This window comes from Pedobacter segetis, from assembly GCF_016623585.1.
Lineage (GTDB): Bacteria > Bacteroidota > Bacteroidia > Sphingobacteriales > Sphingobacteriaceae > Pseudopedobacter > Pseudopedobacter segetis.
Genome location: NZ_JAEHFY010000016.1, coordinates 57,672 through 108,399, shown reverse-complemented (window position 1 = coordinate 108,399; position 50,728 = coordinate 57,672). Strand labels below are relative to the sequence as shown.

At 35.3% G+C, this 50,728-nt stretch carries 35 protein-coding genes and 1 pseudogene (1 of these 36 running past the window's edge); 12 read left to right on the top strand and 24 right to left on the bottom strand.

The genetic code is table 11. The annotated features are described in order from the left end of the window. From I5M32_RS12160 to I5M32_RS12135, 6 genes are all read right to left on the bottom strand, one after another. A partial coding sequence (locus tag I5M32_RS12160; protein ID WP_200586719.1) for a DUF4372 domain-containing protein occupies nt 1-446 on the bottom strand: 446 nt, incomplete at its 3' end. 1,095 nt (nt 447-1,541) lie between these two features. Then, nucleotides 1,542-3,275, bottom strand: coding sequence for a hypothetical protein (locus tag I5M32_RS12155; RefSeq protein WP_200586717.1), 1,734 nt, complete (start codon nt 3,273-3,275; stop codon nt 1,542-1,544). Between the two features lie 126 nt (nt 3,276-3,401). Then, nucleotides 3,402-5,201 (bottom strand): RagB/SusD family nutrient uptake outer membrane protein, encoded by a 1,800-nt coding sequence (locus I5M32_RS12150; RefSeq protein WP_200586715.1) that lies wholly within the window; start codon nt 5,199-5,201, stop codon nt 3,402-3,404. Between the two features lie 50 nt (nt 5,202-5,251). Further along, entirely contained in the window at nt 5,252-8,329 is a 3,078-nt protein-coding gene (locus I5M32_RS12145) for a SusC/RagA family TonB-linked outer membrane protein (RefSeq protein WP_200586713.1), read from the bottom strand. 47 nt (nt 8,330-8,376) lie between these two features. Then, nucleotides 8,377-10,245: a RagB/SusD family nutrient uptake outer membrane protein gene (locus tag I5M32_RS12140; protein ID WP_200586704.1), complete on the bottom strand. Its 1,869-nt coding sequence runs from the start codon at nt 10,243-10,245 to the stop codon at nt 8,377-8,379. 29 nt (nt 10,246-10,274) lie between these two features. After that, nucleotides 10,275-13,415 carry a SusC/RagA family TonB-linked outer membrane protein gene (locus tag I5M32_RS12135; RefSeq protein ID WP_200586703.1) on the bottom strand — a complete coding sequence of 1,047 codons (3,141 nt, stop codon included), beginning with the start codon at nt 13,413-13,415 and terminating at the stop codon, nt 10,275-10,277. A 1,430-nt stretch (nt 13,416-14,845) separates the two neighbouring features. Between I5M32_RS12135 and I5M32_RS12130 the strand changes: the two genes are divergently transcribed. The 9 genes and pseudogenes from I5M32_RS12130 (at nt 14,846) to I5M32_RS12090 (ending at nt 32,032) form a co-directional block, all read left to right on the top strand. Then, the gene (locus tag I5M32_RS12130) at nt 14,846-16,177 is read left to right on the top strand and encodes a T9SS type A sorting domain-containing protein (protein WP_200586701.1); all 1,332 of its coding nucleotides are present in this window, start codon (nt 14,846-14,848) and stop codon (nt 16,175-16,177) included. 155 nt (nt 16,178-16,332) lie between these two features. Further along, the gene (locus tag I5M32_RS12125) at nt 16,333-17,685 is read left to right on the top strand and encodes a family 43 glycosylhydrolase (RefSeq protein WP_200586699.1); all 1,353 of its coding nucleotides are present in this window, start codon (nt 16,333-16,335) and stop codon (nt 17,683-17,685) included. A gap of 416 nt (nt 17,686-18,101) precedes the next feature. Next, nucleotides 18,102-22,226 carry a hybrid sensor histidine kinase/response regulator transcription factor gene (locus I5M32_RS12120; RefSeq protein ID WP_200586697.1) on the top strand — a complete coding sequence of 1,375 codons (4,125 nt, stop codon included), beginning with the start codon at nt 18,102-18,104 and terminating at the stop codon, nt 22,224-22,226. Between the two features lie 581 nt (nt 22,227-22,807). Then, a complete protein-coding gene (locus tag I5M32_RS12115; RefSeq protein WP_200586695.1) occupies nt 22,808-24,229 on the top strand; it encodes a sulfatase in 1,422 nt (473 codons plus the stop codon). Nucleotides 24,230-24,310: 81 nt separating this feature from the next. Continuing rightward, on the top strand, nt 24,311-25,756 hold the full coding sequence (locus I5M32_RS12110; protein ID WP_200586693.1) for a sulfatase family protein: 1,446 nt from the start codon (nt 24,311-24,313) through the stop codon (nt 25,754-25,756). A 284-nt stretch (nt 25,757-26,040) separates the two neighbouring features. Continuing rightward, nucleotides 26,041-27,648 carry an arylsulfatase gene (locus I5M32_RS12105; RefSeq protein WP_200586691.1) on the top strand — a complete coding sequence of 536 codons (1,608 nt, stop codon included), beginning with the start codon at nt 26,041-26,043 and terminating at the stop codon, nt 27,646-27,648. Between the two features lie 216 nt (nt 27,649-27,864). After that, entirely contained in the window at nt 27,865-29,322 is a 1,458-nt protein-coding gene (locus I5M32_RS12100; protein WP_200586689.1) for a sulfatase family protein, read from the top strand. A 345-nt stretch (nt 29,323-29,667) separates the two neighbouring features. Continuing rightward, nucleotides 29,668-31,260: a glycoside hydrolase family 27 protein gene (locus I5M32_RS12095; RefSeq protein ID WP_200586687.1), complete on the top strand. Its 1,593-nt coding sequence runs from the start codon at nt 29,668-29,670 to the stop codon at nt 31,258-31,260. A gap of 677 nt (nt 31,261-31,937) precedes the next feature. Beyond that, nucleotides 31,938-32,032 (top strand): annotated as a pseudogene (locus I5M32_RS12090). 186 nt (nt 32,033-32,218) lie between these two features. Here the strand turns inward: I5M32_RS12090 and I5M32_RS12085 are convergent. Then, a complete protein-coding gene (locus I5M32_RS12085; RefSeq protein WP_200586685.1) occupies nt 32,219-32,812 on the bottom strand; it encodes an HD domain-containing protein in 594 nt (197 codons plus the stop codon). Nucleotides 32,813-33,003: 191 nt separating this feature from the next. On the opposite strand from I5M32_RS12085, the gene I5M32_RS12080 reads away from it, so the two are divergent. Then, a complete protein-coding gene (locus I5M32_RS12080) occupies nt 33,004-33,471 on the top strand; it encodes a Spy/CpxP family protein refolding chaperone (RefSeq protein ID WP_200586683.1) in 468 nt (155 codons plus the stop codon). A 78-nt stretch (nt 33,472-33,549) separates the two neighbouring features. Here I5M32_RS12080 and sucC read toward each other — a convergent pair whose 3' ends face one another. The 15 genes from sucC to I5M32_RS12005 form a co-directional block, all read right to left on the bottom strand. Next, nucleotides 33,550-34,740, bottom strand: coding sequence for an ADP-forming succinate--CoA ligase subunit beta (gene sucC, locus I5M32_RS12075; RefSeq protein ID WP_200586681.1), 1,191 nt, complete (start codon nt 34,738-34,740; stop codon nt 33,550-33,552). Between the two features lie 89 nt (nt 34,741-34,829). Continuing rightward, nucleotides 34,830-35,429 carry a histidine phosphatase family protein gene (locus I5M32_RS12070; protein WP_200586679.1) on the bottom strand — a complete coding sequence of 200 codons (600 nt, stop codon included), beginning with the start codon at nt 35,427-35,429 and terminating at the stop codon, nt 34,830-34,832. Between the two features lie 561 nt (nt 35,430-35,990). Beyond that, nucleotides 35,991-36,236 (bottom strand): hypothetical protein, encoded by a 246-nt coding sequence (locus I5M32_RS12065; RefSeq protein WP_200586677.1) that lies wholly within the window; start codon nt 36,234-36,236, stop codon nt 35,991-35,993. A gap of 114 nt (nt 36,237-36,350) precedes the next feature. Next, nucleotides 36,351-37,049 carry a DUF3291 domain-containing protein gene (locus tag I5M32_RS12060; protein ID WP_200586675.1) on the bottom strand — a complete coding sequence of 233 codons (699 nt, stop codon included), beginning with the start codon at nt 37,047-37,049 and terminating at the stop codon, nt 36,351-36,353. A 69-nt stretch (nt 37,050-37,118) separates the two neighbouring features. After that, nucleotides 37,119-37,850, bottom strand: a complete 732-nt coding sequence (locus tag I5M32_RS12055) for an MBL fold metallo-hydrolase (RefSeq protein WP_200586673.1) — start codon at nt 37,848-37,850, stop codon at nt 37,119-37,121. A 245-nt stretch (nt 37,851-38,095) separates the two neighbouring features. Beyond that, nucleotides 38,096-38,479 carry a type II toxin-antitoxin system VapC family toxin gene (locus I5M32_RS12050; RefSeq protein WP_200586671.1) on the bottom strand — a complete coding sequence of 128 codons (384 nt, stop codon included), beginning with the start codon at nt 38,477-38,479 and terminating at the stop codon, nt 38,096-38,098. Beyond that, entirely contained in the window at nt 38,479-38,700 is a 222-nt protein-coding gene (vapB, locus tag I5M32_RS12045; protein WP_200586669.1) for a type II toxin-antitoxin system VapB family antitoxin, read from the bottom strand. The genes I5M32_RS12050 and vapB overlap by 1 nt, the downstream gene beginning before the upstream one ends. A 39-nt stretch (nt 38,701-38,739) precedes the next feature. After that, on the bottom strand, nt 38,740-39,108 hold the full coding sequence (locus I5M32_RS12040) for a hypothetical protein (protein WP_200586667.1): 369 nt from the start codon (nt 39,106-39,108) through the stop codon (nt 38,740-38,742). Nucleotides 39,109-39,123: 15 nt separating this feature from the next. After that, nucleotides 39,124-40,215, bottom strand: coding sequence for a chorismate synthase (aroC, locus tag I5M32_RS12035; protein ID WP_200586666.1), 1,092 nt, complete (start codon nt 40,213-40,215; stop codon nt 39,124-39,126). Between the two features lie 430 nt (nt 40,216-40,645). Then, on the bottom strand, nt 40,646-41,884 hold the full coding sequence (locus tag I5M32_RS12030) for a 3-phosphoshikimate 1-carboxyvinyltransferase (protein ID WP_200586659.1): 1,239 nt from the start codon (nt 41,882-41,884) through the stop codon (nt 40,646-40,648). Then, a complete protein-coding gene (locus tag I5M32_RS12025; protein WP_200586658.1) occupies nt 41,884-42,990 on the bottom strand; it encodes a chorismate mutase in 1,107 nt (368 codons plus the stop codon). Before I5M32_RS12025 ends, I5M32_RS12030 begins: the two co-directional genes overlap by 1 nt. A 103-nt stretch (nt 42,991-43,093) precedes the next feature. Continuing rightward, a complete protein-coding gene (locus I5M32_RS12020; protein WP_200586656.1) occupies nt 43,094-43,924 on the bottom strand; it encodes a prephenate dehydratase in 831 nt (276 codons plus the stop codon). Between the two features lie 283 nt (nt 43,925-44,207). Beyond that, the gene (locus tag I5M32_RS12015) at nt 44,208-45,023 is read right to left on the bottom strand and encodes a sterol desaturase family protein (RefSeq protein WP_234461947.1); all 816 of its coding nucleotides are present in this window, start codon (nt 45,021-45,023) and stop codon (nt 44,208-44,210) included. Between the two features lie 357 nt (nt 45,024-45,380). Then, a complete protein-coding gene (gene aroB, locus I5M32_RS12010; RefSeq protein ID WP_200586652.1) occupies nt 45,381-46,442 on the bottom strand; it encodes a 3-dehydroquinate synthase in 1,062 nt (353 codons plus the stop codon). Next, a complete protein-coding gene (locus I5M32_RS12005) occupies nt 46,439-46,645 on the bottom strand; it encodes an RNA-binding S4 domain-containing protein (protein ID WP_200586650.1) in 207 nt (68 codons plus the stop codon). Before I5M32_RS12005 ends, aroB begins: the two co-directional genes overlap by 4 nt. A gap of 85 nt (nt 46,646-46,730) precedes the next feature. Between I5M32_RS12005 and I5M32_RS12000 the strand changes: the two genes are divergently transcribed. Beyond that, nucleotides 46,731-47,924 (top strand): proline dehydrogenase family protein, encoded by a 1,194-nt coding sequence (locus I5M32_RS12000; protein WP_200586648.1) that lies wholly within the window; start codon nt 46,731-46,733, stop codon nt 47,922-47,924. Nucleotides 47,925-48,072: 148 nt separating this feature from the next. On the opposite strand, the gene I5M32_RS11995 is transcribed toward I5M32_RS12000, so the two are convergent. Continuing rightward, the gene (locus tag I5M32_RS11995) at nt 48,073-48,522 is read right to left on the bottom strand and encodes a cold-shock protein (RefSeq protein WP_200586646.1); all 450 of its coding nucleotides are present in this window, start codon (nt 48,520-48,522) and stop codon (nt 48,073-48,075) included. Nucleotides 48,523-48,899: 377 nt separating this feature from the next. Beyond that, nucleotides 48,900-50,027, bottom strand: coding sequence for a DEAD/DEAH box helicase (locus I5M32_RS11990; RefSeq protein ID WP_200586645.1), 1,128 nt, complete (start codon nt 50,025-50,027; stop codon nt 48,900-48,902). Nucleotides 50,028-50,107: 80 nt separating this feature from the next. On the opposite strand from I5M32_RS11990, the gene I5M32_RS11985 reads away from it, so the two are divergent. Further along, nucleotides 50,108-50,728 carry the 5' end (the start) of an FUSC family protein gene (locus I5M32_RS11985; RefSeq protein WP_200586644.1) on the top strand. The gene runs 1,500 nt beyond the window's last position, so the window shows 621 of its 2,121 coding nt (coding positions 1-621); its start codon is at nt 50,108-50,110; the stop codon falls past the right edge of the window.

The following is a 50,728-nucleotide window of genomic DNA, read 5'->3' as shown; positions in this document are numbered from 1 at the left end:
GCTCCTTTGGCCGTTTTGTACCTGGCCCAATCAAACAGGGACAGGCACAGGCTGATGGTGGTAGCATCCAAGAGGAAGATCTTGGACTTGATCCTGAACTTTACCTGCTTAAAGCCTGCCTGCTGTCCCAGACTTTCCAACAGTGTGAAATAATAGGATTTGAAGATATTGTAGTCCCTGTGCTTGTTCTGATAGCTCACGCTGGATTTAGAGGGCGCTTTCTGAATGCCCAGATGGTTGAGATTGCCCGTTGCCGAGCGCAGACCGTTACTGATATCACGTACCGACTGGCTTTTGGCAAACTGGCAGAACAGCATCGACACCAGATGGGCCCAGCTGGTATAACCTTTATTGTGCTTGTCTGAACCGCTGGTTGAAACTAGTTTGTTGAACTTTGAGCGGTCAGGTTTTGATATGATCTGGGAGAATAGTGTTACATTTGCCATCGAGAAAGGGTTTGTTTTTGTGCAACCTCAAAGGTAACGATGAGTTAAAACTTTCCCTTCTCATTTTTTATTCGTTTAGGACGCTATTGATATTTCATCAAATATTATTTTTAGAAGTGCTTTATTAGCTTATCTTAGTTCTCAAAAATAAATATGCTTATTGTAAAGTCTTGTTGAATGAGTTGAAGCGTATAGCAAAAAGAATTTCAACAAGACTTTTTTTGTTCTTGTAAGATGAGCCGTCCTACTGAATACTTCTATTGACTCATCTTATCTGTTTTTGGAATTGGCAACCATTCATTGACAGTCAAATTCACGATACCTTTACAACAAAAGTATTTCCAAATTTAGTTTCGGTTTTGCTTGTATCTGCCTAAAATCCTATATCAAAAATTTTGATCCTTGGCCATTTTTATCTTTTAAACCCCTCTTTTTTATTTAAGCAATTTTCTAACCGCCAGCTAATTGCGCATAAGGGTCTGTGTGTACTAGTTACAAAATGTAACCAGATACTTAATTGTTGGACTCTTTTTTTTAAAAAGATCATCAGTCATATTGAATAGTTCTGTTGAACTATCGTTACAATTATCCATTGCAAACTACGAAACTAGTTAATTCTATAGGCTTAACTTATATTAGCAATTCTACCGACTTCGATTTAACGATGATCTCATATTTTGCATTTGTTAAAAAATGCTGCCTAAAATATCCATTAGATGGTTCGCTAATTATTTTTGATTGCGGCCAATATCATTATATTATCCTTTCTTTACCTTTTGTCAGTAATTCAGAAATTAACACAGAATCTCAGGTCGGTGGGGTGGAGGTGTAGTAATAATCTGAGTCAGATTAATAAATAAGCACTATCAGGTCCATACCAAGTTACATACATTTGTGTTCTGATTTTGCTGTTTCATTATACTTTTTGTGACCTGCCAAAATACATCGTAAATCTATATCTACATTTTTAAAAGTACCTTATTTTCTTTACAATTTTTAGAAGAACTAAAATCCGTATAACCAAAAAAGAGACTGCCTTTTTGAGACAGTCTCTTTTAAAAGTTCTAATCCATTTTAAGATTCAATTACGTTAAATTAAGGTTTGATGAAATCTTTTAAAGCACCATAATTAAAACCTTTTAAGTAAGGTCTTGGATTAGCATCAATCTCAGTTACTGTTTTAATCTCCCACATAGAAGGACTAAAACCAGGGAAATTAGATAAATCATCCCATTTATTAGTAGGTAATGCGGTAGTTACTCCTGCGTCTTTCATCCTAACGGGGCTTCCTTTAGCGTATCCGTTATTATCAAGATTTGTATTACCAACTGTTGATGGGTCATAGAAAAATCCAGAAGCCTCGACTAATCTTAAACCAGCTCCAAAGCCAAACACTACTCGGTCTGGATTTGCTCCAGTAGTATAACAATTTTTTAAAGTCATAGCTCCAGTAGGTAAACCAATAAAACTAGCAGTATTTGTTACCTTATCATCGTTTGGTTTACTAGTGTCCACTGAAGAAAAACAGTTTTCAACATTAACCGTTCCTGCCGTACGACCAAAAAAACCTCCGGATTGTGAGTTCCTTTCCATAACCCCGGTTGTAAAACAGTTGCTTACCGATCCATCGGTCATCCGTCCAAAAAGAACACCTCCTTGACCACTCGCACCTGATACACCTTCGACATAAGCATTTACCAAACCAAGATTCTTGATATTACCCGTTATATTATCAAAGAAACCTATTCTATGATTCGGTCCAGCTTGTGAATTCTTCATAAATAAACCATTTATAATATGGTTTTGTCCATCAAATGTTCCGTTAAAATTATCTATTTGTTGAAAGCCAGGATGTGTAGTTGTCGCATTCCATCTTTTAGTTTCTGCAGCATCAATATCTACCATTAACCTCCAATTGTTCTTTTTCTCATCATCCGTAGCCACCTCGCTTAACCACCGTAATTCGGTGATGCTTGCTATCTGACCAAATATAATGGGCTTTTGAGCAGGGGACACATAATTGTTAGCTACAAAATATACCAGAGCAGAAAGATCACGGTCTACCGAATCTACCTGCGCTTTTGTGCTCAACTCTAATTTAGTATTAATGATGGTTTCCAAATCATTCAAACGTTGGTTTAAGTCACTATAAATTCCTTTTTGAGCTTTCGAAAAGTATGGAGAGGATGCTATAGGCGAAGCTAAGTCTGCATATTGTTGCTTCATCAAATTAAATTGCGCCTTAAGATCATTAACGAACTTTATTACATCATCTTGTTTAAGATTATTTAAATCTGTTAATACTGCAATTTCTAACTTGAAATTATCAAGATCGTTCGCAGTATAGACTGTTGCCGCAGGATTGTCCGTTTCTTCTTTCAACCAAGCGTAAATTGCTGTAAATTTCTCACTTGCTGTTTCGTAAGCTTTAAGTCCAAAATTTGCTATTCCAGCACTTTTTGGGTCTAAAGCATCGAAATCATTTTTTATGTTCGCTTTCCACAATGAGTCTATCTTAAAATCTACAGTTGCGATAGTTTCGTCAGCATTTTTAATAGCCGAGGCGGGGTCTTTTACTGTATATCTATCTCCAGTATATTTGCCATCAGCAATAAGCTTCTTTCTAGTGAATACTTTGATACGCTCTTCCCTTAAGCCAACAAGTGCGGTACTCCAATTGCTGGCGTTTAATTTTTCTGCAGCTTTTAACGTTTGAGCATTAAGTCCGCTTAGCATGGAATCTACAGATGCGAGCTCATCTTTTTTACAACTCCAAACTAGTGTCGCAATCAACACTAGTATTGGTAGATATTTGTATTTGATTTTCATAACCTTGAGTTTTATTTTGTTTAAATTTTTAAATCCTAATGAGTCTGTTCTTTTCTAAAATAGCTTTCGATTTAGAAATTTTTTTTATAGAGAGCAGACTCAATTTATTATAAGTTAATTTTTAATTTATCTCCATGCATTTGGTTGTCCAATACCTGGTAATCTTCTTGCTTCTTCAATTGGTAAAGGCAGGATAAGGTATTTTGCGGTAGTCGCATTTCTGGGCACATCGATTTTAACTCGCTGATAGGAGAAAATACCATTATCAGAACCATTACTACTAGTAATCTTCATACCTGTAACTGCATCATTGGTTTTATCAATAATTTTCCATCTTCTCTGATCATAAAAACGCTGACCTTCAAAGCAAAGTTCTACACGTCTCTCATTACGAATCCTTTTCATCAGAAAGTCTTTCGTTTTTGTAAATCCAGGAACTGTTGAAATTGCAGGCTGCCCAGCTCTCAAACGAATAATATCTAAGGCCGCAATAGCACCATCAAAATCTTCTACTTCGCAATTAGCTTCAGCAAGATTAAGATAAACTTCAGCTAAGCGGAAATAAATTTTATTTGCATCTGTACCACCAGCTGTTGAACCCCAATAAGCAGCTGTACGATATTTACGACTGTAATAACCAGTTGCAGATCTTCTTCTGTCAGCGTCCTCCTGAGATGTTGGACTATTGTTGAAACCTGTGAAACTTTTACCATTATAAGTAAATACTTTAAGCTCTGCGGCTCCACCTGGTATTCCTTTATACTTTCCGTATTTAGTACCGTTGAAAACTACGTCATAAGCCAGACGGGCATCACGGCCTGCATAAGGATTAGCGCCAGGGGCTTCTGAGTAGCCAGGATTTAATGTTACGCTGGTATGATCAGCATTGTTATAGCTAGCCACCGGGAAACTTCCGTCAAGTAATTCAAAACAATCTACCAATTCTTGGGTAGGCACTGCACCAGCATTTGAACTTTGTGTTGCCGAACCAATCCCTTTTAAATCAACCCCGTTCTGATTGTTCATTACATCTTCTCCATTTACGCTTGACCTAAAGATTACTTCTTTATTCAAAACTGAAACCGTTTGGTTAAACAATTCGCCATACTGTGAGAGTGGAAGAAGACTATATTCTGGGACTATCGCAGCTATAGCTTCTTTGGCAGCGTCCGCTGCTCTTTTCCATTTGGACTTATCTCCCGTCGGATTGTTTAACAAACTTGCATTATACAGTAAGATTTTTGATTTTAAAGCATAAGCAACCGCTAAATTTATCTTATCATAATCAGAGTTAGTTTGGTTTCGTAACAGTAAATTACCAGCGGCTATGACTTCGTCTAACTCGGATACAAGACGGGTACTGATTTCGTCGTAGGTGGGCCTTTTTAATTGTGCCCAGCCGTTAAAATCGGAACTGTATGCTTTATCAATAAAAGGCACAGCTCCAAAGTTTTTTATCAATTCAAAATGATACCACACCCTAACAACTTTAGCTTCATCTATCCACTGCGCTAAGTTTTTATCAGTAATTAAATCTTTAGGTGCTGTTGACTGGGGAAGATATTCCAATGCTAAATTCGCTTTTCTAACTCCCATCCAGTACTGATTCCATAAATCACCAGCAAAGAAATTTTGGGCAAGGGATAATAAGCCGTTATGCCAATCAAACGGAGTACCCGTACCTGCTCTAAAAGCATCATCGGTGTAGGTTTCTATAAGTTGACCATTATAATTAGTAGTGAAATCCTTATCCAAATTATCGTAAATATTATTCCTGAAACCCCGTATGGTATTTTTATTGATGATTCTATCTATTCCGATTTTATCTGACGGAACCACATCAAGTTTATTAACACATGCACTTAGAAAACCAAGTGTTAGGAATAAACTAACCGCGCTATATATTTTATTTTTCTTATTCATCATTTCATTTTTTTTGAATTTGATTTATTTCTAAAAGCGATTTATTTAACTAATTAAAACTTTACGCTTAATCCAAAATTATATGCTTTAATCATGGGGTAATTAATATTTGATCCGTTTGATGTTTCAGGATCAAAATCATCATTTGGTAAATGATCCCAAACTAACAGATTTAAACCATTAGTATATATACGTATAGAACTTGCGCCAATCTTACTGGATATCTTTTCTGGCAATGAATATCCAAGTTCGATATTTCTTAAGCGAAGATAGCTACCATCCACAATCCAGTAATCACTCATTATATAATTTGTGGTATTGTTACCCAACCTTGGAGAGGTAATTTTTTCACCATTTGCAAATTTTTCTGCTGTCCAGGCTCCCTTCATGTACTCAGTAAAGTTGTCTCTGTTTGACCATCTTCCAAAACCCGTAAGGTTTACGTTACGTCTCGCAGCTCCATTTAAAAACACATTGATATCAAACGATTTCCATGACGATTGTAAACGAAAACCAAAACTTATTTCTGGAGCATCTCCGATTTGTAAAACTGACTGGTCTTGTTCGTTTATTTCACCATCTCCATTTGCATCAAAGTATTTGATATCTCCAGGAATAGGTACCCCACCTAACGCAGATTGATCTGGAGAACGATCAATTTCAGCCTGTGTGTTAAATAACCCAACTGATTTATATCCGACAAATTGATTTATAGAATAACCAGTTTTACGAAATGGGTAAGCGTAACGGCTATCGTATGGCAGTTCTGCTACGTAATCATATTTGTTTTGAGCTAAAGAAAAATTTCCGCTGATATCTAACGATAAGTCTTTGGTAAATTGCTTATTGTAGCCTGCATATACCTCAAACCCTTTATTATGTAATTGTCCAATATTACTAGGAGGCAAAGAAACATCCTTTCCAAGGCCTATAAAACCTTTAGGAACAGTTGATATGTCTTTGATAATTACACCATCATTCCAATGATAAAAAACGTCAACACCAAAAGTTATAGAGTTAAAAAGTTTAGCATCAAGGCCTAAATTGTATTTTGTGGATGTTTCCCAACTGATATTGGGGTTACCAATTTGATCCTCGGTAGCGTTGGTATTCCAGGTGGTAAGATATAAATATTGGTCATTAGCACCATAAGCAAATGCGGTATTACCAGTTTGACCCACAGAAGCTCTTATTTTTAAGAAGTTAACCTTTGAGTTATTCTTTAAAAAGTCTTCTTGCGAAATAAGCCATGCAGCAGAAAGCGACGGAAATAAACCGAATCTTTTTCCTTTTGCAAATTGCTCGGATCCCTGATAGGCAAAATTAGCCTCTGCAAAATACTTGTTTGCGTAACCATAAGCTAAACGTCCGGCAAGACCTATATAATTACTCGCCAACAGGTCTTGCTGTTGTTGCATATAGCTTTCGCCCAAAAGCTTTCCTGTTAAATGATGTTTTCTGGCGAAAGTGTGATCGTAATCTACAGATGCCCGCAAATTATACATATAATAAAAGTATTTTTCCTGACCGTCTGCTAAAGTTGTATTAGAAGTATTTCCAACTTTTTGAAAGCCTAAAGAATCTGCGCCTTGCGTATCTTGTAAGGTTGCAACTGCCCAAGTTTCGTAGTTTCTACTTCTTACTTGCGTACTTCTGGAGTACACATCAAATGCCAACTGGGCAGAAGTAGATAGACCAGGTAAAACTTTATCCAGTTTTTGGCGAGCTCCAAAAGTATTGTAAAGTCTGGCAGCATTTTCTGAACTTGAACCGGAACGATTTAAGTATCCATAAACCGACTGGTCATTTCTGAAATTTAATTTATCACGTTTAATCAGTACTTCCCCATCTGGAGTTAAGTCGTTAAAGGCATTATTTGGCGTTTCATATAACTTTGCCAAAACGTAATCCCAACTTTGGCCCTTGCCAACATATGGTCTGTTGATTTTAGCTAAAGAACCACCAATATTTGCCCATACGTTAAGTGTTTTATTTAGGGAGATGTCCAGGTTGGTACGGAAATTAAACCTACTGGTTTTGGACTCGGCGTCATAACTGTACTTTTTGAAAGGTTCGTTTTTAAACAAGCCGCCCTGAGACAAATAGCCTACTGAAGTAAAATAGCGCATTAAATCACTTCCACCTCTAAAGTCTATATTCAAACGACTTAGCTGAGAGTAATTTTTCATAAAGTCATCTACTACATTTCTTACCGGATAAAATTCCGTTTGATCTGCTTTTTGATAACGTTCGATTTCGTAAGGAGTATAAAAAACTGTATTACTTTGGTCTAAACCAGTACCGCCTTTATATATATCCTGTGCATCAGCATAGAGAGTATCATTAGCTACTCGTTGGTTATAAAGTAAAGGATAATCAGCTGCCGAAACAAATTTAGGCCTGGCAGTTGGAGATTGTATTGCCTGATCAAAGTGAACACTGATTTTCGATTTACCGTTGAATCCTTTTTTAGTGGTGATTAATAAAACACCTCCAGAACCACGCATTCCATACATAGCTGTTGCAGCACCATCTTTTAATATGGTAACACTTTCCACATCATAAGGACTAACACCCGATGGGTCTCTTTCTACCCCATCCACCAAATACATTATTTTGTTTGAATTTGGGGAATCGTAACCTCTAATTTGAGCATTAAATGATTCTCTACTAGGTTCTCCATTATTTTGAAGTATACTTAATCCGGGCAACCTGCCTTGTAGTGCTATTAATAAATTAGAAGAACGGTTAGTTAAAAGCTCATCTCCACTTATTGAATAAACTGCTTCGGTAACACTTTCTTTGGTTTGAGTTCCGTAAGCTACATTTTGTAACTTATCGTCATAATCCATTATTACCATTTCATCATCGCTTCGCAATGTATCGGTAACACTTTTGAAACCTGTAGCTTTAAAAGTCACGATTACCGGTAAAGTTTCCGACTCAATTATAAATTTTCCGTTTTTACCAGTGGTTACGCCTTTAGACTTGCCTTTCTTTGTTATGGTTACTCCTGATAAGGGAATACCTGCTTTGTCATTTACTGTTCCACCTACATAACTGCCTGCTTCGGCCGACAGAGTAAAGCTTAAACAACAAAGACTCATAAAAAAATATCTTATTATTCTCATTATTGTCAATTAAAATTTCTTAATAATTTTATCTATGCCTAATTCTATTAACGCCAAGCAACAGGTTGTAAAATTTTTGGCATTAATTTTTGATCCGAAAGCGGAATCGGCAAAATTTTATACTTCTCAGTATGACATTTCCAAGTCCAAGGCATTTGGTAACGAGTATACTTAAATACTCCAGGGCTTACCTGCTCTGGCAACATCCCACTAATGGTATTAGTATTTTTGTTGCTGATGATATCCCATCTTCTTACATCGAAAAAGCGACTGTCTTCTAATACCAATTCAACACGTCTCTCATTATGAATCCTATTCATCAACCATTCTTTATTAAGCGTGAAACCAGGTACTAATCTGATAGAAGGCTGATGTGCTCTCAAACGAGTCATGTCTAACTGTGTACACGCTTCATCCAATCTATTAGCACCACATAGTGCCTCTGCGTAGTTCAGGTAAATTTCAGCATAACGCATCATCACAGAATGTTGAGAAACCCTTGCACTTCCGTCGTTGTTTGTACCTGATCCGTAAAATAGTGGGTCTCTATCTTTTCCATAATAGTATCCGGTAAATGTTCTCTTGTCATCGCCAGAGGTAGCTGGCCCGTTAGTTCCTGTACCCGGGGCCCCTAAGTAAGTAAATACCTTGATAGGACCTAATTGATAAGACTCTCCAAAATCATTTCCGTTGAATAAAATATCTCTATAAAAACGATCGTCTCTATTAACGTAAGGCTTATTTACGTCATCATAGCCCGCTGCAAGAGCTTCGGGCGTAAACGTTGGATTTGCATGTGTCGCATCGTAATTTTTAATAATCAATGAACCATCTTTTAACTCGTAACTATCAACCATTTCCTGAGTGGGTGTTTCCCCAGCTTTATAGTTGGAAAAATTACTTCTCTTTGGAGTCGTTGCAGATAAATTCATTCCGTGTACGAAACTAAGGTTTCCCAAAGAACTGCGGCTACGCCAAATTACTTCTGTAGCTTCTACATTTTCATTAATGTTTGAATTGTATAAGTTCTTTTTGGTGTTTTCAAAAGGCTCTAAGGAATAGGCGTTCAAATCTAAAAATTGTTTTGCTGCTGCCGCCGCTCTTTCATATTTTGCAGGGTCACCATTAGGATTGTTTAACGGACTTGCGTTATACAATAAAACTCTGGATTTTAATCCGTAAGCAAAGCTAAGTGGCACTCTCAATTTATCATTTGAATTTAACGGGTCACGTCTGAATGGCACAATTTTCCGATCGATTACAGTTTGTAATTCATCCGCTATCCTAGTTGCAATTTCGTCATAAGTAGGGCGGGTTAAATTTCCCCATCCTTTAAACTCAACTGGTTGTGCCGTGTCCATAAAAGGTATAGGGCCGTACATGCCAATTAGTTGGATGTGAAAGTAAGCTCTTAAAATCAAAGCTTCATCACGCATTTGATCCCGCTCTTCTTGTGGCATAACTGATAATGGAACTGTAATATTATCAATATTACCTATCAGCACATTGCAGGCTCTGATGGCAGCCCAATAACGAGCCCAATAACCACCTCCATCTGTAAAAAATAAAAGTTTATTACTACTTTCTCTAGTTACAGCTAATGCTGCAAATGATGGAGATAAAAGACCATTACGCCAGTTTTCCATACTTTGATTTTGAGCTTCAAAAGCGTTGTCATCCAAAGATTCAAATGTTGTCCAGAAATAAATGTCTGAGCGATCTTGGGGAACACCTGCATAGCAAGAGTTCAAAAGACCTCGCACTTTATTGGCATCGCCCAAAATACCTGTTAGAGTTTCACGAGAATCATCGGCTCGATCCAAAGCCTTTTCGAAGGCTTTTTCACATCCCGTTTGTGTTAGCAACAAGACAATTAAACTTGTTCCCAGAAGATTTTTTATTATATTTTTATACATTTTCATTGATTTTTTTCTTAGAAATATTTCTAAAATGATACGTTTAAACCAAAGTTATAAGTGGTGTTAATCGGATGGCTAAGGGAAGTTGCTACTTCTGGATCCGCAAATTTAACAGGTAGGTTATCAACCAATAACAAGTTTGCACCATTGAAATATATCCTTAAGCTACTAAGACCTAATTTTTTTGTTGTTTTTTTGCCAAGGGTGTAGCCGAATTCTAGATTTTTTAGTCTTGCAAAAGATAAATCTCTAATAAAGAAATTGTTGTCTTGTTTACTCACAGAACTACCGTCTGGATGCATTCTTGGATACCAAAATGGTTCTCCATTCGCAACTTTTTCTGCAGACCAGGCATTTTTATGGTGTTCAAAGTAATTTTTAATTCCTCCATAAGCAACACCTTCCCAATCATATACTCCTCTTCCCGCCATGTTAAATCCATAGTTGCTTACACCGTAAAATAATACATTTATATCAAATGCTTTATACTGTGCGGTTAATGTTAGAGAAACGTTGAGCTCTGGAATACTCGGAGAAGACATTGGAACAATATCTTTTTCATTAATTACTCCGTCGCCGTTAGCATCACGGTATTTTAAATCGCCAGGAAGAATATTTGAACCTAAGGCTGATTCATCTGCCCAATTGTTAATTTCTTCAACGCTGTTAAAATAACCTAGATAGTCATAACCCCAAAGTGTACTGTTGCTAAAGCCTTCTCTTCTGTACGGGTAAGCGTAACTATCATCATTTGGAGTTTCGTTGAATTTCTCTACTTTGTTTCTTGCAAAGGCGGTACTTAAGCGGGTGCCTAAATAGAGGTCTTTATTTACAGATTTAGAATAGCCCAATGTAGCCTCGAAACCACGATTAGTCATCACCCCATCGTTTCTTGGCGGAAGGCTCTGTTGACCAAAAATAAAAGTAGGTATGGGTACATTGGTAATTAAAATAGAGTTTCTCTTCTCGTAAAAAAGATCTAAGTCTAATTCGAAACCCTTTAAGAAACGAGATTCAAAACCAATATTATATTTGTTGGCTACTTCCCAGGTAACTGCCTCGTTTGGTGTAGTATTCTGATAAACAGGATTCGGTAATCCTGGAAGGCTTCCAAGTTTTTTTAACCAACCGCCATTAGTACCTTGTGCCCAATCATCCAAATAAATAAATCTTGAATCTGAAATCCTATCATTACCGACCTGTCCAAATGAACCACGAAATTTAAGAAACTCAATAGCTTGGAATGATTTAAGGAAGGGCTCCTCACTAGCTACCCAACCTGCAGAAACAGAAGGGAAAAAACCGAAGCGTTTTCCAGGAGCAAATTGTTCGGAACCGTTTGCACCAAAATTGAATTCTGCAAGATATTTATTATCGTAGGCATAGGTTGTACGACCAACAATTCCAACATAATTAAAAGGAACCTCTGCATCCACAACTCTCTGATTCTTTTTATAGAGCAGCAAACCGGTTATATCATGCTTGTTAAATTTACGCTTGTAATTTAAAGATGCCTCTAAATCAAAATTATCTGTAAATCTTTGAGTTAAAGCCTTTATTAGTTCAATATCACTACCAGACCCTGGCGTGTAAAATACCTGAGGCTCTGATCCTGAATTGTCAAGCTGGGCATTATAAGTTTGGTAGGTACGTCTAAAACCACGAATGTGAGTTGCTTTTGTGTCATAAGAAGCAATCACTTTTGCAGATAAACCTTTGGTAATTACCTTAAGATCTTGTTCTAGTCCTAAAGAAGTATTGATGTTATTATCAGTAGTAATCCTGTAGCCAGTTCTGTTTAAGGATCCATAAGGAGTCCTAGGCGCACCAGGGGTACTTACTACATTTCCTTCTGAATTAAGATCAGGAAATGCAAGAGCTGTAAGATCGGTAAGGTTTGCTAAAAGTAAATAATAATTAGATCCGGTTGTGGCAGCGGCATTATCTTCACCAAAAACAATAGGGTCATTTTTATCTTCAAGGTAACCAGAGAGATTTAACCATCCTTTCAAAGATTTGGTTATCTGTAAATCAACGTTTGTACGATAATTAAAACGATTTAATTTTTCTGAGTTGTCATAATTATACTCATCCCACTTTTCGGTTTTGAAAGGACCAGCTTGTTTCAAATAGCCTGCACTAACAAAATATTTAGTTTTTTTGTTACCACCACGAATATTGAAATTTGTTTTAGCCATTGGTGCGTAATCTTTTAGAAAATCTCCAAAAAAATCGCGGTTTACATAAAATTCAGGCAAATAGCCAGTTTTATAATAATCAAATATTTGTTTTGGATAGGGAATTGGGGTTGATAATCCTCTAGACTCATTGTCTTGCCTGATGACCTCGTTTCTTACGGTCATATAATCTATAGCGTTTAAAGGTTTTGGCAAACGAGTTGGAGATTGTGTAGAATAGTTTATAGTACCAGTAATACTTGGAGCACCAATGACCCCCCGTTTACTAGTAACCAAAATAACTCCATTTGCACCCCGAACCCCAAATACTGCAGTTGCAGAAGCGTCTTTCAAAACAGAGATTGACTCGATATCATAAGGATCAAGTGTAGTAATCTCCCGTTCTACACCATCAACTAATATCAGTGGTGCTGAGGAATTGGTGGTAGCTTGCCCACGAATTAAAGTTTGAACATTTTCTTTACCAAGCTCTCCGTCTTTAACCATAATTGTTAAACCCGGAAGTTTACCGGCCAAACCGGTTAAAAGGTTAGCAGTGGGCGTTCTAACAATATCTTTAGCTGACACGGTGGAAATTGCAGCAACAACACTTTCCTTTTTTTGAGTACCGTAACCTATCACAACAACTTGATCCAACGACTGGGTAGTTCTGGATAATTTCACGTTGATAATTGAGCCGTCTCTAATATTTACTGTTTTTTCACGGTAGCCAATATATCGGAAAACTAATGAAGTACCTTTAATGGCATTAATAACAAATCTGCCGTTTAAATCTGTTGTGGTCCCTATAGTTGTTCCACTCACTGAAATTGCAACACCCGGAAGAGGTTCATTATCTAAAGAATCTACCACGGTGCCTGTAATTCTCTGTGTGTTTTGTGAAAAAGCTAACAAGCTGCAACATAAAGCTACTGCCAGTAATAGAAAATGCTTCCCACCTAAAACGTAGAGTAAAGTTTTTTTAAACATTTTTAATGATTTAAGTTTAGTAATGGTTGTACATAACAATTTATCGTCAGGTATAGATTAAATTGACAATTCACTAAGAATAGATTTTGGTTTCTTAGCACTTTGTTTGCTACAACAAAAGTCAATAACTAGCAAACTTTTGATCGATGACGTTGCAACTTTTCTTTCACGTTCACATTTGTTCTCATTTATTCTCATTTTTTTGGTATTTATTATTGATTAGAAATTGGTTGTTTATGGTTAAAAGTGAAACTATAGACCAACTTAATAGTTTAAATGAAGATTTAGATTGGTCATTAAATTTTAGGCAAAATCTACTTTCGCTTCTGGAAACAATTATAAACTTTAATTGGAAAATAAAAATTCATAAAGCTGACAAAATAGTACACGTTTAAAATGAAGAAGCAGCTTTTTTACGTCATCAGTTGGTCTGGTAGGCAATTATAAAGAGTTTAAATAAGTATTGTTTCCTATGTTATAAGCAGATGGAGAAACCTACTGAGAATTTTAAATCAAATAAATTTCCATAAGCACTTCATTAAGGCTGGCTAAATTTAGAAACATGGAAAACGTAATTAAACTTTTGCAACCTTGCAAAAGATATAATTGAAAGAGAAAACTCAAGAATTATATACGCTTTTAAAAGACTGGAGAAAGCAGGTTAGTGCGCAAATGCCAACACCTAATCTTCAGAATAAAGCTGAATAGAATAGGTAAAAGGAAAATAAATTTTCGCATTTTATAGCTAGGGCTACGAAGTTTTTTTCTTTTTCATCAAAGAAATATTTCTTTGAATCTAATTAATAAGAAAGTTTGTTATGTTGAAAAAATCAGCAATGAATGTTTCTTATGTTTCCCTGATATGGAGAATTAAATTATTAAATACTTTGCGAGAATCTGTTAAAGTGATTATTAAGTAACGACAAGTAATTGAAAAAGTGTTAACCAGCTCATACCATTTGCTTAAGCTTAACAAGAATTTTTGTTTCTTTCTATTTTTGATATCTCTATTAAAACTTTTAGAGATTTTCTGGACAAAATTGTCAGTTAAATGGATTTTTTTTTGGTTGATTAAAAATACATTTGTAACAGCTAATTATAAAATATTACCAATTTGGAAAAGCGGTATATTCAATTGGTCAATGAATAACCAATTCACAAATAAAATTAAAAGACTTTATTACTTAGATGCTAATTTAATTTCAGTTTGAATCTATTCGGTATCCATTACAGGTTAACGCAATTAAAAAAACTTGAAATGATTAACATATTTATTAAAGCTGTGAAAAGCTCTTATACAATTTTATCAATTTCAAACATTTTAAATCTAATTATTAAACCATTTTGTTATGTTAAAAAAATTACGAAGTAAAACATGTCAGGTATTTCCTAAAAGAGGAGTTAAATTATCGATTTTCGCTATTGTAACTATGGCTTTTTGTTCTTCAAGTGTCTTTGCACAAGATGCTACTTATTTAGGAGGTTCAACTGCTGCATACCCCACTTCCGACAAAGCTACTATAGAAAATACGGTACCTGCAGGTAAAACATCTGTAAAAATACAGATGTGGGGAGCAGGCGGTAATGGTGGAGCTTCTGGGCCCACTCCAAGTGGAGCTAACAGATCATCGGGCGGTGGTGCAGGTGCGGGCGCTTACACAGAAATAAATTTGGCAGTGGTAGAAGGAACAAAATTCATTACCACCGTAGGAGCTGCCGTTGAAAATCCATCCGGCAATACTACCGGAAGAGATGGATATGACTCATTTGTTACTTTAGGTGGAACAGAGTTAGGTAGGGCAGCAGGTGGAAAAGGCGGTGGATACGTATCGCTAGGGACCGCAGGTGCAGGTGGAGCTGGCGGTGCAACTACAGGTGGAGGAATTACTAGTTTAACTGGAAGTAACGGAGCAGCTGGGGTTATTGGTTCTGATGGCAGTGGTGGTGTTGCGATAGGTACAGGTAGTAGTGGCGGCGCAGGTGGCGATGGTGTATTTCCACTTTTAGGAGAAACTCCTAATGGTGGCGCTACCAATGTTTTTGATCCAACTTTTGGTAATAAGGCTGGGAGTCCTGGTACTGGTATAGGAAGTGGAGGTGCTGGAGGTGTTGGAGCTTTTAATACTGCTGTTGGTGGTAGCAAATCTGGTCAAAAAGGTGGTTTAGGTTCTCAAGGAAGGGTCATATTTACTTATTCTCCGATAGGACTTCCAGTTTCTCTTATTTCTTTCAATGCATCAACTTCCAACAATCAGGTTAAGTTTACTTGGGAAACAGCTTCTGAAGCTAATAATAACAGGTTTGAGATTCAAGTATCTTCGGATAACAAAACTTATAAGACCGTTGCAGCCATTGAGGGGCATGGAACTACCTCACAAAGATCAATCTATACTGCTTATGATACTAACCCACAAAATGGAGTAAACTATTATAAGTTAGTACAATTTGATAACGATGGTAAGACAGTTGAATTGGCAATCAAATCTATTAACTTCTCTTTTGCGAACTCATCAAGTGTAAGTGTTTATCCGAACCCAGCCTCTGGCGTTTTAAATGTAAATATTAATACCCAATCAGCACAAACAGCAAATGCTACTTTAACTGGATCTAATGGGGTAATTTATTTAAGCCAGCCTTTACAGCTAAATATGGGTAAAAATATATCGGTGATTAATCTTAACACCAAAATGGCTCCAGGTCAATATATTTTAACTCTTACCGGTAATAATTTGCGAGAATCTGTTAAAGTGATCATTAAATAGCTTAATTTAACTATTGTTGATAAACTTCTTAATTAAAAAAACCTAGCTCTAAGAAGCTAGGTTTTTTTAATTAAAATCGTAACGATCGGAGTGCTAACTTTACTTATTAAGATTTAATCCGTCTGCCTACTCATTTTTAATATCCATTGAAAATTATGAAATCATTATTAACTATCGTTGCTTTTGTTACCGGTATTTTTTTTGAACCGTATTTAGTCCAAGCGCAAAATCCAATAGTTCCTAACGTAGGATTAAATGACCCACATATACACATTTTCAATGATACCGCTTTTGTATATGCTTCTCATGATAAATCTATTCACAATACAGGTTTTGTTATGGAAAACTGGTGGATTTGGTCATCACCGGATCTAGTAACGTGGACAAAGCGGAGCATATTGGATCCTGCTCAAACGTATATTGGTATACCGTTTACCAGTTGTTGGGCAACAGATGTTGGATATAAGAATGGTAAATATTATTGGTATTTTTCAGAAAAAAATCAACAAACAGGAGTGGTTGTGGGCAATACGCCTACTGGGCCATGGAAAGATCCTCTAGGCAAACCATTGTTAAAATCCGATTTAACAAGCACAGACGAGTATGATATAGCAATCTTCGAAGATCAAGGGAGTCATTATATTATTTTTGGTGTTTGGGACTATTATATCGCTAAGCTCAATGATGATATGATTAGTCTAGCAGAAAAACCTAGAAAGCTCCTCATAAACAATCCACACGGGCCTTACAATTTAGATGGAAAAAATAAAGAGATGCCAACTGATGATAAGCCTTTTGTGCACAAGCACAATGGAAAATTTTATTTAAGCTGGGGTGTTTTTTATGCTGTTGCTGATAACATATATGGACCTTATCATTACAAAGGTGCAATTATGAATGAGACCAGTTTTGCGAAGGGGTATGATAAGCCAACTTGGCCTAATGGGTTTTTGCAAGGCAGACACGGATCGTTTTTTGAATGGCACAATCAAACGTATTTTGCTTACTGCGATATTAGTCAAACCGGAAACAGATGGTTTAGAGATACTTTTATAAGTTACTTGAATTACAAGGATAACGGAGAAATGGCGGTTATAAGAGTAGATGGTGTAGGCGTGGGGCAGTATGATTCTAACGCACCTTTAATTGAAGCAGAAGATTATTTTATTTCATCAGGCATCCAAAAGAAAGAAAATAAAAATGGTGGATTTGTACTAGGGGAAATAAATGACGGAGATTATGTTATTTATGCAAACGTCAAAAATTTAGCTGATAAAAACGAAATTATTTTTAATTATGTTAGGGCAAAAAAGAATATTACTATCGAAATTAGAAGGAATACCCCTAATGGAGAATTATTAGGAGTTTGTGATACAATTGGTCTATTAGAAACTCAAACTAATGTTGTTGCTAAGCTCCCGTTTTTAGGTGAGAGCGAAAGTATTTGTTTGGTTTTTAGAGGAAAAGGTATTGATCTTTTACAATTAGATTCGTTCTCTTTCCATTAATTTTTAACATTTGTAAAACAGCCTTTCAGTTAAAGTAGATACTTTCAAAGCACAAATTGTAGATACAGTTTATGAGTACATATTAGTCTGATATTTAACCATAAATAGATTTGTACCAATTAACAGGTGTGTTTTTGACTCTCATTTGTTTCGCTTTGCCAAAATCAGACTTTGTTTATTCATTAAAAGACTGTACCTCTTATGCGTTAAAAAATGAACATTAGACTATTTGTTAATCTTTAGTTAATCTTAATTGGTATGGCTTTCAATCTAAATTAATATACATTTAGGGTTAAGCTTTGAATATTTTTTGTGTTTCTGAAATGATAAAAATTACCCTAAATTCAAAGAAAAGTATTAAATTGATTCTATTTGTTAGAACAAAGGCTTTTGACCAAAGAACTTAATTGTACACGATGATTAACCATTTTTTAAGTAGATGTTATGTCAAATGCAAACGTCTTATTGTATTTGTCTTTTTGTTTGCTTTTTCCTCCAATTATCAGTCATTTGCGCAAGATTTTATAGACAAATTTTATCACCTATCCACGTCGGATGAGTTTTCTCTAAACTCGGTAACCTCAATAGCTCAGGGTAAAAACGGATTGATGTGGTTTGGTACAAGAAAAGGCCTGATCAGCTATGACGGTATCGACCTTAAATTTCATAATAATAAATTTTCTGATAGTTTACCACCTGGTTATAGTGACATCAGCGGAATTTTAATTGATAAAAATGATGATATATGGATTGCCTCTCGCAGCGGGCTTTCGGTTTACAATCCTAGATTAGACGTTTTCAAAATAATACCCTTATTAAACAAAAACAAACCTCAAAATATTTATGCACTATGTATAACTGAACTGTCAAATGGTGAAATTTGGGTAGGTTACAACAATGGTATTTACATTTATCAACCTAAGACTAAAAAAGTAAAACACCTAGTTGCAAATTCGAAAAACAATATCAGTTCTAACTTCATCCGTTATATCTATCAAACTCGAAACGGAACGGTTTGGCTGGCCACTAACAAAGGTTTAAATAAAAGTGTTCTTTACAAAAATGGAGAATACAAATTTAAAACCTATTCACACAGTAAAGAAACAAAAAGCATTACCTACAATGTTGTGAATGTTTTACTTGAAGATGAGAAGAGTAACCTTTGGGTAGGTACACAAAATAGTTTAGATTATTTGAATACTAAGGATGAAAGTTTTTCCCATTTTAAAACTGGTTTAGTAAACCAAGTTATCCGAACACTAACTATTGACGAAAAAAAGAGACTCTGGGTGGGAACCTATGATGGTATAAGTGTGATAGATTCATTCAAAGTAGTACACCAATTAAAACATGATCCAACTTCATCTTTAAGCTTGGTTGATAATAAAATCAAGGCGCTTTTTAAAGATTGGTATGGCTCAATTTGGATCGGAAGTTTTTATGGCGGAATAAATTATTGGAACGAAAAGCAATTTAACTTTACGGGGATAGATGAAGGAAACGGACTTAAATTGAGCTCTAAAGTGGTAAGTTCTATAGTTCAAGACAATGAAAATATCATATATTTTGGTACGGAGGGCGGCGGAATCAGTGTTTTTGATGAAAGAAAAAATAGATTCACTTACATTAAAAAGCTAGCTGACGGAAAAAATTTAGGAACGGTTAAAACACTTTTTTTAAGTGATCCAAGCAGTTTATGGATTGGGACGTTCAATGAGGGTTTAATATTTTACAACCTAAAAACCAAATCCACTAGAACTTACAGTCACAACGCTAGGGATAAATTCAGCTTAAGTTCAAATATAATTTTAGCAATAGAAAAAAATGATGATCAAAGTTTGTGGGTTGGTACCCTGAATGATGGATTAAATTTATTAGATGTCAAAACAGGAAAAAGCATTAGAATTAACCTCCCCACACTTAAAAATGGGCTCATTTTAGGAACCATTAGGAAAATTTTAAAAGCAAAATCTGGAGTTGTATACGTAGGTACACAACAATGTGTTTTAAGTTTAAAAAGGAAAAGTGGCAGTGCCGGTTATAACATCTTTGAAGTACGTTTGGCGAAACCTGTTACCGACAGCAAGGTTGTAATTCAAGACATATACGAGGATGAACAAGGACGTATTTGGGTAGGGACCCAAAATCTAGGGCTTCTTCAACTAAAAAATGGATTGTTATATCCTACTGAGTTAGACAGAAATTATTCTATTTATTCAGTTCTTCAAGATCATAATGATGAAATTTGGTTAAGTTCAAATGCAGGCATTATTAAGTACAAAGTAAATAGAGGCATTGAACGTATTTATAATTTTAATGATGGTTTACCAGCAAACGAATTTTTACGGGCATCTAAGCTATATTCCTCAATAGGAAAAATATATTTTGGAGGAGCATCGGGCATCACAACCTTTAATCCTGATAAATTAATTGCAGTTAAGAGCATACCTCCCAATGTAATTATTACCAACTTCAAATTATTTGATAAGCCAATACACGTAGGTGACAGTTCTAAAATTTTAGAAAATGCAATCGAATATACAGATCATATAAATCTTGACTATGACCAAAATATTTTGACCATAAACTTTTCTATGCCAAACTTTATTAAAAATGGTAAAAATAGATATTATTACAGACTAATTGGTCTAGAAAAGGATTGGAACCAAACTTCAAAAACAACGGCTTCTTACACTATTCAGCAAGGTGGGAATTATAGTTTTGAGGTCAAAGGTGTAAATGAGTTTGGTGTCCCAACAAAAGAAATTACTCACTTAAACATAACAGTAGCTAATGCTCCTTGGAAAACTTGGTGGGCCTATACAATTTACTGCTTAATTATTTTAGGAGCGTTTGGGGTTTTTGTTTACTTTTTTAGATCTAGGCTTATTTTACAGCATAATTTACAATTAGAAAAGCAACAATCGCATAACCAAGAAGAACTAAATAAGCACAAATTACAATATTTTACTAACGTATCTCATGAATTTAGGACTCCGCTTACACTAATTTCAGGACCTTTGCAAAAAATTCTCGAAGAGTACAAAGGGTCTCATAAATTGTTTAGACAGCTATTGGTTATCAAAAAAAATACAGACCAATTAAGTAAGTTAATTAATGAATTGCTTGATTTTAGAAAGTTTGAAGATAGCCAAATGAGGTTAAGTTTAGAAGAAAGTAATATTGTTGAATTCTTAAACGAAATTTTCCTTTCTTTTTCTCTACAAGCTAAAATCGACGAATATATTTATACGTTCGAAACAGATGAGGATACGATTTTAGCTTATTTCGATGCCCAAAAGCTAGAAAAGGTCTTCTATAATTTGCTATCTAACGCATTCAAAAATACTCCCAAAGGAGGCGAGATTTCGTTTCAAATAAAAAAAACTGACACAAGTTTGAATATTACCGTTAAAGATAGCGGAGACGGGATGGAAGCGGAAGAAATCTATAAAATATTTAATCAATTCTACGAAATTCAGGGTCATAAAAATTATGGACAGTTTAAATATTCGTCAGGTATAGGTTTGGCAATAGTAAAAAGCATTGTCGAACTTCATAAAGGGGAAATTAATGTAACAAGCGAGGTAGGTAAGGGAAGTTCTTTTTTTGTCTCTTTGCCTTTAGGAAGGAGCCATTTTTCCGATGAGGAGATCTCTAAAGGAAGCGAGCATGAAGATTTTACCGATTACCAAAAGACATATATCGAAGACGGAAATGATATGCCAGATCTCGATAATGTTGCGGAGTTCAAAGATCAAGAAAGACAAACCATTTTGATAGTTGAAGATAATTTAGATATTGCTTCGTTTATAGAAGAAGTTCTTTCGGAATTTTATAACATTATTTCAGCTCCAAATGGTGTTATCGGCTATCAACTTGCTATTGTAAAACATCCCGACTTAATTATAAGTGATATGATGATGCCTGAGATGGACGGGCTGGAGCTATGTTCAAAATTAAAAACAGATATTAGAACCAGTCACATTCCATTCATCCTACTTTCGGCAAGGACCTCATTGGTGCATAAATATGACGGATTAGAGTCAGGTGCCGATGATTATTTGTTTAAGCCATTTCAAGTTAAAGAATTATTGCTGAAGTGTAATAACATTATTAATACACATAACAGATTGAAAGAGAAATTTGTAAATTCTAACATTTTTCATCCAGCAGAATTACCCGTAAATTCTTTAGACGAAAGTATGATGAACAAAGCGTTTCAACTCGTTAAGGATAACGTTGCTAATAAATCTTTCGGTATTGATGAATTTAGCAATGGTTTGGGAATTAGCAGGTCTCTTCTTTTCACAAAAATTAAAGCCTGGACTAACCAAACACCTAATGATTTTATTATAAGTGTTCGAATTAAACAAGCTGCTATAATGATTGAGTTAGGCATTTATAACATGGCAGAAGTTGGCTATGAAGTTGGTTTCAACAATCCTAGTTATTTTTCTAAAGTTTTTAAAAAGCACCTGAATTTAACGCCAAAAGAATATTCCGAAAGATTTAGAGATAGTTCTTTACCCAATTGGTGAGATTGAAATTAAAAATTGTATTTGAACCTAAAAAGCCTACAGAATATCTTAGAGCCTGTTTAAAATTTATCTGATAATTTGTTTATGATTACCGCCAGAGGTCGGTCAGGCTTTTTCGGCTGCAAATGCGTTAAATTTTTCGAGATAGTTCCCTGCTATCTCTACAAAAATTTTTTTTCGTTCAAAAAAAAACTATAAACATTTTTACAATACAAATTTAAACAGGCTCTTAGTGTTTAAAGTTGGAACAACTAGGATAGTCAATTCGTCTTTTGGCTTTATTAAGATGCTTTGTTAAAATTCAATGAACAGTTTTTTTTTGCATTTAGGTTCGTCCCCAAAATCTTTGCATCACTAGAATTGCCATAAAAAAATGGTACTTGTTGAGAGCGTCTTTTAGCTTTTGTACTATATTATGTTCTTTTTGGACTATCCTTAAAATTCGATTTAATATTATTGTAAGGTCATATCGACTTTAAACTATAGACCAAATTAATGTAGAGCATCGAATTGATGGATATTAAGTGGTGTAAGTTGAATTGGCCGGATAGGTAATAGTAAAATAATTTAAAAGTAACGGTATGAGAATCTATTTTACAACGATAATAATTTTAATGAGTTTAACAAGTATTGCTCAACATCTTCCTAAAAAGCCAAACGTTTTATTTATTGTCATAGATGATTTGAGGCCAGAGCTTATTTGTTATAATAAGAATCAAATTAAAAGTCCGAATATTGATAATTTAGCTCAAAACGGTCTCACATTTAGCAATTCCTATTGTAATGTGCCAGTATGTGGTGCTTCAAGAGCAAGCTTTTTAACGGGCGTAAGGCCAGCAAGAAATCGATTTTTAGTGGCAGATACACGAGCCGATATTGATTTGCCGGGCAACCTTTCACTTCCAATGTATTTGAAGCAAAATGGTTATACCACACTTTCTCTCGGCAAAGTTTTCCACAATCCGGATGATGATTTAAGCAGTTGGAGCGAAAAACCTTTAATCATAGAAGGTGCATCACACACGAATTATGTAAACAAAGCCGATATTCTTTTCGCAAAAAAAGCTGAGGAGGACGGTAACAATGGCAAAAGAGGGCCTGCATTTGAATTGGGCGAAGAAACTAATCCGACAATGTATCCAGATGGTAAAATAGCCCAAATGGCAGTTGGTAAATTAGATTCTTTGAAAAACGCAAACAAACCCTTCTTTTTAGCAGTAGGTTTTCACAAGCCACATCTGCCCTTTGTTGCTCCAAAAAAGTATTTCGATTTATACAAACTAGAAGATTTGAAAGTTGCTAGCAACCAGTTTGTGCCTAAAAATGCTCCCAGCCAGGCAATATCGGCATCTGGCGAATTAAGAACGCATTATACCGGAGTTCCTACTGACCGAATTTTACCGGATGATTACGCAATTAGTTTACGGCAGGCCTATTACGCCTCTATCAGCTTTGTTGATGAGATGGTAGGCCAAGTTTTAGATAAATTGAAGACAACGGGTATTAATGAAAACACAATCGTTGTTCTTATCGGGGACCACGGATATAATTTGGGAGAGCATGCGATGTGGGGTAAACATAATACTTTTGAAACCGCTTTGAGAGCGCCGCTTATTATATCGGCTCCTGGGCTTTCTGAAGGAAAAAAAACAGTGTCCTTAGCAGAGTTTGTTGATATCTATCCAACGATTACAGAATTATGCGGTTTCAAAATTCCAAGTCATTGTCAAGGGCAAAGTTTAGTTCCAATCCTTAAAAATCCAGAAACCAAAGTAAAAGATGAAATTTATGCGCTTTGGCGAGGGGCAGAATGTGTTCACACAATTGATTTTGCATATACAGAATGGAGAGATCCTAAAAAAAATCATATAACAGAAAGTATGTTATATGATTTAAAGAAAGATCCAAACGAGAACGTGAGCGTTGCTAAAGATTTAAAGTATAAACCTGTAATTCAGCGATTATCAAAAAAAATTGAAGAAAATGTTAAGCGAAGGAATTAATACTTTAAAAAAGTTACAATTCTCTTTTAATTGCTATCATATATAATGAAGTTAAAATCAAATTTTTATAACAATTCTATTATGAAAACAACATGTCTAACACTCGTCTTATTTTTGTCATTAATCCAAGTCGGTTCTAGCCAAACCAAGCCAAATATCATCATTATTTATGCTGATGACTTGGGCTTTGCAGATTTAGGTTCGCAAGGTTCTGTAAAAGACATCAAAACACCAAATATTGATTTACTTGCAAAAGAAGGAATAAGATTTAGTGCAGGTTATGTTACTGCTCCACAATGTAGTCCTTCCAGAGCGGGATTATTAACAGGTAGATATCAAGAGCGTTTTGGATTTGATGAAATTCCTGACGGTCCATTGCCTTTAACGGAAATTACTTTGGCCAGGCGTTTATCGAAAGCGGGTTATGTTACCGGTCAAGTTGGTAAATGGCACCTCGAACCAAACCCAGTTACCAAAAATTGGATTACAAAAAATATTCCTAATGCTGCTTTTAGTAACGGACTATACAAAGAACACATACCAGATAGTTTGACTAATCTCTATATGCCCGGTTCTAGAGGGTTTCAACAATATTTTACGGGATACATAAACGATTACTTAGTCAATTTTGATCTTAAAAGCAATTTGTTAAGACCCTCAGGAGAAAATATACATCAACCGGGCTATCGTTTAGATATACAAACAGATGCAGCACTTCAGTTTATCAAACGTAATCAGAAACAGCCTTTCTTTCTTTACCTAGCTTATTTTGGCCCTCATGTGCCTTTGGAAGCAACAAAAAAATACTTAGACAGGTTTCCTGAAAAAATGCCAGAAAGACGCAGATATGCTTTGGCTATGATCTCGGCTATCGATGATGGAGTTGGCCGTATCAATGAAATGTTGAAACAATATGGTATTGACGATAATACCATGATTGTTTTTGCAAGTGATAATGGTGCGCCTTTAGGTATAGATAAAGAAGATTTACCTTATAATGATCCAAAAGGGAAGTGGGATGGCTCGTTAAACGACCCTATGCTGGGCGAAAAAGGAATGTTAACAGAAGGTGGAATACGTGTTCCATTTATTATAAGATGGAGTAAGTTATCAAAAGGGATAGTTTATAATAAGCCTGTCTCTACACTGGATATTGCTGCAACTGCCGTAAGTTTAGCGGGTTTACCAAAAGATAAAGCTTTAGATGGCGTTAATTTAGTACCTTTCTTATCTGGTAAAAACACCGTGTCACCACATGATTATCTTTTCTGGAGGTTTTGGACCCAAACCGCAGTTAGAGACAGTAAATGGAAATTTATAAATGCAGGAAACAAAGGAACTTATTTGTTTGATATTGATAAAGACCCCGAAGAGAAAAACAATCTCGTTCATAAATATCCGGAAATTGCAGAGAAATTGAAAGGTAAGTTGCAAGACTGGGCTAAGCAATTAGTGCCTCCAGGAATCCCTTATAAAAACCTAAGAGATCAAGAAGTTGGATGGTATAATTATTATCTAAGGAATTAGTTTATGATAAAATAAAATTTTTAAAATCATAGATAACAAAAGAACCTAAAATCTACTTTTTTAGACTTACAAACGCAAAAATCTGTATTTTATATGTTTTGTATTATCCGGATGATGAAAAAACATTGAAAGCGCAAGCCAGTTTGGGCTGTTTACAAGGCAGCCGGTACGGTAGATGAAAATGTGGTTTTCGATCAGTACAAAACTATTATCGGCATTTAAAACTGAAGCGAAGTGAACTATACCAAACCAATAAATTAAAACTTAACAAGCTAAGAAGAATCATGAAGTATAAAACCAAAAATTCGTTAAAGATGCTATTTGTTTTGATGCCCATGTTATTGTGCGTCACATCGGATTTTGCGCAAACAAAAAAGCCCAATATCATCTTTATCCTTGCGGATGATCTAGGTTATAGTGATGTTGGTGCCTATGGTGGTGAAATTCATACCCCAAACCTGGATAAAATGGCTGAAGAAGGCGTTAAGCTGACCAACATGCACAACGCGAGCATGTGTATTCTATCGCGTAGCTCGTTATTGACTGGAAAATGGTGGCCAAAAGCCGGGAAAGGAATCACTAACGGCGAAAACATCGCTCAACAATTAAAAAAAGAGGGCTACCACACCGGTTTGGTGGGTAAATGGCATTTAAACGGAGAGCCAAACGACAAAGGGTTCGATTATTTTTTTGGTTACCTAAGCGGCTTTTCAAACTATTTTAAAGGTAGCCCAGATTATCGGTCAAACCGGGTGCCCTTCAAAAACTTTCCGGCAGATTATTACAGCACAGATTATTTTACAGACCGAGCAATAGATTTTATAAACCCGGCAAACAACAAAGGCAAGCCCTTCTTTCTGTACCTGAGCTTTCAGTCCCCACACAATCCTTTGCAGGCCCCAAAAGAGGACATTATGAAATATCGCGGAAGCTACCTAAAAGGATGGCAAGCGGTAAGGGAGGCTCGTTTAAAAAGACAGATACAGCTGGGCATCGTAGATGCGGGTACGCCAGTTCCGGCATATCCCCTCAACCTGCCCAGTTGGGATTCATTAACGCCTCGGCAAAAAGACCTAGAAGATTTACGGATGTCCGTTTATGCGGCAATGGTGGAAAGAATGGATAAAGGTATCGGCAGGTTGTTGGGCGCCCTGAAGAAAAACAGGCAAGCCGGTAATACATTTGTTGTTTTTTTGAGCGATAACGGGACCGATTCTTTTTCTGTGGTAGATAAGGTTATGCTGAAAAGAGGATTGTTGCCCGGAGATGTAGCGTCCAATTATCAGCCCGGTACCGGATGGGCCTATGCTGCGGTAACCCCTTATAGGCTATATAAAATTAGCCAGAACGGTGGCGGCATCACAACAGGTGCGATCGCCTGGGGGCCCGGTATTTTCAAACAGTCGGGCACAAGTATCAATAACGCTCTACATATCGTAGACGTTGTGCCAACCGTTCTGGATATGGTTAATGCCGAGAATATCACCACATCTTTTAAAGATTCTTTATCGGGCAAAAGTTTTTATGGTTTGTTAAACGGAGGGAAGTTTAATAGAAAAGGCCCGATGTATTTCCAGTATAGGGACAATAGGGCAATCCGAACCAATAGTTGGGATTTAGTGGAGGTTGATGAAGATGGATGGGAATTGTACGATATTAAAAGGGATCCCTATGAGGCTGATGACCTATCCGGCAAATATCCCGAGGTAGTAAAAAGTTTGTCTGCCAATTGGTTAAACTGGTGGAAAACAGAAAACCATACTAATAAATATGTGCCAGAAAGCACCAAACATGATTATAATTATAAGCCCCAGGGAGACAGGGGATCTGGTGCTTTGTACATCCCTTCTGCCATGCCAGATAGTTTATCTCATAAATATCCGCTAAAATAAATTTATTCAAATACAGGTTTTTTTTAATCAATAAACAATTCCGTAAGAATAAAAAATAACGGTGGCACAGAAAATTAATAATTTGTTTTTAAAAAGCACCTAAATGAGTAACACATTTAGATTGGTTTAAATTTCAACATATAAGTAAAAATTAAAAACCTTACCAAGTTAAACAAGACAAATATTTTATTAATAAATCACTAACATATCAACAAAATGAAGATTAAAAGATTTCTATTACTCATTCCTCTATTTTTATTTGCTGTGTTTTCAGTTCAGGGGCAAACAAAAAGTGCTAAACAAAAAGTCGTAAACAAACGAACGAAACAGCCAAACATTTTGGTAGTCATGACTGATCAGCAAAGTGCCACTATGCTTTCTTGTACGGGTAACAAATGGCTTAATACTCCTGCTGTCGATAAACTTGCCTCAAAAGGTGTACGGTTCGAAAGGGCTTATGCAACCATGCCTGTTTGTCTTCCTTCGAGATTTTCATTGCAGACAGGTTTATTTCCTTCCTTTGTTGGAATAAGGGAAAATGATGAACCAGTTGCCGAAAAATATTTACCAGTATTAGACAGCCTACATTCTCGGTCACTTGGAACTCTGTTTCGTAACGCTGGGTACGACACTTACTATGGAGGAAAAGTTCATATACCCACACAAATAACCAATGCTGCGCCATGGGGATATACTGTTATTTCAAAAAATGAAAGAGAAGGTTTAGCTAAAGACGCTTCTAAATTTTTATTAAATCGTAAATCTACAGATAAGCCGTTTTTATTGTTTACTTCATTTATAAATCCACATGATATTTGTTTTGATGCCATAAAATTTGGAAACCCTGGCTCAGCGTTAGCTAAAGGAACACCAAAGGACTTGTTAGATGTTATAAAAGTCCCGGATGGTATGACGAGAGAAGAATTCTTTGGTAAATATTGCCCACCTTTGCCTGCAAATCACCAACCCATGTTTGGTGAACCTTATGCTGTTGATAGTTTAATTAGGTTGAGGGATTTTAGAGATGCTGTAAGGGAAGAATGGACGGATGAAGATTGGCGGATGCATAGATGGGCCTACGCCAGGTTAACTGAAAGTTCAGATGCCTTAATAGGTCAGGTTTTGGATGCGCTTGAAAAATCAGGATTAAACGAAAATACGATCGTTGTTTTTACCTCAGATCACGGAGATAATGATTCATCACATAAATTAGAACACAAAACCTTTTTTTACGAAGAAGCTGCAAGAATTCCGTTCATCATTTCATCTCCCTGGATGAAACAAAAAGGAAAGGTGGACAGTTTACATTTAGTAAGCAATGGTCTTGATTTATTACCAACCCTTTGTGATTTAAGTGGCATTAAGATTCCAGAAGGGCTTTCTGGTCGGTCATTAAAGCCTCTTCTAAATCAAACAGCAAAAAAATGGCGGTCACATATATTTATCGAAAATCAGCTGGGTTATTTAATTCATACTAATAGATATAAATACGAGTTAGACGATAAAAACGGAAATAAGATTAGAGAGGTTTTTACCGATTTACAGGTGGATCCCGGAGAAACCTGCAATATGATTAATGATGCGAAATATTCTAGTGTTATTCGAGATCTTCGTAAAGAATTATTAACCCATCTGGCAAAACTGAACATCAAAATTATTCCCCCGGGTGAGTAGTTACTAATGATTTTTGCTTATTAATGTAAAGTTTAACTTTAATAAAAAATTCAATAGAGCTGGTATTTACTAGCAAAAAAACATCATTAGCGTAAAATTAAAAAGATTTTTTTAGTACTGGATTTTTATTTCAGAGATGCGTTTTTCATCTAAACGGGTCTCCCTAAATTTTTCCATATAATCTAAACGGTTTTCTTTTTTCGTGTATGCCGTAATTCAACAAGTGATTTTATCATGAAACATGTATCGTTAATTCTTAATTAAGTATAAGTAAGTTAATTAAAACATAAATTTGATAACGTATCGATTTAATTCAAGATGGTTAAAGATTCACAAATTACTATAATGAGGAGAATGATTATAGCCTTGGTAATGACTTTATGTTATACAAACGCCAATGCTCAACAGATTTATGATGCAAGAGTTAAAGAAAATGAAATTTTAACTCCAATCCCAAAAAAACAACCCAAAATAAATGGTGCTAAAATATATGGTGCTAAGCCTGGTAGAAAATTTATTTATAGAATTCCTTGCCAAGGAAAACGTCCAATGCATTTTGAGATAGAAAATTTACCTGCGGGATTGCTTTTGGATAGATATAATGGAATTATTAGTGGCATAGTTCCACAAAGTAAAGGCAATTACCCTATGATGTTGACAGCAGAAAACGATTTTGGAAAAGATAGCCGCTCATTTGATTTAGTTGTAGGATATAAAATTGCTTTAACTCCGCCTACCGGATGGAACTCCTGGGGTGGCCACATGATGTATGTTACAGACAGTGTGATAAGAAAAGCTGCCGATGTGTTTGTAGAAAAAGGTTTGGCCGATGTAGGCTTTCAGTACCTATCAATTGATGATTGTTGGATGAAAATTAAACAATCTGGTTTTGATGCGGAAAGTAAACGACAAAAAGAACAACACGAAGGATTCGATTACGATGGCTTTATCGGAGAAGTGAGAGATTCCAACGGGTATGTTATTCCTAACAAAAATTTCCCTGATATGAAATCCTTAACCAACTATATCCATAGTTTTGGCTTGAAAGCAGGAATTTACAGCACACCCGGACCATACACTTGTCAAAATTTTGTAGGTTCTTTAGGTTATCAAAAGCAAGATGCTGACCAATATGCCGCATGGGGATTTGATTTGTTAAAGTACGATTTATGTTCGGGTGGAAGCCTGTTGAATTTCCTCAAAAAGCAAGATCCTAATTACCCTCAAACCGACTTTTGGCGACCAATGGCTACTTATCTTCATGAGCAAGACAGAGACATCCTGTTTAATTTATGTCAATACGGTATAGATAACCCATGGAAATGGGCTCCAAGTTTGGGCATTTCAACTTGGCGCATTGGTGGAGATTTGAACCATCATGTGGACTCTTATTTCAAATACGCATTACAGATATCTACAAAGCTGAGATATTTTAGCAAACCAGGGCAGTGGAATGATCCTGATTTTATGTACATCAACAAACTTCGAGATTTCAGCAAAATGGCTAATCCGTCTAAAGATATATCTCTTAATACCAACCAACGATATCAGTACGTAAGCTTATGGTCAATTATTTGTGCCCCTTTTTTCTTTTCATGTGATATTAATGATATTAATGAATTTACCCTAAGATTATTGTCTAATTCAGAGGTGATGAATATCAACCAAGACGAATTAGGCTACGTAGCAAAGGTATTGAAGAATAAAAATGATGAGATAGTAATGGTGAAAGAATTAGCAAACGGATCAAAAGTTTTAGCACTTTTCAATACAAATAAGAACGAGGAAAAAGTAATTAAAGTGAACTTGATATCCATGGGCTTTACAAATAAGACAATCTTATACGACGTATGGAGAGAAAAAGAAGTTGGGAAATTTAAAGATATTTTTTCTTCTAAAATAAGCCCAGACGGAGTAGGTTTGTTTATTGTTAGATGATAATTGAACAACCTTGGAAGCGCATTGGTTTTTTGAAAAGAGAGAATAGATTCTTCTTTAAATCGCAAAACAAAACTTTTGATATGTGGAAAAAAAACAAAAGCATAAAGGGAATACAATTTTCAGATTGACGGCACAGCCTGTTTGCAAAACAAAATACCGTTATAAAGTTCTTGAAGCAGATATAAAAAATTGGTTCAGAATCCTAGTAAAATAGATTTTCGATACCGAAAATGCGGTAATATTGTCAGGCGTCGTCAGGTTTACCTACTTAAATCTGAAAATAGAATATCAGCTTAACAGAAACATATTTTATACCAAATAAGTTTGGATTTTTATTTTCCTGACTTGCCCCCGTCGCAATAATTTAAGTCGGCACTAACAGACTAAGACCGATATTCCACTATAAAGAAGAACCTATCAAACTTACACCTACTGGTCTGCATCATAGCTCTTGCGGGTGTCCACACACATAGAACTAGAGACCGGTATATTGATAAAGAAGTTCAGAACAGAGAGAAAAAAAGGTCGCTGATGCCAGAATGCTCAACCAAATCAATAATAAAGAATTGAGAATTAGAGAAGAAATTACCCCAACCATTATGAAAATTATCGAAAATTAAATCTGCCGCACTAAAAGGGACAATTCAGAACTAAGGGGTAACCAGGATGTTTATGGCTAAGTTGCTCTCGAAAATCAAACATAAAGTAAGCATGTAGAAAGCGCAACTGGTCCCATGTTTGGACGAGGGTTCGAATCCCTCCGGGTCCACATCAACAAAAACAAGCCCTTGTAAATCAGTATTTTACAAGGGCTTGTTGGTTTTTAAGAATTTTTACCAGCATCTTTTCTATGAGCTAAGGCGATGATGAAAATGAAATTATTTTGATTTAATTCAAACCCTAAATGATAAACCTCAATTTTAACAGGTTAAAAGGCTTTATAGCTTATTATTTTTTACTCTTTTTTAAGGATGCCTTTTTCTACGCTTTCATTAATTAAATTTTCTGCATAAGCCCAGATAACCGATGAACCATTTTTTATCACCTTTTTTTTATCGTAAACCTTTTGGTAGGGTACATTAAACTCTGCCCAGGTTCCTCCGTTATTTGAAGTGTTCTGTAGCAATGGTTCTAACCGATCCATAGATCTTGCAAACTTGGCTTCATTTGTTATGCCATCTTCAAACTCTTTCCAAATTTCAATAAACTCTTCTGCCTGGGATGCTGGCAATAGCCCAAAAATTCTTTTGGCAGCAATAAGTTCTTCTTCTGTATTGGTATGGCTCTTGGTAGTATCATAAATAAAGGTATCGCCCGCATCAATTTCTACTATATCATGTATCAATACCATTTTTAACACTTTAAGAACGTCTATGGGCTTATCAGAATGCGAGGCAAGCACAATTGACATCATAGCTAGGTGCCAACTATGTTCTGCATCGTTTTCATTTCTGTCGCTATTGAATAATTTAGTTTTGCGTACAATGTATTTTAGCTTATCGATCTCTTTTATAAAAGCTACTTGTTTAATTAAATCGTTATAGATCATTTTTTTGGTTTTAAGGATATTTCGCAAGTTAAACTCTTTAATATAAATCTAATTCATAATATAACGATAAATCATGTTTTAGTAAAACGTTAATTTATGTTAAAGATGTATCGTTAGATAAAACAATGTTAAACCTTTTGTTTCAATTGAAATCCTAACAACAAATACAAACATTAAATTAAAATTAGAATATGAAAAATTTAGTAAAAGGATTAACATTATCCACCGCATTAGTTTTAGGTTTAGCATTAACGTCTGTTGCACAAACTACAACCCCAACAGAACCATCCACACAAGAGCATCATAAAAAGGCTCAATTAAATTTGACCGATGCTCAAAAGGCCCAAATGAAATCTAACCGCGAGAGCGAGAAAGCAAACAGAGAAAAATTTGAATCTTCGCTAACAGCAGATCAAAAAGCGATCATGAACGATAAATCTTTGAAAGGAAAAGAAAGAATGGATAAATTAAACGCCACCTTAACTCCAGAGCAAAAGAGCATGAGAAAAGCTAATATGGAATCTGCTAAAAAGAACAACGAAGCTTTTAAAGCTACTTTAACCCCAGAACAAAAAGAACAATTTGGAAAAATGAAAGGTAAAATGGGACATAAAGGTCATGAAGGTGGTCACAAGGGTGCTCCTAAAACAGAAGGATAATATTTTAAAATCCCAAAAAAAATCCAGATTGAAAAATCTGGATTTTTTTTGCTTTAAGCTTTAAGCTTTATTTTTTATTTAAGCCAATACTTCCGAAACCAGATCAGCGGCTTCTTTCAATAAGATTGCAGAGAATACTTTTAAGCCAGACTCGTCAATCAGTTTTTTTGCTTCAACAGCGTTTGTGCCTTGTAAACGCACAATAATAGGAACTTTAATATTTCCCATTTCTGTGTAGGCATCAATTACGCCTTGTGCAACCCTGTCGCAACGTACAATTCCCCCAAAAATGTTGATTAATATAGCTTCAACTTTAGGATCTTTCAATATAATTTGGAAAGCGGCTTTAACGGTTGTTGCATTAGCGGTTCCGCCTACATCTAAAAAGTTTGCAGGCTCGCCTCCGGCAATCTTTATAATATCCATAGTTGCCATTGCCAAACCTGCTCCGTTAACCATACATCCTACGTTTCCATCAAGCTTAACATAATTGAGGTTACTTGCAGATGCTTCTACTTCGGTTGGGTCTTCTTCTGTTGTGTCACGCATGGCTGCATAATCAGGGTGGCGAAATAAAGCGTTATCATCTAAATTTACCTTGGCATCAACAGCTAAAATTTTATCATCAGATGTTTTTAATACCGGGTTAATCTCAAACATGGAAGAATCTGTTGCTTCGTAAGCCTTATAAAGCGCAGCAATAAATTTAGTCATGTCTTTAAAAGCGGCACCAGATAAACCTAAATTAAAAGCTATTTTACGGGTTTGGAAACCTTGTAAACCAACTTTAGGATCAATTTCTTCCTTAAAGATCAAATGTGGGGTATGTTCTGCAACCTCTTCAATATCCATCCCACCTTCTGTAGAATACATGATGATATTTTTCCCGGTAGAACGGTTTAATAAAACGGAAACATAAAATTCTTTAGTGTCAGAATTACCCGGATAATAAACATCTTGTGCAACCAAAACTTTATTCACTTTTTTTCCTTCGGGGCCAGTTTGGGGGGTAACCAATTGCATACCAATAATATCGGTAGCTCTTTGTTTAACTTCTTCTAAATTTTTAGCAAGTTTTACACCGCCGCCCTTGCCACGCCCACCAGCATGGATTTGTGCCTTTATCACCACCCAATCAGAATTATAATCTTCCTTGAGTTTTTTTGCAGCTTCTACAGCTTGTTCTGGAGTATCGGCAACTATACCTTCTTGTATGCGTACGCCAAAACTTTTAAGAATTTGTTTACCTTGATATTCGTGAATGTTCATCTTCTGAAAAAATTTGACGTGAAATTACAAATACCATCCTATAAATAAAACCTAAAACAGATTTAATTATCTATTTGATCGCCAAATGACTAATCTTTTGATGTTATTTTGAAATTATCGGGAGAAAAGTTAAGAAATTCGATGCTGTTTATTTCTAAATTGGGATCATAAGCGATTTTTGAAATAGAGCTATAATCTATTTTTAGATTGAAAACTTTCTCTAAGGGGAAATCCAAAATATAAGAGATGATAGAACGGATTATCGCAGAATGGCAAACTACCACAATATTTTCTTCTTTTGAAAGATACATTTCTTCAATAAATTGGATGCTACGATCATAAAGATCAATAAAACGCTCACCTTTTTTTACCCGATAGTTTATAAAATCATCTTCCCATGCCTTAATATCTTTTTGGTTGATGTTTAGCCAGGGTTTCATTTCCCAATCCCCAAAATTTAGTTCTGATAATCTTTCATCGGTATCAAAAGCATCATCGCTTAAATAAGCGGCTAATTTGGTGCATCTACGTAAAGGGCTAGAATAGTATTTGCCTGTTGTAAAATTCAAATGATCTTTTATCCAATCAAAATCTACAGTAAAATTTTCTTCTAGCGGCATCTCAGATTGTCCGTAGCATAATTTATTTGGATTATAAACGGAGGTGTGTCTTATAAGATAAATGTTCATTTGGGATTGATTTTTATTCTTAAAATTTTCTTAAAATTAGGTTTATCGCTTAATTGATAAAACGACTTTAAAAGAAAAAAGAACCAAGTCTTCAACTTTTTCAGATTGCATCTTTAGTGCAAATGCGGTTTAAGCAATAAACAGTTTTTTTGAAACTTTTTGAGAGCAGTAAGACCTCATAAATCATACTATCTGGGAGAAAGGGTAGAAGATGTTTTGTTCTAAAAAACTTGATTTTATTGTTCAATTCTGGTGTTGTTTTATATTGCGATCAACCATTTCAATGGGCCAAAAAATCTCTGATGTCCCAAAATCAAAAGTCGTACAAATTAGCTGCAAACAATCATATATTTTACATTTTTAACTAGCAAAATATAATTTGGATAATAATAATAACTATCTATTAGTTAATACTTTATAAATTTTATATTAATTGTTTATTTATAAAATTGCAATCTATAAGGCTCAATAGAATTAAAATAGCAAAATATAATTTGGTTAATATATTATTTTTAATATAAATAACTGTAATATAATTAATTATGTATTTTAAATAAAGCTTTAATTGTATCTATTATAGGCTTCAATAAAATCAGCTCTCATTACCACAAATCGTTCTATTATTTTAGAAATAAACGTTTCATCCAAGATTTCAAACACGCCATTTACGCCGTTTAAAATATCTATTTCTGCAAGCTTAAAAGTTTGCTCTAAATTTCCCTGTTCAAACTTTACGATGTACTTATTATTCATAGAAAATATGGTAATCTTACATTCTGGATGTGGGAGTTCTGCTACAATTCTCATGTGTTATTATTTTGATGATCTAAAATGATTTTTTAAGAAGCTAAACTTTGGCACTCCGTTTCTGAAATTTATTTTCTGAAAACCGTTTACTGAATACCGACTTCCGAAAACCGTTTACCAAAAATTACCAAAAACAGGGTCAATCCCGTTCAAAGTGCCTTCTGTTTTTAGTATTTTAAATCGGGCAAAAAGCTCTTCGCTATACCAATTTTCTTGTCTAGTTAGCTTAATTACTTCTGCGTGTTCTTGATCTTTATAGGCGAATTTTTTAACGTCATCTAGGTTATCCCAAACAGAAAATGTGGCTTGCATAAAAAGCGGGGCTTCCCCAATTCCTATGGAGGTAATAAAGCCTTTAGAGTTGCCCATTATTGCAGCAACCTTCGGTACGTTTCGCCAAAAATTCTTCAACTTGCTTGGGCGGATGGTTGCCCTTGTTAAAATACCGACTTTTCCTTCCTGTAATTTTGTTTTAGGATTTTCGAAAGGTTCTTTCCCGCTCCATTTACCATGCGATTCTGCGGGCTCTAAAAAGATATGATATTGCTCTTCACAAAAGGCTGCCCACCATCTAGAAATAAATGATTTGTTCTTAAAGTTTTGAAAATCCATCTCCGAATTCCAAACGGCCAATAGGCCCCATTGTTGATAATCGGGGTGGATATCAAATGTGCCATTTTTTCCACAGCCCAATAATTTCCAAAAGGTACATCTTTTGGTAAAAAATAAAGGTAAACGATGGATTGCCATTGCCAAAAAAGCAAAAGGGATATATTTCTTAGGATAGCGTAAAATAGTTATCGTAACTAACATCAAATGCTAATTTCGATAAATTAACTTAAAGCAGCCTTAAAGTGGATAAATAGCTAATTGTGGATAGATTTATAGATCGATTTCCAAACCTTCTTTGGCAATTGGAATTTCAAAAAAATCTTGGTTTTCTAACGCTTCATCTCCCAAATGATTTAAAATGATTTGTTTAGCGTTTAATAAATGCTGGTTTTTAATTATGGTTTGATAGTTCAAATGACCTTTTCCGATTGTTTTAAAACCATTACATTCGCAGATCAATAAATCGGCTTCATCTGCCAAGGGGATTAAATTATTAGTCCATTCTGTATCTCCGCTAAAAGCGATGATTTTATCATCAATAAATAATTTTAAAGCATTTGGAAAGGAGGGAGGGGAATGTATTACCTCAAAAGTTTGTAGTTTAAAATCATGAAGATCTTGCTTTTGGTTCGATTCAAATTCTATAAATTCCAATAAATTTCTATCGATTTTATCGATTAAATCGGGATAGAGTACGTCTAATAATAAAAGAGTTTTAGCCTCGATGCTAGGCGGGCCAATAATTGTTAAAGCTTTTGTTCTTTTTTTTCTTGTAAAATCGAGGATGATAAAAGGTAATCCACCAAAATGATCGCCATGCAAATGACTGATCAAAATATAATCTAAATCAGCAGGCTCAAGGTGTTGCTTTTTTAACCCAACCAAAGAAGTGGCCCCACAATCTATCAATAAGTTGATTTTATTTGCTTGTAAGTGAAAACAAGTATTAAAGTTCCCACCGCTTCCAAAAGCATCTCCAGCGCCAATTATTGTTAATTTCATGAGTTCAATCTAATAAAAATGAAATCTATCATTCTTTAACCTAATATCATAATTGAACTAATTCTTTATCTGTTAATTAGTTTTTTCAGATTTATCTTAAATAGATAGCAGACAAACAGTTTCATCTGATATTATCAGATTTGTGATAACTCTAACACCTCGACTTTTACCTTTATTTTGAGAACAGATAGCGATTCTTATTTTTAGTAAACTTACTGACGGTTCATTTTAAGCAAACGTAATAATTACCAAATTCTATTATCAATATATTTATCAAATATAACATCGCTACTCACTATTGATAGATTTTCAATCATTGATTGCGCTACTATTAGTCTATCAAAAGGATCTTTATGATGTAAATCCAATTGTTCGGTTTGATAGATATGGCTTTGTTTAATTGGTAATGGTTGGAATTTGTAAGTATTTTGAAAATTTAAAAAGAATTTTTCTAGATTTTCATCAAGAAATAACTTACCTATTTTCAATTTAATTGACATTTCCCAAATAGAAGCATGACTAAAATAAACAACGTCTTCAATTGAAAGAATTCTTTTGGTCTCCTTAGAGAACTTGTTTGGATTGTTTTCTAACCAAATTATAACTTGGGTATCAATCAATAACGCCATTAAATATAATCTTTAAAATCTGAAGGAGTTTCGTTAAAATCTTCCGATATAAATATTTTTCCTTTAAAGCGTCCCATACTCTTCAATCGCCTCTTTGCAAGAGATTCCGAAGCCAACTCGGTATTTATGTATTTACTAACCAAAAAATCAACAAAGTCTTCAACTTCCTGCTGTTTAGAAACTGGTAGTTGCTTTATTTTATCTAAAGTTAAGGTGTTCATACTCAAATATAGGCTTTTTCTTATTTAAAAGCAATGTAACTATTTCGACATATTAATTGGAAATCTTGCTATTGGCCAATCAGAAGGTTTATCAAAATATTGAAAAGACTTATCATTTGCCTCCCTTTCTACTGCATGGTTTTGATGGTAATAATTTTCTAAAAGGTTTTGTTTTATTGCGCTCCACAAACTTGGCAACCCAATTTTTAGATAAAATTTAATAAATCCCAATTCTCGATGTTGTAAAATATGTCCAAATTCATGTTTTACCAACCATAAATCTTTTTGTTTCGAAAAAGTTTCGGGAGATAAAAATATCCCGAAATTTGGTAAAGTGATACCATGACCGTGATCTATAAATTTAGATTCATAGATCTTAACTCCTTCAAAATATCCTACAAAATTCAATACAAAATTTGGCAATTAAGCTTGGTAGAGTTGATTTCTTAAATAGTGATCGATGATAACCAATGCCGCCATGGCCTCTACAATAGCCACCGCTCTTGGAACTACACAAGGATCATGACGGCCTTTGCCTTTTATCTCCGCAGCTTCCCCAGCTTTATTTACCGTTTCTTGATTGCTCATGATAGTTGCCACGGGCTTAAATGCTATCCGCATATTAATATCCATCCCGTTAGAAATACCACCTTGTACACCACCAGAAAAATTTGTTTTGGTAGATATTTTTCCGCTTCCGCTCGATTGAAAAACGTCGTTATGTTGTGAGCCACGCATTGTAGATCCATCAAAGCCAGAACCATAATCAAAACCATGCACCGCATTAATGCTTAACATGGCTTTACCTAAATCGGCATGGAGCTTATCAAAAACAGGTTCTCCTAGGCCAACGGGGCAATTTTTTATGTAGCAGGTAATTTTACCACCAATGGTATCGCCATCTTTTCTAATTCCGTCAATAAGCTCAATCATTTCTTCAGCAGTTTTTGCATCTGCGCAACGCACAATATTGTTTTCTCTTTGCGCTAAAAACTCATCTGCCGAGGTAATCTCAATTGCTGGAGAGTCCAAGGTCCCAACGCTACTAACATGAGCCAAAACATCTATCCCTTTTTGTTTTAAAAATAATTTTGCAATTGCGCCGGCCGCAACCCTAGCGGCCGTTTCACGAGCAGAAGATCGGCCACCGCCTCGATGATCTCTTATACCATATTTGGTTTGATAGGTATAATCTGCATGGGAAGGGCGGAAGGTATCTTTATTATGATCGTAATCTTTAGATTTTTGATCTTCATTTGGGATGATGATAGCGATTGGTGTCCCAGTGGTTTTGCCTTCAAAAATACCAGATAGTATCTGGCAAGTGTCTGATTCTTTGCGCTGCGTGGTTATTTTAGATTGCCCGGGTTTGCGCTTATCCAATTCGTTTTGGATAAAATCCAAGTCAATTTCTATATTTGAGGGGCAGCCATCAATAATTACCCCAATTGCTGCGCCATGAGACTCGCCAAAAGTAGTTATCTTAAATATTTGCCCGAAGGAATTTCCTGCCATTTTATTTTTTTTGTATCAATTAGTATCAAGATGATAGTATCAAGTATCAAGATGATTTGCAATGTTTTGTTTTAGTCTTTTAGTATCAAGATGCTAGTATCAAGTATCAAGATGATTTGCAATGTTTTGTTTTAGTCTTTTAGTATCAAGATGCTAGTATCAAGTATCAAGATGATAGTACAAGTATCAAGATGATAGTATCAAGTATCAAGATGATTTGCAATGGTTTATTATAGTATTTTTAGTATTAAGTTGATTTGCAAAGTTATGCTTTATAAAGGTTTTGCGTTAGGGATAGCAGCTGATACCGGCCCGTGGCTAAAGCCTTGTGATGTATGAGCGAATAGCCCGCTCGAACGCCCAAATCAGATATTTATCATTTTAGTTTTTTGTTGCTCAATAAATCTTATTACTTGATACTCATATCTTGCTACTTCAAAGAAAATCCTATCTTCTTAAAATCATCCCAAAAATGAGGATAAGATTTTTCTACTACTTGTGCTTCTTCTATCTCTACCTTATCAATTACCATTGCCATTGGTGCAAATGCCATTGCCATTCTATGATCTTCATAAGTGGCTATCTTTATTTCTTGTGGGATGTTTAATTCCTCGCAATTTAATTGATAAACATCTGCCTGTGTTTCAATCAATTTAACACCAATTTTGGCCAATTCGGTTTGCAATGCAAAAATACGATCGGTCTCCTTAATTTTTAAGGTTTCTAAGCCAGAAAAACTAAATTCTTTACAAAGCAGTGCAGAACAAACAATAACGGTTTGCGCCAGATCCGGACATTCCTTAAAGTCTAAGAGCTGTGGTTTAATTTCATGTCCAACTTTTTCTATGGTAAGTCCATCTTCGTCAAAAGTTGTCTCCACACCAAATAAAGCCATTATTTCTACAATGGCGCTATCGCCCTGTAAACTGTTTTTTTTAAGGTTTGGCAAATGGATCTTCGCATTTTCTGAAAGTGCCACTACACTATACCAGTAAGAGGCGGCGCTCCAATCTGGTTCTATGGTTAAAGTTGTGGCTTTAAATTCTTGAGGTAATATGGCTATTTTATCTCTATCCCAAGTATGGTTGATGCCGCATTGCTGCAGCATAGATAGCGTCATTTCTACATAAGGTTTAGAAGTGAGTTCGTCCATTATCTCTAAATCTACCCCTTGTGGCAAAGAACTGGCTACCAATAATAAAGCTGTTAAAAACTGAGAGCTGATATCGCCACGAATTAAAATATGTGAAGTAGTTTGGTTAAAGGCACCGTTTATTAAAACTGGGGGGTAGCCCTCTTGATCTTGATAAGAAATATCTGCGCCTAAGGTTTGAAGCGCATCAACCAAAGTGCCAATAGGACGCTGTTTCATCCTTTCAGAACCTGTTATTTCTACTTTTTCTCCTTTTAAAGAAAAATAGGCGGTCAAGAATCGCATTGCCGTACCTGCAGGGCCAACGTTTACCGTTGTTGGATGTTCACTTTCGTGATTTAAAATCCCATTCAAAGTAACGGTATCTGCCGCAGAGGAAAGGTTTTTGATCTTTACCTTTCCTTTGCTTAACGCCGATATGATCAAAGCCCTATTGCTTTCACTTTTAGAACCTGTTAAATTAATGGTCTCTTCTGGCTTAATTTGCGACTTTTGAATAACTATTGAAGCATTCATTATCCTAGTTCGGCTTTTGTAGCATTCATAATTGCGGTTTGTTTACGGATTGATTCGCTATGGATCAATTCTAGGATCTTTGCTGTAAAATCTTTTTCTAGTTTTAATACAGAACCGTAAGCTGTTCTTTTTTGAAGGATTTCATCCCACCTAGAAACCTGAAGAATGGTTACATCATTATCTCTTTTGAATTCGCCGATTTGTTCAACAATTTTCATCCTTTCGCCTAGCTTTTGAAAAATTTGATCATCAATCTGATCAATCTTTTCTCTCATTACCGCTAGTTTATCCGTAAACTCCGGATTTTTCGATTCAGCTTTTCTCAAAACAAAGCCATCGATCATTTCGCTCAGAGCTGCTGGGGTAACTTGTTGTGCTGCATCTGTCCAAGCAACAGAAGGATCGATATGTGCTTCTATCATTAAGCCTTGCATATCTAAATCCAATGCTTTTTGGGCAATAAAAGGCAATAATTCTCTTGAGCCACAAATGTGCGAAGGATCATTTAAGATCGGTAAATCTGGGATCAATGTTTTTAAACTGATGGCCAAATCCCACATAGGCTGGTTACGGAATGCGGTTTTCTCGAAAGAAGAAAAGCCCCTATGTATGGCGGCAATTTTAGTTATCCCGGCCCTGTTTATACGCTCTAATGCCCCAACCCATAATGAAAGATCGGGATTGATCGGGTTTTTGATCATCACGGGAACATCATGCCCCTCTAAAGCATCTGCAATTTCTTGCACCGTGAAAGGGTTAACCGTAGATCTAGCGCCAATCCAAAGGATATCTACACCTGCCGCTAAAGCTTCTTTTACGTGTTTTGCGTTGGCAACTTCAACTGCAATTGGTAACCCGGTTTCTGCCTTAGCTTTGTTTAGCCATTCTAAACCAATGCTCCCTATTCCCTCAAATTCTCCTGGGCGAGTTCTTGGTTTCCAAATGCCCGCTCTTAAAACACTAACTTTTCCGGTAGCTTTTAATAAACGAGCGGTTGCTAATAATTGTTCTTCTGTTTCTGCGCTGCAAGGGCCAGAAATAACAAGCGGTTGGTGTGTAACGTTTAACCAACTGCTTAAGGGTTGTATGTTTAGGTTAAGTTTCATGCTTTTTTTATTTGAAAATTTGAAAATTCGTTATTTTAAAAATTTATTTTTTGACTACTGACTACTGACCACCGACTACCGATTACTGATTACCGACTACCGCCTAAACTCCATCATTCTTCTCATACTCGCCCATAATGCTAAAATTTACGGTGTGTTTTAAAATCCTGCGTATGGCATCATCATAATTTTTGGCGTTTTCCCATTCTATATCCACATAAAAATTATATTCGTTGCGTTTTCCTAAAACGGGCATCGATTGTATCTTACTCATGTTGATATCATTATCGGCTAAAATATTCAGCACATTTGCCAGAGAACCAACATCGTTACTCACTTGGAAACATAGCGATGCTTTATTTGCATTTTTATTTTCTATCTGTTTATCTGTTAAGATCAAAAAACGGGTATAGTTTTTTTTGTTAGATTCTATTCTGCGTTCTAATATGTTTAAGCCATAAAGCTTTGCCGCTAAACTGTTTGCAATGGCTACTGTATCAGTAAGTTGCTCTTCTTTGATTTTCTTTGCACAGGCTGCCGTATCGCTACTTTCAATCACTTTTAACTCTGGGAAATCATCTAAAAAATCTCCACATTGGCGTATGGCAATAGGGTGGGAGGTTACGGTTTTAATATCTTCAAAAGCAACACCCGGTAGTGCCATTAAGTGTAATTGGATATGAAGGTAAACCTCACCGATTACCGGGAAATTATACTCCCTTAATAAAGTGTAATTTGGCAATAAACTTCCGGCAATACTATTTTCGATGGCCATTACCACAAAATCAGCTTCGCCATTTGCTAATTTCTGAAAAGTATGTTTGAACGAAGTACATTCTATGGTCTCAATATCTTCTCCGAAGAATTTGAAAGCAGCTTCTTCATGAAATGAAGCTTTAATACCCTGAATCGCAACTCTCTTTTTAGTGTTCATTTTTTTGTTAAAAAAAAACCCGGCTGTTTGGCCGGGTTTTATGTTTTTATAATTTAAACATATTATGCCCGGCTTTTATTTTTAAAATAAAAGTAAGCATAGTAATATGTAGTGTTTTTTGTCATTTTTTTTATTGATGTGCCAAATCTACACAATAATCCGAAATCACAAAATAAGAATTAAATTTTTTTTAAAATATTTTAACAGAATTAAATGTGGTTGATATGATACATTACTTTGATAGAACGGGGTGCATTAATAAACGCTACCTAATAAAACAATTTTAAATAGAATCTTTGAGTTCTCTTTGCATTACTCTTGCCGTTTGTGAACTCCCATCGTGGCTCCAGCCGGGGGCATAAAAAATATATTTTAGTTTATCGTTCAAACTTGGTGATTTATCAAGATCTTCTTTTATGTTTTTGAACTCATGAAATATGGTTTCTATCAAACCATCGTTTACCGGCGGTTTTGTTATCCCGAAGATCACCTTTTCTTCTGGCATTTCTTTTTGAAAGGTACCAAACCATCTATCCCAGATAATTAATACCATGCCCATGTTTTTATCTAGATATTTGATGTTAGAAGCATGGTGCACACGATGGTGGGAAGGGGTAACAAACAAGTACTCGAACCAATTAGGGAATTTAATAACCGTTTGTGTATGGATGATGTTACCGTACATCTGGGTTAAAAGATATATAAAAAGCACATCTACAACTTGGAAACCCATCAGCGGGAGCGGGATATAAAAAATCATCCTATAAAGAGGCTCAAAAACAGTTGATCTAAAACCCGTGGTTATGTTAAAATGATTTGATGAATGGTGCGTTACGTGAATTGCCCAAAAAAACCTGCTAAAATGGCCTAAAGCATGCAACGCCCAGTATAAAAAGTCTTGGGCTACAAATAATAGCAGATAATATAAAACGATGTTTTCTATCTCAAAAAAACGGAATCGATAAAAAAAATCTAAAACAAACAAAGAAGCCCCTTGGGTGGCCAAATTCACTAAAAAAGCCGCAACCATTAAATAAATATTGGTAAGGGTATCTTTTTTTTGATATAATTTTAAATCTTTTGAGTAGCTGTAATACATTTCTACAATGGATAAAATGATGACCATTGAGAACAAAATAACTACAGATAAACTCCTCGAATTTTCAAACAGCATTTTAGGGTATGATTAAATAAATGTTTATTTAACGTTGCTAAATTATTAATTTAAGATGTTTGTGCGATCGGTTATTTTAGAATATTGATTTTGGTTGACAAATTTGGATAATACGTTTAAATATATAATTTTATACTCGTCTTTTAACGATTTTGAAGATGCTTTGCAATATTTTAGCGCAATACAATCCAACTGTGAAATAATCATTACAAGAAATTCTAAAGATTTCAAAAAATCTCTGGTGCCTATAATGAGTGCAGGTGAGTTTTCGTCAACGCTAATCTAAACAGACTGGTAATATCTTAAACTTTCTAAAATCAACCCTTCTTCAACAAAGCTATCAAAACTACAAGAGCCAATCTTGTTAGGTAATGAGAAACTTATTTTACCATCGAGGTTCTTTTTATCTTGCTTCATGATGTCTATTAAAGCATTGTTTATGCCTTCCCTTATTTTGTACCTGCCAAAAAACCTAACAAAAGCAGTAGTTATTTTCTCTAGGCCTTCTTCAGATAATCCATTAATTTCTTTGGCGAGATAAGCTTCGCAGATCATTCCGATGGCGATCGCCTCGCCATGTAAAAGGGGGTTTTTCTCGTTAACCAAAGACCAAGATTCTATGGCATGGCCTATGGTATGGCCATAGTTTAAGGTCTTGCGTATGTTTTTTTCAAAGGGATCTGCTAAAACAACTCTATTCTTTATCTCTACAGAACGATAGATTTGTTCTGCTGTAATATCTTTAGCATCGTTTAAAAGCACTAAATCATCAAAAAAAGCTGCATCGGCGATGATACCATGTTTTATAACTTCGGCAAAGCCTGATGTGAGTTCTCTAAAAGATAAGGTTTTTAAGAAATCTGTACAGATAATTACCGCTTGTGGCTGTGAAAAAGTACCGATGATGTTTTTCACGTTATCCATATCAATACCTGTTTTGCCCCCAACAGAAGCATCAACCTGTGAAAGTAGGGTAGTGGGTATGTTTAAAAAATCGATGCCGCGTTTAAATGTAGAGGCGGCAAATCCTCCCATATCGGTCACAACACCCCCACCTAAATTGATCAATAAAGCATTCCTGTCTGCCCCGAAATCTAACAGCATTCTCCAAATACCGATACAGAAATCTATGTTTTTATTTTCCTCGCCGTTAGGCACCTCAATGATATCAAAATCTGTTAAAGCAGGTAGCTTTTCTTGTAAAACAGGTAAACAATGTTCGCTTGTTTGCTCATCAACCAAGATAAAAATTTTAGAATATCTTTTTTTGGCGAGTGCTGCCGTTAAAGTATTTAAACTATCATCAAAAAATACCTGATAGCTATCATTTTTTATTGGTTTCATATTATATTTATTGTATTCCCGTTAAATTTAACCACGTCTCCCTTTTTCACTTTTAGGCGTTTTCGATAATCTATTTCTCCGTTATAACTCACTAAACCATCGGTTATAACCATTTGTGCCTCTCCGCCAGAAGATACCAGGTCTGTTATTTTTAAGAGTTGTACCAACTGTATATATTCTCCTTTTAACGTAAATTCTAACATAACGGCAAACTTACAAAAATAGCCCTTGTTGTATATCAATAATATTTAATCATTTTATAATTTTGCTTCTTATATCCTTTTTAAAATGAACACTAATCCAATTGAACCACAAAGTTTATCTTTTGATGATACCGAAATTGCTTTTAAGCACCAAAGTGATAAGGAATTGAAAAAATCTTACTGGTTGTTTAAGGCCATCAGCAATAATATATTGGTAAATGTAGGTCCGTTTATCACAAAAATTGCCATGGCGATCAAACTACCTATTTCAAAAATCATCAAAAGAACCATTTTCAAACAATTTTGTGGCGGCGAAACTATTGAAGAATGTACAGCAACCATTAATAAATTAGCTAAAGCAGGAGTAGGTACAATTTTAGATTACTCTGTTGAAGGGGAGGAGGAAGAAAAGATTTTTGAAAAAACGGCTACCGAAGTAATTAATACCATTAAAAAAGCGGTAGAGATGCCACAAGCTATCCCGTTCTGTGTGTTTAAAATTACGGGGATCGCCAGGTACCAGCTTTTAGAGAAAATTAACGATAAAAAGGAATTGACGAAGCTAGAATCTTTTGAATGGCAAAAAGCGATGTTAAGACTAGAAAATATCGCCAAAACAGCCCATAGTTTTCAGAAACCCATTATGATCGATGCCGAAGAAAGTTGGATACAAGACGCAATCGATAGTTTGGCTTTAGATTTAATGCGGATATATAATAAAGAGAAAGCCATTATTTATAATACCTATCAATTGTACAGGCATGATAAGCTATCGTGTTTAATTACCGATTTAACCATTGCACAAGCAGAGGGTTTTGTTTTAGGAGCTAAGTTGGTACGTGGTGCGTATATGGAAAAAGAGAGAAAAAGGGCTTTAGAAATGGGTTATGCCTCGCCGATACAAACCGATAAAGCAGCAACTGATAGGGATTACAATTTGGCTTTATCTTTTTGTTTGGATAATTTGAATGACGTAAATTTTGTTTTGGGAACACATAACCAGCACAGCTGCGAAGTGTTGATAGAAAAGATGGAGTTTAAGGGAATCGAAAATGATTATCCAGCTGTATATTTCTCGCAATTATTAGGCATGAGCGATAATTTGAGCTTTAATTTAGCTGATGCGAATTATAATGTTGCAAAGTATGTTCCTTATGGCCCTGTTAAAGCTGTTTTGCCATATTTGTTTAGAAGAGCAGAAGAGAATACAGCCATCGCCGGACAAATGGGAAGGGAACTAAAATTGATCTCTTCAGAGATGAAGAGAAGAGGGATTTAGTTAACTATGGTCTTTATACGCTGTTTGTTATTTATTCTACTTAACATAATATAGATTATAGGACAAATATAAGGTAAAAAAATATCAAGCCCTAAGGCTTGATATTTTAATTTATGTAAGGTAAGATAATTTGTTGTAAAACAAATATTTAAACTCGTTTAACTTTTACCGCATTTAAACCTTTCATTCCTTTTTCTAATTCAAAAGTTACGCTATCGCCTTCACGTATATCATCGATCAATCCGTTTACGTGTACAAAATATTTTTCTTGCGTACCAATTTCTTTTATAAAACCAAAACCTTTGGCATCGTTAAAAAAATCGACTTTACCTTTTTTAGGTAATGTTAGATCTTCTTCTTCTTGTTTAGAAACTCCAATTTCTATTGAACTTGCATCTATCTCTTTTTTCTTTCGAGTTGGATCTGGTGGCGTAGTTGTAATGTTCCCGTATTCATCTACATAAGCCATCATGCTTTCTAAGCTTCCATCGGTAGAATTTTCTTTGCGTTCTTCTTTTTTCTGTTGCTTTTCCTGTCTTTTCTTTAATCGTTTTTTTTCATTCTCCTTTTTACTAAAGGTTTCCTGTGATCTGCCCATTCGTTATATTTAATTGTTAATTACCTTTTTTATCAAATACTTTCATTTTTAGCTTTACTTATAAAATCCATTAACTGTTTGGTTTAAAGGATGAAAACATCTTTTAAGTAAGATAAACCTTTAATACTAGCGATGGATGAAAATTTAAGGGATATGCAATTATTTGCTTGGTTAAACGCCGCTTTAAGGAAATCTGATATGAAAGTATTTGAGCAAATATAATAAATATCGGCCTAATATTTATGTTTGCCTTATTAAATAGTATCATTTATCGGCGTTAAGCCTTATTTTTCTTAGCGTAATGACACCAAAGACAATTAAGCAAAGCTTTAACCAGACTGTACCAGCCAGGTAAGCAGCTAAAATATCAGTTTGCCCTACCCTTTTAAGCTATCAATTTTTTCAAAGTTTACGTGTAGCTCTTTTTCTAGCTCTGTTATTCTATCTAATTCAGATGGTGCCACAAAAGCGATGGAATAACCTTTTTTGCCAGCTCTGGCAGTTCTTCCGCTCCGGTGAGTATAATATTCTATTTGATCTGGCAATTGATAATGAAGCACATAAGATAAGCTATCTACATCAATACCTCTGGCAGAAATATCGGTTGCTATTAGAATTTGCAGTCTATTGCTTTTGAATAAACGCATCACTTTTTCACGGTCTCTTTGTCCTAAATCGCCATGTATAGCTTGCGCCGAAATGTTTTTGGCAACCAACTGTTTCTCTAATGTTTGCGCTGATGCTTTAGTTCTACAAAAAATAATGCCCCTATCGTTTTGCTTCAATTTTAAAAACTGACCTAAAACGTTTACTTTATCTTTTATATCTGCAATTATATATTGATGGGTTATAGATTGATTGATGATATCTTTCTTTTCCACTTCGATCCTAAAGGCATCATCTGCCATAAAATCATCAATAATTTGCTTTAAGGTTTGAGGGATGGTTGCAGAAAAAAGCCAAGTGTTCGCTTTCTTATTGGTGTAGTTTAAGATCTTATCAATATCGGGTTTAAAGCCCATGCTCAACATCTCATCGGCCTCATCCAAAACTACCGTTGCAACTTTTTCTAGGTTGATGATGTTTCTTTCTAAAAGATCGATCAATCTGCCTGGCGTAGAAACTACGATATGTGTCGGTCTTTTTAATCGCCCAATTTGTAGGTCTATTTTTTCTCCGCCGTAAACGGCTTCTGTAAAGACCTTAAAATTGGCGTATTTTGTGAATTTGAACAGTTGTTTAGCAATCTGTTGTGCTAATTCTCTGGTAGGGCAAACCACCAAAGCTTGTATCTGCTTAATCTCTGGATCTACGCGATGTAAAATAGGTAAACCATAAGATGCCGTTTTACCAGTACCTGTTTGCGCTTGGCCAATAAAATCTGTTCCGTTCTTTAGTAAAAACGGGATGGCCTTTTTCTGTATTTCTGTTGGTGTTAAAATATTGTTCTCTTCTAATGCCTGTATAAATTGCTCAGAGATGCCTAATTCTTGAAATGTATCCAAAATAATGATTTTTAATAAAGCATAAAGGTAAGGTTTTAATGAAAACAAATTTCTAAACTTTACTTTTGTATCCCAACATCATGATAAAGCCATTAAAAGATTTTAAGGATTTTCTTTATACCCAATATTTTTCTGATGGGATAAAAATCACGATCGGGGTTATGTTGCCCTCGCTTATTTTCTTTCAGTTTAATCTGTTAGAAATAGGCATCACTATTTCATTAGGCGCATTATGTGTAAGCATTGCCGATAGCCCCGGCCCTTGGATACACAGAAAAAATGGGATGCTTTTTACAATTTTGTTTATTTCTTTAACATCATTTGTTACAGCTTTGGTAAATACCAATGTTTATTTATTGAGCCAAGAGATATTTTCTTTCTGTTTCGTTTTTGCGATGTTTAATATTTATGGCGAGCGGGCTGCGGCTGTTGGTACTGCCGCCTTACTGGTTATGGTTTTAAATATTATACCCGGTAAAAGCAGCTTAAAACTATTTGAACACGCTATTTACGTAATATTGGGCGGGGGATGGTACTTTTTATTGAGCATTGCTTTTTCTAAAATAAGACCTTACAGGTATGCCCAACAAACTTTGGGAGAATGTATTAGCGAAATTGCTGATTATTTAAAACTAAGGGCAAGGTTTTATACGCCAGAGATTTCTGTTGAGGATAATTTTAAGGATTTGGTAAACCAGCAA

Excerpts from the sequence above, each read along its gene's own strand:
- aroB (WP_200586652.1), bottom strand. The coding sequence starts at position 46,442 with ATGAAACCAATAAAAAATGATAGCTATCAGGTATTTTTTGATGATAGT.
- I5M32_RS12065 (WP_200586677.1), bottom strand. The coding sequence starts at position 36,236 with ATGAGAATTGTAGCAGAACTCCCACATCCAGAATGTAAGATTACCATA.
- I5M32_RS12095 (WP_200586687.1), top strand. The coding sequence starts at position 29,668 with ATGAGGAGAATGATTATAGCCTTGGTAATGACTTTATGTTATACAAAC.
- I5M32_RS12085 (WP_200586685.1), bottom strand. The coding sequence starts at position 32,812 with ATGATCTATAACGATTTAATTAAACAAGTAGCTTTTATAAAAGAGATC.
- I5M32_RS12145 (WP_200586713.1), bottom strand. The coding sequence starts at position 8,329 with ATGAGAATAATAAGATATTTTTTTATGAGTCTTTGTTGTTTAAGCTTT.
- I5M32_RS12105 (WP_200586691.1), top strand. The coding sequence starts at position 26,041 with ATGAAGTATAAAACCAAAAATTCGTTAAAGATGCTATTTGTTTTGATG.
- I5M32_RS12050 (WP_200586671.1), bottom strand. The coding sequence starts at position 38,479 with ATGGCGTTATTGATTGATACCCAAGTTATAATTTGGTTAGAAAACAAT.
- I5M32_RS12055 (WP_200586673.1), bottom strand. The coding sequence starts at position 37,850 with ATGAAATTAACAATAATTGGCGCTGGAGATGCTTTTGGAAGCGGTGGG.
- I5M32_RS12100 (WP_200586689.1), top strand. The coding sequence starts at position 27,865 with ATGAAGATTAAAAGATTTCTATTACTCATTCCTCTATTTTTATTTGCT.
- I5M32_RS12000 (WP_200586648.1), top strand. The coding sequence starts at position 46,731 with ATGAACACTAATCCAATTGAACCACAAAGTTTATCTTTTGATGATACC.
- I5M32_RS12005 (WP_200586650.1), bottom strand. The coding sequence starts at position 46,645 with ATGTTAGAATTTACGTTAAAAGGAGAATATATACAGTTGGTACAACTC.
- I5M32_RS12130 (WP_200586701.1), top strand. The coding sequence starts at position 14,846 with ATGGCTTTTTGTTCTTCAAGTGTCTTTGCACAAGATGCTACTTATTTA.
- I5M32_RS12150 (WP_200586715.1), bottom strand. The coding sequence starts at position 5,201 with ATGATGAATAAGAAAAATAAAATATATAGCGCGGTTAGTTTATTCCTA.
- I5M32_RS12155 (WP_200586717.1), bottom strand. The coding sequence starts at position 3,275 with ATGAAAATCAAATACAAATATCTACCAATACTAGTGTTGATTGCGACA.
- I5M32_RS12030 (WP_200586659.1), bottom strand. The coding sequence starts at position 41,884 with ATGAATGCTTCAATAGTTATTCAAAAGTCGCAAATTAAGCCAGAAGAG.
- sucC (WP_200586681.1), bottom strand. The coding sequence starts at position 34,740 with ATGAACATTCACGAATATCAAGGTAAACAAATTCTTAAAAGTTTTGGC.
- I5M32_RS12025 (WP_200586658.1), bottom strand. The coding sequence starts at position 42,990 with ATGAAACTTAACCTAAACATACAACCCTTAAGCAGTTGGTTAAACGTT.
- vapB (WP_200586669.1), bottom strand. The coding sequence starts at position 38,700 with ATGAACACCTTAACTTTAGATAAAATAAAGCAACTACCAGTTTCTAAA.
- I5M32_RS12125 (WP_200586699.1), top strand. The coding sequence starts at position 16,333 with ATGAAATCATTATTAACTATCGTTGCTTTTGTTACCGGTATTTTTTTT.
- I5M32_RS12070 (WP_200586679.1), bottom strand. The coding sequence starts at position 35,429 with ATGAACATTTATCTTATAAGACACACCTCCGTTTATAATCCAAATAAA.
- I5M32_RS12135 (WP_200586703.1), bottom strand. The coding sequence starts at position 13,415 with ATGTTTAAAAAAACTTTACTCTACGTTTTAGGTGGGAAGCATTTTCTA.
- I5M32_RS12020 (WP_200586656.1), bottom strand. The coding sequence starts at position 43,924 with ATGAACACTAAAAAGAGAGTTGCGATTCAGGGTATTAAAGCTTCATTT.
- I5M32_RS12080 (WP_200586683.1), top strand. The coding sequence starts at position 33,004 with ATGAAAAATTTAGTAAAAGGATTAACATTATCCACCGCATTAGTTTTA.
- I5M32_RS12120 (WP_200586697.1), top strand. The coding sequence starts at position 18,102 with ATGATTAACCATTTTTTAAGTAGATGTTATGTCAAATGCAAACGTCTT.
- I5M32_RS12140 (WP_200586704.1), bottom strand. The coding sequence starts at position 10,245 with ATGTATAAAAATATAATAAAAAATCTTCTGGGAACAAGTTTAATTGTC.
- aroC (WP_200586666.1), bottom strand. The coding sequence starts at position 40,215 with ATGGCAGGAAATTCCTTCGGGCAAATATTTAAGATAACTACTTTTGGC.
- I5M32_RS12115 (WP_200586695.1), top strand. The coding sequence starts at position 22,808 with ATGAGAATCTATTTTACAACGATAATAATTTTAATGAGTTTAACAAGT.
- I5M32_RS11995 (WP_200586646.1), bottom strand. The coding sequence starts at position 48,522 with ATGGGCAGATCACAGGAAACCTTTAGTAAAAAGGAGAATGAAAAAAAA.
- I5M32_RS12110 (WP_200586693.1), top strand. The coding sequence starts at position 24,311 with ATGAAAACAACATGTCTAACACTCGTCTTATTTTTGTCATTAATCCAA.
- I5M32_RS12060 (WP_200586675.1), bottom strand. The coding sequence starts at position 37,049 with ATGTTAGTTACGATAACTATTTTACGCTATCCTAAGAAATATATCCCT.
- I5M32_RS12015 (WP_234461947.1), bottom strand. The coding sequence starts at position 45,023 with ATGTATTACAGCTACTCAAAAGATTTAAAATTATATCAAAAAAAAGAT.